Annotated in this window: 52 protein-coding genes and 2 tRNA genes (1 of these 54 only partly in view); 20 read left to right on the forward strand and 34 right to left on the reverse strand. The window is 65.4% G+C overall.

The window, feature by feature from the left end:
* Nucleotides 1-390: 390 nt before the first annotated feature.
* Nucleotides 391-1,458, reverse strand: a complete 1,068-nt coding sequence (locus ABMA46_RS00005; RefSeq protein ID WP_348997241.1) for a LysR substrate-binding domain-containing protein — start codon at nt 1,456-1,458, stop codon at nt 391-393.
* Here ABMA46_RS00005 and ABMA46_RS00010 point away from each other — a divergent pair.
* The 8 genes from ABMA46_RS00010 to ABMA46_RS00045 all read left to right on the forward strand — a co-directional run bounded on the left by ABMA46_RS00010 (nt 1,457) and on the right by ABMA46_RS00045 (nt 10,141).
* On the forward strand, nt 1,457-2,974 hold the full coding sequence (locus tag ABMA46_RS00010; RefSeq protein WP_348997242.1) for a leucyl aminopeptidase: 1,518 nt from the start codon (nt 1,457-1,459) through the stop codon (nt 2,972-2,974). The two genes, ABMA46_RS00005 and ABMA46_RS00010, sit on opposite strands and share 2 nt — an antisense overlap.
* 63 nt (nt 2,975-3,037) lie before the next feature.
* Nucleotides 3,038-3,940, forward strand: coding sequence for a proline iminopeptidase-family hydrolase (locus ABMA46_RS00015; protein ID WP_348997243.1), 903 nt, complete (start codon nt 3,038-3,040; stop codon nt 3,938-3,940).
* A 14-nt stretch (nt 3,941-3,954) separates the two neighbouring features.
* Complete coding sequence (locus ABMA46_RS00020) at nt 3,955-5,616, forward strand: ABC transporter substrate-binding protein (RefSeq protein ID WP_348997244.1); 1,662 nt, start codon at nt 3,955-3,957, stop codon at nt 5,614-5,616.
* A gap of 109 nt (nt 5,617-5,725) precedes the next feature.
* The gene (locus ABMA46_RS00025; RefSeq protein WP_348997245.1) at nt 5,726-6,655 is read left to right on the forward strand and encodes an ABC transporter permease; all 930 of its coding nucleotides are present in this window, start codon (nt 5,726-5,728) and stop codon (nt 6,653-6,655) included.
* A complete protein-coding gene (locus tag ABMA46_RS00030; RefSeq protein ID WP_348997246.1) occupies nt 6,655-7,626 on the forward strand; it encodes an ABC transporter permease in 972 nt (323 codons plus the stop codon). Before ABMA46_RS00025 ends, ABMA46_RS00030 begins: the two co-directional genes overlap by 1 nt.
* A complete protein-coding gene (locus tag ABMA46_RS00035) occupies nt 7,623-8,582 on the forward strand; it encodes an ABC transporter ATP-binding protein (RefSeq protein ID WP_348997247.1) in 960 nt (319 codons plus the stop codon). Before ABMA46_RS00030 ends, ABMA46_RS00035 begins: the two co-directional genes overlap by 4 nt.
* An 8-nt stretch (nt 8,583-8,590) precedes the next feature.
* Nucleotides 8,591-9,577, forward strand: coding sequence for an ABC transporter ATP-binding protein (locus tag ABMA46_RS00040; RefSeq protein ID WP_348997894.1), 987 nt, complete (start codon nt 8,591-8,593; stop codon nt 9,575-9,577).
* A 366-nt stretch (nt 9,578-9,943) separates the two neighbouring features.
* Entirely contained in the window at nt 9,944-10,141 is a 198-nt protein-coding gene (locus ABMA46_RS00045; protein WP_348997248.1) for a hypothetical protein, read from the forward strand.
* A gap of 313 nt (nt 10,142-10,454) precedes the next feature.
* Here the strand turns inward: ABMA46_RS00045 and ABMA46_RS00050 are convergent.
* Nucleotides 10,455-10,530: transfer RNA gene (locus ABMA46_RS00050), tRNA-Ala, on the reverse strand.
* A 367-nt stretch (nt 10,531-10,897) separates the two neighbouring features.
* Here ABMA46_RS00050 and ABMA46_RS00055 point away from each other — a divergent pair.
* On the forward strand, nt 10,898-11,188 hold the full coding sequence (locus ABMA46_RS00055; protein WP_348997249.1) for a YggT family protein: 291 nt from the start codon (nt 10,898-10,900) through the stop codon (nt 11,186-11,188).
* Nucleotides 11,185-11,517 carry a DUF167 family protein gene (locus ABMA46_RS00060; RefSeq protein ID WP_348997250.1) on the forward strand — a complete coding sequence of 111 codons (333 nt, stop codon included), beginning with the start codon at nt 11,185-11,187 and terminating at the stop codon, nt 11,515-11,517. The genes ABMA46_RS00055 and ABMA46_RS00060 overlap by 4 nt, the downstream gene beginning before the upstream one ends.
* A 326-nt stretch (nt 11,518-11,843) precedes the next feature.
* Here ABMA46_RS00060 and ppa read toward each other — a convergent pair whose 3' ends face one another.
* The 5 genes from ppa to ABMA46_RS00085 all read right to left on the reverse strand — a co-directional run bounded on the left by ppa (nt 11,844) and on the right by ABMA46_RS00085 (nt 15,475).
* Nucleotides 11,844-12,374, reverse strand: coding sequence for an inorganic diphosphatase (gene ppa, locus ABMA46_RS00065; protein ID WP_348997251.1), 531 nt, complete (start codon nt 12,372-12,374; stop codon nt 11,844-11,846).
* A 119-nt stretch (nt 12,375-12,493) separates the two neighbouring features.
* Entirely contained in the window at nt 12,494-13,000 is a 507-nt protein-coding gene (locus ABMA46_RS00070) for a GNAT family N-acetyltransferase (RefSeq protein WP_348997252.1), read from the reverse strand.
* Between the two features lie 100 nt (nt 13,001-13,100).
* Nucleotides 13,101-13,739, reverse strand: coding sequence for a TPM domain-containing protein (locus tag ABMA46_RS00075; protein ID WP_348997253.1), 639 nt, complete (start codon nt 13,737-13,739; stop codon nt 13,101-13,103).
* A gap of 3 nt (nt 13,740-13,742) precedes the next feature.
* Nucleotides 13,743-14,549, reverse strand: a complete 807-nt coding sequence (locus tag ABMA46_RS00080) for a TPM domain-containing protein (RefSeq protein ID WP_348997895.1) — start codon at nt 14,547-14,549, stop codon at nt 13,743-13,745.
* 221 nt (nt 14,550-14,770) lie between these two features.
* Nucleotides 14,771-15,475 carry a LemA family protein gene (locus ABMA46_RS00085; protein WP_348997254.1) on the reverse strand — a complete coding sequence of 235 codons (705 nt, stop codon included), beginning with the start codon at nt 15,473-15,475 and terminating at the stop codon, nt 14,771-14,773.
* 164 nt (nt 15,476-15,639) lie between these two features.
* On the opposite strand from ABMA46_RS00085, the gene ABMA46_RS00090 reads away from it, so the two are divergent.
* Entirely contained in the window at nt 15,640-15,897 is a 258-nt protein-coding gene (locus ABMA46_RS00090; RefSeq protein WP_348997255.1) for a hypothetical protein, read from the forward strand.
* A 3-nt stretch (nt 15,898-15,900) separates the two neighbouring features.
* Entirely contained in the window at nt 15,901-16,785 is an 885-nt protein-coding gene (gene pdxY, locus ABMA46_RS00095) for a pyridoxal kinase PdxY (protein WP_348997256.1), read from the forward strand.
* A 107-nt stretch (nt 16,786-16,892) separates the two neighbouring features.
* Here pdxY and ABMA46_RS00100 read toward each other — a convergent pair whose 3' ends face one another.
* The 3 genes from ABMA46_RS00100 to ABMA46_RS00110 all read right to left on the reverse strand — a co-directional run bounded on the left by ABMA46_RS00100 (nt 16,893) and on the right by ABMA46_RS00110 (nt 21,372).
* The gene (locus tag ABMA46_RS00100) at nt 16,893-17,699 is read right to left on the reverse strand and encodes an exodeoxyribonuclease III (RefSeq protein ID WP_348997257.1); all 807 of its coding nucleotides are present in this window, start codon (nt 17,697-17,699) and stop codon (nt 16,893-16,895) included.
* Between the two features lie 115 nt (nt 17,700-17,814).
* Complete coding sequence (locus ABMA46_RS00105) at nt 17,815-18,519, reverse strand: outer membrane lipoprotein carrier protein LolA (protein WP_425475665.1); 705 nt, start codon at nt 18,517-18,519, stop codon at nt 17,815-17,817.
* A gap of 195 nt (nt 18,520-18,714) precedes the next feature.
* A complete protein-coding gene (locus tag ABMA46_RS00110; RefSeq protein WP_348997259.1) occupies nt 18,715-21,372 on the reverse strand; it encodes a DNA translocase FtsK in 2,658 nt (885 codons plus the stop codon).
* Between the two features lie 204 nt (nt 21,373-21,576).
* On the opposite strand from ABMA46_RS00110, the gene ABMA46_RS00115 reads away from it, so the two are divergent.
* Nucleotides 21,577-21,651: transfer RNA gene (locus ABMA46_RS00115), tRNA-Cys, on the forward strand.
* Between the two features lie 67 nt (nt 21,652-21,718).
* On the opposite strand, the gene ABMA46_RS00120 is transcribed toward ABMA46_RS00115, so the two are convergent.
* From ABMA46_RS00120 to tesB, 5 genes are all read right to left on the reverse strand, one after another.
* Nucleotides 21,719-21,964, reverse strand: coding sequence for a hypothetical protein (locus ABMA46_RS00120; RefSeq protein ID WP_348997260.1), 246 nt, complete (start codon nt 21,962-21,964; stop codon nt 21,719-21,721).
* Between the two features lie 269 nt (nt 21,965-22,233).
* Nucleotides 22,234-22,989, reverse strand: coding sequence for a hypothetical protein (locus tag ABMA46_RS00125; RefSeq protein WP_348997261.1), 756 nt, complete (start codon nt 22,987-22,989; stop codon nt 22,234-22,236).
* 238 nt (nt 22,990-23,227) lie between these two features.
* Nucleotides 23,228-24,553: an ammonium transporter gene (locus tag ABMA46_RS00130; protein ID WP_425475666.1), complete on the reverse strand. Its 1,326-nt coding sequence runs from the start codon at nt 24,551-24,553 to the stop codon at nt 23,228-23,230.
* 29 nt (nt 24,554-24,582) lie between these two features.
* On the reverse strand, nt 24,583-24,921 hold the full coding sequence (locus ABMA46_RS00135) for a P-II family nitrogen regulator (protein WP_348997262.1): 339 nt from the start codon (nt 24,919-24,921) through the stop codon (nt 24,583-24,585).
* Nucleotides 24,922-25,132: 211 nt separating this feature from the next.
* Entirely contained in the window at nt 25,133-26,005 is an 873-nt protein-coding gene (gene tesB, locus ABMA46_RS00140; protein WP_348997263.1) for an acyl-CoA thioesterase II, read from the reverse strand.
* A gap of 217 nt (nt 26,006-26,222) precedes the next feature.
* Here tesB and ABMA46_RS00145 point away from each other — a divergent pair, with 217 nt between their 5' ends.
* Nucleotides 26,223-27,467 (forward strand): ubiquinone biosynthesis hydroxylase, encoded by a 1,245-nt coding sequence (locus tag ABMA46_RS00145; RefSeq protein ID WP_348997264.1) that lies wholly within the window; start codon nt 26,223-26,225, stop codon nt 27,465-27,467.
* 256 nt (nt 27,468-27,723) lie between these two features.
* Here the strand turns inward: ABMA46_RS00145 and ABMA46_RS00150 are convergent, their stop codons facing one another.
* From ABMA46_RS00150 to uxaC, 9 genes are all read right to left on the reverse strand, one after another.
* Entirely contained in the window at nt 27,724-29,016 is a 1,293-nt protein-coding gene (locus ABMA46_RS00150; RefSeq protein WP_348997265.1) for an NCS2 family permease, read from the reverse strand.
* A gap of 350 nt (nt 29,017-29,366) precedes the next feature.
* Nucleotides 29,367-29,705: a cupin domain-containing protein gene (locus ABMA46_RS00155; protein WP_348997266.1), complete on the reverse strand. Its 339-nt coding sequence runs from the start codon at nt 29,703-29,705 to the stop codon at nt 29,367-29,369.
* Nucleotides 29,706-29,718: 13 nt separating this feature from the next.
* Nucleotides 29,719-30,483, reverse strand: a complete 765-nt coding sequence (gene kduD / locus ABMA46_RS00160) for a 2-dehydro-3-deoxy-D-gluconate 5-dehydrogenase KduD (RefSeq protein ID WP_348997267.1) — start codon at nt 30,481-30,483, stop codon at nt 29,719-29,721.
* Nucleotides 30,480-31,322 carry a 5-dehydro-4-deoxy-D-glucuronate isomerase gene (gene kduI / locus ABMA46_RS00165; protein WP_348997268.1) on the reverse strand — a complete coding sequence of 281 codons (843 nt, stop codon included), beginning with the start codon at nt 31,320-31,322 and terminating at the stop codon, nt 30,480-30,482. The genes kduD and kduI overlap by 4 nt, the downstream gene beginning before the upstream one ends.
* Before the next feature lie 27 nt (nt 31,323-31,349).
* A complete protein-coding gene (locus tag ABMA46_RS00170; protein ID WP_348997269.1) occupies nt 31,350-32,111 on the reverse strand; it encodes a FadR/GntR family transcriptional regulator in 762 nt (253 codons plus the stop codon).
* Nucleotides 32,112-32,120: 9 nt separating this feature from the next.
* Nucleotides 32,121-33,401 carry a TRAP transporter large permease gene (locus ABMA46_RS00175; RefSeq protein WP_348997270.1) on the reverse strand — a complete coding sequence of 427 codons (1,281 nt, stop codon included), beginning with the start codon at nt 33,399-33,401 and terminating at the stop codon, nt 32,121-32,123.
* A 1-nt stretch (nt 33,402) separates the two neighbouring features.
* On the reverse strand, nt 33,403-33,981 hold the full coding sequence (locus ABMA46_RS00180; RefSeq protein WP_348997897.1) for a TRAP transporter small permease: 579 nt from the start codon (nt 33,979-33,981) through the stop codon (nt 33,403-33,405).
* 81 nt (nt 33,982-34,062) lie between these two features.
* Complete coding sequence (locus ABMA46_RS00185) at nt 34,063-35,046, reverse strand: TRAP transporter substrate-binding protein (RefSeq protein WP_348997271.1); 984 nt, start codon at nt 35,044-35,046, stop codon at nt 34,063-34,065.
* 42 nt (nt 35,047-35,088) lie between these two features.
* Nucleotides 35,089-36,498 (reverse strand): glucuronate isomerase, encoded by a 1,410-nt coding sequence (gene uxaC / locus ABMA46_RS00190; protein ID WP_348997272.1) that lies wholly within the window; start codon nt 36,496-36,498, stop codon nt 35,089-35,091.
* A gap of 151 nt (nt 36,499-36,649) precedes the next feature.
* Between uxaC and ABMA46_RS00195 the strand changes: the two genes are divergently transcribed.
* The 3 genes from ABMA46_RS00195 to ABMA46_RS00205 are packed head-to-tail and all read left to right on the forward strand — an operon-like array spanning nt 36,650 to nt 40,418.
* Entirely contained in the window at nt 36,650-38,164 is a 1,515-nt protein-coding gene (locus tag ABMA46_RS00195; protein WP_348997273.1) for a mannitol dehydrogenase family protein, read from the forward strand.
* Nucleotides 38,161-39,345 carry a mannonate dehydratase gene (gene uxuA, locus ABMA46_RS00200; protein ID WP_348997274.1) on the forward strand — a complete coding sequence of 395 codons (1,185 nt, stop codon included), beginning with the start codon at nt 38,161-38,163 and terminating at the stop codon, nt 39,343-39,345. Before ABMA46_RS00195 ends, uxuA begins: the two co-directional genes overlap by 4 nt.
* A complete protein-coding gene (locus tag ABMA46_RS00205; RefSeq protein WP_348997275.1) occupies nt 39,342-40,418 on the forward strand; it encodes a Gfo/Idh/MocA family protein in 1,077 nt (358 codons plus the stop codon). The genes uxuA and ABMA46_RS00205 overlap by 4 nt, the downstream gene beginning before the upstream one ends.
* Nucleotides 40,419-40,612: 194 nt before the next feature.
* Here the strand turns inward: ABMA46_RS00205 and ABMA46_RS00210 are convergent, their stop codons facing one another.
* From ABMA46_RS00210 to ABMA46_RS00235, 6 genes are all read right to left on the reverse strand, one after another.
* Nucleotides 40,613-41,020 carry a F0F1 ATP synthase subunit epsilon gene (locus ABMA46_RS00210; RefSeq protein WP_348997276.1) on the reverse strand — a complete coding sequence of 136 codons (408 nt, stop codon included), beginning with the start codon at nt 41,018-41,020 and terminating at the stop codon, nt 40,613-40,615.
* Nucleotides 41,021-41,134: 114 nt separating this feature from the next.
* Nucleotides 41,135-42,775: a F0F1 ATP synthase subunit beta gene (gene atpD / locus ABMA46_RS00215; RefSeq protein WP_348997277.1), complete on the reverse strand. Its 1,641-nt coding sequence runs from the start codon at nt 42,773-42,775 to the stop codon at nt 41,135-41,137.
* Between the two features lie 65 nt (nt 42,776-42,840).
* Nucleotides 42,841-43,722 carry a F0F1 ATP synthase subunit gamma gene (locus ABMA46_RS00220; RefSeq protein ID WP_348997278.1) on the reverse strand — a complete coding sequence of 294 codons (882 nt, stop codon included), beginning with the start codon at nt 43,720-43,722 and terminating at the stop codon, nt 42,841-42,843.
* Nucleotides 43,723-43,752: 30 nt separating this feature from the next.
* On the reverse strand, nt 43,753-45,282 hold the full coding sequence (atpA, locus tag ABMA46_RS00225) for a F0F1 ATP synthase subunit alpha (RefSeq protein WP_348997279.1): 1,530 nt from the start codon (nt 45,280-45,282) through the stop codon (nt 43,753-43,755).
* Complete coding sequence (locus tag ABMA46_RS00230) at nt 45,282-45,842, reverse strand: F0F1 ATP synthase subunit delta (protein WP_348997280.1); 561 nt, start codon at nt 45,840-45,842, stop codon at nt 45,282-45,284. Before ABMA46_RS00230 ends, atpA begins: the two co-directional genes overlap by 1 nt.
* 246 nt (nt 45,843-46,088) lie before the next feature.
* Entirely contained in the window at nt 46,089-46,484 is a 396-nt protein-coding gene (locus tag ABMA46_RS00235) for an AGROH133_08824 family phage infection protein (RefSeq protein ID WP_348997281.1), read from the reverse strand.
* Nucleotides 46,485-46,749: 265 nt separating this feature from the next.
* On the opposite strand from ABMA46_RS00235, the gene ABMA46_RS00240 reads away from it, so the two are divergent.
* Entirely contained in the window at nt 46,750-48,144 is a 1,395-nt protein-coding gene (locus ABMA46_RS00240) for a multicopper oxidase family protein (RefSeq protein WP_348997282.1), read from the forward strand.
* A 29-nt stretch (nt 48,145-48,173) separates the two neighbouring features.
* Here the strand turns inward: ABMA46_RS00240 and ABMA46_RS00245 are convergent, their stop codons facing one another.
* A complete protein-coding gene (locus tag ABMA46_RS00245; protein ID WP_348997283.1) occupies nt 48,174-50,360 on the reverse strand; it encodes a primosomal protein N' in 2,187 nt (728 codons plus the stop codon).
* 111 nt (nt 50,361-50,471) lie between these two features.
* Here ABMA46_RS00245 and fsa point away from each other — a divergent pair, with 111 nt between their 5' ends.
* Entirely contained in the window at nt 50,472-51,128 is a 657-nt protein-coding gene (gene fsa / locus ABMA46_RS00250) for a fructose-6-phosphate aldolase (RefSeq protein ID WP_348997284.1), read from the forward strand.
* A 40-nt stretch (nt 51,129-51,168) separates the two neighbouring features.
* On the opposite strand, the gene ABMA46_RS00255 is transcribed toward fsa, so the two are convergent.
* Together ABMA46_RS00255 and leuS are read right to left on the reverse strand one after the other, a co-directional pair.
* The gene (locus tag ABMA46_RS00255; protein ID WP_348997285.1) at nt 51,169-51,735 is read right to left on the reverse strand and encodes an LPS assembly lipoprotein LptE; all 567 of its coding nucleotides are present in this window, start codon (nt 51,733-51,735) and stop codon (nt 51,169-51,171) included.
* Nucleotides 51,722-54,355 carry a leucine--tRNA ligase gene (gene leuS, locus ABMA46_RS00260; RefSeq protein WP_348997286.1) on the reverse strand — a complete coding sequence of 878 codons (2,634 nt, stop codon included), beginning with the start codon at nt 54,353-54,355 and terminating at the stop codon, nt 51,722-51,724. Before leuS ends, ABMA46_RS00255 begins: the two co-directional genes overlap by 14 nt.
* Before the next feature lie 207 nt (nt 54,356-54,562).
* Here leuS and ABMA46_RS00265 point away from each other — a divergent pair, with 207 nt between their 5' ends.
* Nucleotides 54,563-55,204 (forward strand): YggS family pyridoxal phosphate-dependent enzyme, encoded by a 642-nt coding sequence (locus ABMA46_RS00265; protein WP_425475679.1) that lies wholly within the window; start codon nt 54,563-54,565, stop codon nt 55,202-55,204.
* 91 nt (nt 55,205-55,295) lie between these two features.
* Here the strand turns inward: ABMA46_RS00265 and ABMA46_RS00270 are convergent, their stop codons facing one another.
* Nucleotides 55,296-56,103, reverse strand: the 3' portion of a protein-coding gene (locus ABMA46_RS00270) for a branched-chain amino acid ABC transporter substrate-binding protein (RefSeq protein ID WP_348997288.1). The gene runs 299 nt beyond the window's last position; the window shows 808 of its 1,107 coding nt (coding positions 300-1,107); its start codon lies beyond the right edge, outside the window; it ends in the stop codon at nt 55,296-55,298.

Genomic DNA, 56,103 nt, shown 5'->3' on the forward strand with positions numbered 1-56,103 from the left:
AGCAAGGTTATCACCCCCAGAACGGCCCGGATCGCTGGGCTTGCCGGGCAGCAAATCCCCGATCCGCCGCCATTGCTCAGGTGTCAGTTCGTACCGCTTGGGCTTCGACATCATGGGCCTCCAGATCAATCAACCTGGAAACCCATGAATCACATTCCTCAACAGAACTGAATCCTGAATGTCGATTGAACCTAGTGGTCCCCAACGCCGTCCTTGGGTGCTGTGGACAGTTCCATATCTCGACGAGAAAAACTCCCAATGATCGAAAACTAACTCGCCAAGGCGGCATCGTGCAGCGACGATCATCTGGATCATATCGTCATGGTGTCGGTACGATTTGCCGTCAAACTGAGTGAAGGACAATCGTTCGGGCGCCATTCAAATGGTACGTTAACCGAAAGCTGGGGCGACGGATTTCTTGTGTTCCTCGATCTCAGCGAAAAGCCAGTCCAGGAACTGGGTTATCTCCGGTTTGCTGCCGACGCCCGCCCGCTGGTGCAGATAGTAGCCAGCCGGATAGTCGTGATACACATTGAACGGTGCCACCAATCTGCCCTCCTGCAGCAGGTCCTGCGCCATGATGGTGTCGGCGAGCGCGATGCCGGTGCCGTTCGCCACCTCCCGCATGATCAATGTACAGTCGTGCAACACGGTACCGGCCTTGCTCATCTCGCCGATGATCCCTGCCTGTCCCAGCCACCGCTCCCACCGCCTGCTTTCGCGCTCGTGGATCAGGCAATGGTGCAGCAGATCCTGCGGCGTGCACAGCGGCTCCGGCCCGTTCAGCAGGGCCGGCGAACAGACCGGCGTCAGCATGAGGGGAAGGATCAGCTTCAGCGCCGGGCTGGTCTTCTCGTTGAATTCGTCGACTACCGCCAGATCGAAGTCGGACCGTTTGCCGGATGTGGAAATCTCCAGGTCGATCGACGGGTGCAGGCGCCGAAAGGTCGGCAGGCGGTCGGCGAGCCACAGATTCAGGAATGTCGGCTCGCACATGAAGCGGATGCGCTTGAGCCTTTTGCTGACGCCGTTCACGAGGCTTACGTCTTCGGTGGCTCGCCTGATCGCCTCGAAGGCTTCCGACAGGCTGTGTGCGTAGTAGGAGCCGGTGGCCGTCAGAGTGATCTGCCGGAAGCTGCGTTCGAACAGGTCCTGCCCGAGGCTGCGTTCGAGGAACCTGATGTGCCGGCTGACCGCCGACGGCGTCAGCCGCAGCTCTTCAGCGGCATCCTTGACGCTGCCGAGGCGGGCGGCAGCTTCAAAGGCTCGCATTCCGTTGAGTGAAGGCAGAACCATGGGCGGATCATGATCTTTCGATTGATTTTTTGTCAACTGAAAGATGTGAAATTGACGTTTGAACACCCGTCTCGCTTTTCTGAATATCGAAAGCTGACCGGATGGCTTCGGCAAGCCATCCAGTTCGGATTCTCGAGCAGCGAACAGGGTGAAGCCTTTCATGCCCCAATCTCCGGCGATTGCCTTCCAGACCGTGACCGGGATTCCCGACGGCGCGCCCGTCGTCGTGATCCTGAAGGCGGGCCGCCGGGGGTTCGGCCGACAGGCGCAGGCGCTGGATTCCAGAGCGGGCGGAACGCTGGCGCGCGCCTGCGAGGCTCCGGGCTTCTTCGGCAAGAGCGGCGAATGCCTGGACGTCGTGGCTCCCGGCGGCCTTGCGGCGCGGCGGGTCGTCGTTCTCGGGCTCGGCGATGCCGAGGCCATGACGCCGCTGTCCGTGACCCGGGCCGGCGCCGAGCTGGCCGCCTTCCTGGAAAGGAAGGGCGAGGACGCAGTGGCGATCGTCCTCGACGCCATTGAGGGGGCGGCCGTTGCGGGGGCGGAGCTTGCCGGTCGCCTGGCGCTCGGCATGCGGCTGAGACGATACCGTTTCGACCTGCGCAACAAGCGACCCGGCGCGGCGGCCGAAACCGGCTGGACCATTCATCTCGTCGGCCCGCAGAACAAGGATGCCGACGCGCATCTGACGCGCATGAACGCCGTCGCCGACGGTGTCGAACTCGCCCGCACGCTGGTTAACCTGCCCTCCAACATCCTGCATCCCGACAGCTTCGTCGATCATCTGGAGCCGCTGCGGGAGGCGGGAATCGAGATCGAGGCGCTCGACGCGGCGGAGCTGAAACGCCTGGGCATGAACGCCCTTGTGGCGGTCGGGTCCGCTTCCCAGCATCCGCCGCGGGTGGTCGTGCTGCGCTACAACGGCAAGAAAGGCGCGGACGCGCCGCTGGCGTTCGTCGGCAAGGGCGTCTGTTTCGATTCCGGCGGCCTTTGCACCAAGACCGGGCCGCAGATGTTCGAGATGAAGGCCGACATGGCGGGTGCCGCCGCCGTCGCCGGGCTGCTGCTGGCGCTGGCGCGGCAGGGCAGCGCGGTCGATGTCGTGGGCGTGCTGGGCATCGCCGAGAACCTGCCTTCCGGCAAGGCCTACAAGCCGGGCGACGTCATCACCACGATGTCGGGGCAGTCGGTGGAGGTGTTCGACACCGATTGCGAGGGCCGCATGCTGCTCGCTGATACGCTTTACTACACCGCCACCCGCTTCAAGCCTTCCGCCATGGTCGACCTGGCGACGCTCACCTATTCGGTCATGCGAGGCCTCGGCAGCGTGTTCGCCGGCCTGTTTGCCACCGACGACGCCATGGCATCCGGCATGATCGCCGCGGGCGAGGCCGTCGGCGAGCGCTTCTGGCGCATGCCGCTCGACCATGCCTATGACGAGGGGTTGCAGTCGCCGCTGGCGGACCTGCGCCAGCACGCGCGCGACCTCGAGGACGGCGACGCGCCCTATGCGGCGGCATTCCTCCGGCATTTCACGGACAACCGGCCCTGGGTGCATCTCGACATAGCCGGCAAGGAACTGACCGGCACGGACGGCCCGTTGGCGCGGCAGGGCGGCGTCGGCTTCGGGGTGCAGATGCTGGAGCAATGGGCTCATGCAGGCGGTCTGGCAAACAGATGATTTCCGGCTGGCGATTGCCGCTTGGGGCAACGGTGTATAGCGTGCGGATTGGGAGCGGAAACGGTGACTTCAATCGCGAGTAGGGAGGGGTGCGCCCGGTTTGGCGCCTACGAGACGTGGTATCGGGTTTCCGGCGACCTCGGCACGGGCAAGACGCCGATCGTCATCCTGCACGGCGGTCCCGGCGTCGCCCACAACTATGTCGATTCCTACAAGCTGCTGGCAAAGCAGGGCCGCGCCGTCATCCACTATGATCAGCTGGGCTGCGGCAACTCCACGCTGCTGCCGGACAAGGGCGCCGATTTCTGGACGCCGCAGCTTTTCATCGACGAACTCGAAAACCTTGTCGACCATCTCGGCATCAGGCCGGCCTTCCACGTGCTCGGGCAGAGTTGGGGCGGCATGCTGGGCGCCGAATATGCGGTGATCCGCCCGAAGGGCCTGAGATCCCTGACCATCGCCAATTCGCCGGCCTCGATGAAGCTGTGGGTGGAGGAGGCCAACCGCCTGCGTGCCGGTCTGCCCGCCGCCGTCCAAGACGCGCTGAACCGGCACGAGGAGGCCGGCACCACGGACGATCCGGAATACCAGCAGGCGACGATCGCCTTCTATGAGCGGCACGTCTGCCGCGTCGTGCCTTTCCCGCCCGAGGTGGAGGAAAGCTTCGCCCAGGTGGCGCGCAATCCCACCGTCTACAACACCATGAACGGGCCAAACGAATTCTTCGTCATCGGCACGTTGAAGAGCTGGAGCATCATCGACCGCCTGCCGGCGATCGATGTGCCGACCCTCATCGTCTCCGGTCGTCACGACGAGGCGACGCCGGCGACGGTGCAGCCCTACAAGGACGGCATCAAGGGGTCGCAATGGGAAATCTTCGAGAATTCCAGCCACATGCCGCATGTGGAGGAAAAGGAAAAGTGCATGCAGGTCGTGGGTGCTTTCCTCGACCGGAACGATCGTTGAAAAAGGGGAACGACATGAAGAAACTGCTTCTGGCGGCGGCTGCCGCAACCTTGCTGGCCTGCACATGGCAGGCCCCCGCGAACGCGGAATATCTGAAGGAACACCGTGGCGGCACGATGCGCATGCTGGCGCGTTCGGCGGCCGGCACGCTCGACCCGCACATCAACTACACGCTGCAATACTGGCAGATTTTTCAGCCGCTCTATGACGGCCTCGTCGCCTTCCGCAAGGCGGACGGCAAGGACGGTTTCAAGATCGTCGCCGATCTCGCCGAGGACATGCCGGCGGTGAGCGACGACGGCAAGACCTTCACCTTCAAGCTGCGCAAAGGCATCAAGTTCTCCAACGGCCAGGACGTGACAGTCAAGGACGTGGTGGCGTCGTTCCAGCGCATCTTCAAGGTGTCAGGCCCGACATCCGGCACCTTCTACGCAGGCATCGTGGGGGCCGACAAGTGCCTTGCCGACACCAAGAGCTGCACGCTTGATGGCGGCGTGGTCGGCGACGAGGCGGCAGGCACGGTCACGATCAACATCGTCAAGCCGGACGCCGAATTCATCGACAAGCTGGCCATGCCGCATGCGGTGATACTGCCGGCCGATGCGCCGACGGAGGATGTCGGTTCCAACCCGATTCCAGGCACGGGAGCCTACATGATCTCGGCCTACGACCCGAACAAGGGCATGACGATGGTGCGCAATCCGCACTTCCACGAGTGGAGCGAGGAAGCCCAACCCGACGGCTATCCCGACGTGGTGCAGTATGATTTCGGCCTGACCGAGGAGGCCGCGGTGACGGCGATCCAGAAGGGCGAGGCCGACTGGATGTACGACCAGCCGCCGACCGACCGGCTGGTGGAACTGGGCACAAAATATATGGACCAGGTTCATATCTCGCCGCTGACGGCGTGGTGGTATGCGCCGCTGAACACGCGGCTGGCGCCGTTCGACAACGAAAAGGCGCGGCAGGCCGTCGCCTACGCGGTCGATCGTAACACGCTGGTCAACCTTTTCGGCGGCAAGGTGCTGGCCTCGCCGGTGTGCCAGGTGCTGCCGCCGGATTTCCCCGGCCACGTCGACTACTGCCCGTTCACCAAGAATCCCGGCGCCAAGTGGTCCGCACCCGACCTCGACAAGGCCAAGCAACTGGTCGAGGAGTCCGGCACCAAGGGGCAGAAGGTCACCGTCATTGTCGAGGACAACGCCGTGTCGCGCTCGATCGGCGTCTACCTGCAAAGCGTGCTCAGCAGCATCGGCTACCAGGCCGACGTGAAGCCGATCTCCCCCAATATCCAGTTCACCTACATCCAGAACACTAACAACAAGGTGCAGATGTCGGTCAGCCAGTGGTACCAGGATTATCCGGCCGCCTCGAACTTCCTCAATATCCTGTTCGGCTGCGACTCCTTCCGCGAAGGTTCGGATGCCTCGGTCAACATTTCCGGCTTCTGCGACAAGGATATCGATGCCAAGATGAAGCAGGCGATGGACCTTGGCGTGACGGACCAAGAGGCCGCCAACAAGCTGTGGGCGGAAGTCGACAAGGAAGTCACCGACAAGGCACCGGCAGTGGCGTTGTTCACGCCCAAGCATGTCGATTTCGTCAGCAAGCGCCTCGGCAACTTCAAGTTCAACGCCCAGTTCTACTGGATCTTCACCCAGTCATGGGTGCAGTGACGTTGCATTGGCGGGGGACTAAGTGTCGAGCGACGTCGTAGCCGTGCCGCGCAAGACGCGGGGGCCCTGGGCCCTCGCTTTTGCAAAGCTGACGGGAAACCGAGCTTCCATGGCGGCCTTGGCCGTCTTCGGAATGGTCGTCATCGCCTGCCTCAGCGCGCCGCTTTATGCGCGCTGGGCCGGTGTCGATCCATTCGTGTCGACGCTCGACAAGATCATCACCATCGACGGACAAGACGTGCCCGTCATGGAACAGTCCACCGAAGGGCTGGGGCTCGGCTACACGCCGCTCGGTCCGACCTGGCGGCTCGGCAACTACTTCCTCGGCGCCGACAACCAGGGCCGCGACGTCATGGCCCGCCTGCTTTACGGCGGGCTCAACTCGCTCCTCATCTCCGCCGTCGCGACCGTGCTGACGCTTGTCCTCGGCACGGCGACGGGCCTGATCGCAGGCTATTTCGGCGGCGTCACCGATACGGTGCTGTCGCGCCTCCTCGACATCCTATGGGCCTTCCCGATCTATCTTCTGGCGATCTCGCTTTCCATCGTCACCATCGCGCAGGGCATTTCCATCGGGCCGATAACGATCGAATCCGGTAGCCTGTGGCTGCCCATCATCATCATCGGCATCGTCTACGTGCCCTATGTGGCGAGGCCCATACGCGGGCAGGTGCTGTCGCTGCGCAACAGTGAGTTCGTGCTTGCCGCCATCAATCTGGGAGTACCCGGACCGCGCATCCTGTGGCGCGACATCCTGCCGAACATCACCACCACGCTCATCGTATTCGTGCCACTGATGATGGCGCTCAACATGCTGACGGAGTCGGCTCTTTCGTTCCTGTCGATCGGCGTCCAGCCGCCCGATGCGAGCTGGGGCACCATCATCCAGGATGGCCAGGCGCTGCTTTATACGCGCCCGCTTGTGGCGCTGGCACCGGGCATAGCCATCGCCGTTTCGGTCATGGCGCTCAACGTCTTCGGCGACGGCCTGCGCGATGCACTCGATCCACGCTCCAAGGTCGAACTGGGTCGCGACTGATGATCTATCCGATCCTGCGCCGCCTCGCTCAGATGCTGTTCGTGATGTTCGGCATTTCAGTGATCGTCTTCCTGATCTTCTTCGCCACGCCCGGCGCCGACCCCGCCGCGCGCATCGCCGGCCGCAACGCCTCGCCCGAGGTGCTGGAGGCGGTGCGCCATTCCTTCGGCTTCGACCGACCTCTCTATGTGCAGTATGGGCTGATGATGGAGAAGATCTTCGTCACCGGCGACCTGACTTCCTTCGTCAACCGCGGCTGGAAGGTGGTTCCGGCGGTGCTGGACTCCATCCCCGTCACGCTGTCCCTGGTGTTCGGCGCGGCGGTGCTGTGGGTGGTGTTTTCCATCCTCATCGGCGTCGTCGCAGCGGCCACGCGCAACAGTTGGCTGGACAAGCTCCTGATGGCGCTCGGCCTGCTCGGCATCTCCATGCCGGTCTATTGGGTGGGCGAAGTGATGAACCTGTTCAGCCAGAGCCGCTACCACGACACATGGCTGTTCTCCTGGGTGCCACCGCTCGGTTACGTGAATTTCTCCGACGATCCCAAGCGCTGGTTCCTCACCCTGGTCATTCCCTGGATCACGCTGTCCATCCTCTATATCGGCATTTACGGGCGCGTGCTCAGGGCGGCGATCATCGAATCCATGCAGGAGGATTATATCCGCACCGCCCGCGCCAAGGGCCTGTCGGAAACCCGCATCCTGCTGCGCCATGCGCTGCGCACCTCGCTGATCGCCTTCGTCACCCTGTTCGGACTGGATTTCGGCGCGCTGGTGGGTGGCTCTGCCCTGCTGACCGAAGTCGTCTTCGGCCTGCAGGGGATCGGCAAGCTGACCTATGACGCGCTGCAGAGCCTCGACCTGCCGATGATCATGGCGACCGTCATGTACGCATCGATGTTCGTGGTCATCGCCAACGCAGTGGTCGACTTCGTCTATATTCTCCTCGATCCGCGCGTGAAGACCTCATGATACTTTCCGTGCGTGACCTGAAAGTATCCTTCCGCACCGATGACGGCATCGTGCGCGCCATCGACGGCGTCTCCTTCGAGCTCGCCGAGGGCGAAATCCTCGGCGTGGTCGGCGAATCCGGCTCCGGCAAGACCGTGTCGCTGCTGGCGGTCATGGGCCTGATCACCGATCCCAACGTGGTGATCGAGGGCTCGATCCGCTACAAGGGCCGCGAACTGGTCGGCTTGCCGGCTAGCGAGCTCCGCCGGCTGCGCGGCAACGAGATCGCCATGATCTTCCAGGACCCGATGACGGCGCTGACGCCGGTCTATACGATCGGCTGGCAGATCGCCGAGCAAATCCGCGCGCATCAGCGCATCAGCAAGGCCGCGGCCATGAAGCGCGTCGAGGAGTTGCTGGCGGAGGTCAATTTCCCCAATCCGCACGAGGCGATGTCGCGCTATCCGCACCAGCTCTCGGGTGGCATGCGCCAGCGTGCGGTGATCGCCATGGCGCTTTCATGCAACCCGGCGCTGTTGGTCGCGGACGAACCCACCACCGCCCTCGACGTGACCGTGCAGGCCGGCATCCTGGACCTGGTGCGCAAGCTCAGGGCAACCCACAATTCGGCGGTCGTCTTCATCACCCACGACATGGGCGTAGTGTCCGAGCTCGCCGATAGGGTGATGGTCATGTACGCCGGACGTATCATCGAGCGCGGCAGCCGGCACGATCTTTTCGCCGATTCCCTGCATCCCTATACGTGTGCGCTGCTCGGCTCCATTCCGCCTCTGACGGGTGACAAGCCCCGCCGCCTGCCGGCCATTCCCGGCTCGCCGCCGTCGCTGCTGAGGCTGCCGAAGGGATGCGCCTTCGCGCCGCGCTGCCCGGCGCGCTACGAGCCCTGCGACCTCGGCAAGCCGGTCCTTGGCGACGGCAACCACGCTGCCGCCTGTTTCCGGGCGGCACAATCATGAGCGCGCGCATGCAAGGCACGGACCGACCCATCCTCGAGGCGCGCACGCTCGGCAAGCGCTTTTCCATCGGCACCCGCTTTTCCTCCGAAGGCCGTCGGGTCGTGCATGCCGTCGACAATGTGTCGCTTACCGTGCAGCGCGGCGAGACCCTCGGGCTGGTAGGAGAGTCGGGCTGCGGCAAGTCGACCCTCGCACGCTGCCTGGTGAGACTCTACGACATCACCGAAGGTCAGCTCCTGTTCGAGGGCGAGGACATCACCGGAAAATCGCTGGCCGGGCTGAGGCCGTTCCGCCGCCGCCTGCAGATGGTTTTCCAGGATCCGTCCGCATCGCTCAACCCGCGCCGTCGCGTCGGCGACCTGGTGGCCGAGCCGCTCAGGGTGCATGACAAGCTCGACACCAAAGCGATCCGCGAGCGCGTTGTCGAACTGTTCGATCTGGTCGGGCTGCTGCCGGACCATGTGATGCGCTATCCGCACGAGTTTTCCGGCGGCCAGCGTCAGCGCGTCGGCATCGCACGCGCCATCGCGCTCAATCCCGATCTCGTCGTGCTGGACGAGCCCGTCTCTGCGCTGGACGTGTCGGTGCAGGCGCAGATCGTCAACCTGCTTGCCGATCTTCAGGAAAAGCTGAAGCTGACCTACGTCTTCATCGCCCACGACCTGTCGGTGGTTCGCCAGGTCTCGAACCGCATCGCGGTGATGTATCTCGGCTCGATCGTCGAAGAAGGGCCATCCGAAGAGGTGTTTTCTGCGCCGGCGCATCCCTACAGCCAGGCGCTGATCTCGGCCGTCCCCGTGGTGGAGACGACGCCCGGCCGGCGCCGCAAGCGTATCATCCTGTCGGGCGACGTGCCGAGCCCGCTCAACCCGCCCGCCGGTTGCCGGTTCCATCCGCGCTGCCCGGTTGCGCAGGAACGCTGTACCAAGGAGCGCCCGATCCTTATGGAACACGGGGTTGGTCGGAAAGTCGCCTGCCACTTTCCAACGATATGACAGGTCCGTCGGCCGATCGGCCACGATCCACCGAAGAAGAACCCGGTCGAGCCAATACTTTCGATGGATGCCGCCGTCTCGCGACAGCTCCGACCGCTTGATACTGACGCCGCAACTCATTCTCGAAGAGCGTCAGAACAGGGCTTCGGCATCCGATGCCGGCCTTTACCCAGCCAGCACCTTGAATAGCAGGAATGGGCCAATCTGACCAACTGGCAGCCCCATTCGGTTCGTGGCTTCCTGTCTGCGGCGGTGCGGAAGAAGCTGATCAACTCACCCTATACCCAACCGGAACCCGACCCCTCGCTGGTCGACTTGATCGCCAGGGCTCACATTTATCTGAACAGGCTGACCGGACTATCGGCGATGAACACGAGCAGCATAGCAGAAGCCTTCAATGTCGATCGCGCCGATGTTGGGCGCATCCTGCCGCTCGCCTTCCTCAGTCCGAAGATGCTAAACGCCATCCTTACCGGCAGTCAGCCTGCCTCACTCACGCCTCGTCATCTTGCCCGGATCGAGCTGCCTATCGGCTGGGTCGATCAAGATTCCGTTCTCCAGTAAATAGTTCTCGGCACACGAGAAATCGCCGTTTCGCGGCAAGCGGCGAGTCGATGCTCGCCTGCTCACCGCTCTCCTGGTCGATCCGAGGCTCAGTTTACATCGAGACACCATCGCCGTGATGCAAGAGCATCATCTTTTCCAATATGAGGGCACGCGAAATTGGCAATAGAGACGGAGCGCTGAAAATCGGCAGAAAGCAGCCTGAAGGTGCGTCTCTATACCCGCAAACGATGGCCGCATACTCGATAACCCGCGGAAAATGCGCAGCTATTTCAATCGCAAACCGTGGCTGGGTGTTTGTCTATCCGCCGGATGGTGGAGCTGAGGGGGATCGAACCCCTGACCTCGTCATTGCGAACGACGCGCTCTCCCAGCTGAGCTACAGCCCCGTTCGGCGGATGGCGCATTTATGGGGTGGCGCCCCTCACTGTCAAGCGGGCTTGGGTCCTGTTTCAGGGGTGATCGCATGTGGCGTTGCCCGCTGCCCGCCAGGAGGACGGGGTTTTGCGGCAAAGCCACAATACGTTGGCGTTGGAGACTGGTGACATCGGCCTCTCCTCCCTTGTGGGGAGGGATCAACGGTGGGGATACTCGACGGTCAATTCCATATGCAATCGCCCCAGGCTCTGTTCTCCGATCCCGGCCGGGCGCAAAAACGCCCAGCAGAGGGTCAGCGGTCCGCACCCTGCTTCTGTGCCGGCGCACTTGCCGCAGCCAACGGCAATGGCTACATGTCGGCGACACTCGGAGACATGCATGATAGCGCTCATCAGCACCATCGACCTGGCCCTCAGCCTCTACTGGTGGGTGATCATAGGCTCGGCGGTGTTTTCGTGGCTCTACGCCTTTAATGTCGTCAACCCCCGCAACGAATTCGTCGGTACGATCGGCAATATGCTTTTCCGGCTGACCGAGCCGGCGCTGCGACCGATCCGCCGCTTCATGCCGGACCTCGGCGGCATCGACATCTCGCCGGTGATCCTGCTGCTGATCATCTACTTCGTGCGCCAGTTGCTGTGGACGACGGTCGCGCCGCTGCTGGCGTGAACGCCGAAGCGACTGGCCCGCTGCGCCCCTGCAAGGGCGGCATCGAGGTTTTCGTCAGGCTGACGCCCCGGTCTTCGGGCGATACGCTCGACGGCGTCGCAACGACCGGCGACGGCCGTTCCCACATCAGGGCACGGGTGCGTGCTGTGCCCGAAAAAGGCGCTGCCAACGCTGCGCTGGAGAAGCTCCTGGCCAGATCGCTCGGCGTGCCGGTTTCCAGCGTCACCGTCATTTCCGGCACGTCCTCGCGGCTCAAGACCGTCAGGATCACAGGCGATCCCACAGCCCTCGCGGAGGCGGTGCTGGCCGGCCGGGACGGATGCGCCTGAAACGACAGCGAAAGGCGGAGGCAGGCCGAAGGCTTGGCGGATGGGGTAACCTCGACCTCGCCGACCACCGAGGCGGCTTTGCAAAGCCACGCTCTTCGTCATCCTCGGGCAAGCCCGAGCGCAGCGAATGGCGCGACCCGGGGATCCATGCCTGACCAATAGGACGGCGAGCGCGGTGCAGAATGAAGCATTTTCCGCTTCGCCTCATGCAGCCAATAAGATACCGGCATGGATCCTCGGGTCAGGCCCGAGGATGACGAAAGTGCGGGGCCTCCGCTACAATTTTATCCTGTAAGATCGACAGGTCGAAACCTCTCGAACGTGGCTTACTTGCCCTTGGCGCGCTCGATCGCCTCGACGATCATCCTGCGGGCGTAGTCGGCGTCGTGCCATCCGCCGATCTTGACCCACTTGCCGGGCTCCAGATCCTTGTAGTGCTCGAAGAAGTGCGCCACCTGGTCGAGCGTGATCTGCGGCAGGTCGGTGTAGTTGACGACCTTTTCGTAGCGCTTGGTCAGCTTCGGGCTCGGCACCGCGATGATCTTCTCGTCGACGCCGGCATTGTCCTCCATGAGAAGCACGCCGATCGGCCGCACGTTGACCACGCAACCGGGCACCAGTTCACGTGTATTGCAGATCAGCACGTCGATCGGATCGCCGTCGCCCGACAGCGTATGCGGCACGAAACCGTAATTACCGGGATAGCGCATGGACGTGTGCAGGAAACGGTCGACGAACAGGGCGCCGGCTTCCTTGTCCATCTCATACTTGATCGGCTCGCCGCCGATCGGCACTTCGATGATGACGTTGACGTCTTCCGGCGGGTTGTTTCCGATCGCGATCGCGTCGATGCGCATGATGATAGCCTCTCCAGTCCTGAGGAAGCCGAAAAGGCTCCCGTTTCGAGGCACTCGATAAAGGCTGCCGCAGCCGGAGGCAATATGGAGGACAGGGTGCTAAGGACGCAGGTCCGGGATCACTCCCAGACGAAAGCCACCTTCTTCAGCGCCTTTTGATCGAAGATCTCGATGCCCTCGGCGATGTCGCGGCCGCCCGCCCCGGCATAGAAGGCGACGGCGTTGGCGTTGTCTTCCAGCGCCCACACAACGACCCCCTTCAGGCCATGATCGGCAAGCTTCTGCTTGGCCGCCGAAAGCAGGCGGCTGCCCAGACCGATGCCCTGATATTCGGGCCTGAGATAAAGCTCGTAGATTTCGCCCTGCTGGCGCAGTTCCTTGGCCCGGTTCCTGCCGATGGTGGCATAGCCGGCGATCATGCCGCCGATCTCGACCACCAGCACCGTGGCGGCACGGCGGATCGCGTTCGCCCACCACTCGGCGCCGCGCCGATTGATCATCGAGGTGAGCGCCTTGTGGGGAATGATGCCGCTATAGGCGCCCCTCCAGGCTTCGAGATGCACGTCGGCGATCTGGTCCGCATCGCACGGCTCGGCTCTCCGAATATCGATCGTCAGCGTATTCATGATTTGTTAACCATAAACACGCGCGAAGCGATTTCAAGAATGAAGAGCGGGCCGAGGCCGATTTCTCACAATGCCGAGGACACGGACGCGAAAAGCCGGCTCAGATTTCGACCAGATGATCGTCCAGTTCGTTCGGGTTGCCGGGCGATTTCGGAAAATGCTCGGCCAGGACGGCGCCCACCGCCGACACGGCCTGCACGAAGCCGTCCGCCAGCCGGTTCTGCGAGGCATGCGCGGTGAGGTCGCGCACGACGCCGTCCCACACATGCTGGCCGACCTTCTCGTCGATACCGGTATCGGCCACCACCTCGGCATAACGCTCTGCCAGCGACACGAAGATCAGGACGCCGGTCCGCGCCGCCGTGAGATGGACGTTGCGGGCGAGGAACTGTTTCATGGCGTTGGCGTGCGCCGCCTGGTAGCGCAGGCGGCGCGGCACCAGATGGATGCGCAGCGCCGGCACGAACCACAACAGCGCGTAGATGCACGCCGCTGCCAGCACCTGCGCCGCGACGAAATGAGGCAGCCGCACGGCCAGCCAGAACTGTTCCAGCCCGAAGGCCGCGACGAGGCTGGCGATGAACATGGCGATCGTGGCCGTGAAGGCGGCAGGATAGAAATACCCCTCGCTGCTATGTGCGACGACGCAGTAGATTTCGCCGTCCGTGGCCGTCTCGGCTTCCTGGATGGCGGCCGTGACGCGGGCATGCTCCTGCGGCGTGATGGAATGGGTCCGCATGGCCTACCACCCTCCCGAAGAGCCGCCGCCACCGGACGATCCGCCGCCGCCGGAGAAGCCGCCGCCACCGGATGACCAGCCACCGCCGCCCGACGACCAGCCGCCACCGCCCGAAGTCCAGCCGCCGCGCGAGGACGACGAGCGTCGGCGCTGGTCGAACGTCATGCCGAGCCAGCGATAGCGGCCGGGGCCAATCTTGGTACCGAACATCGGCGGCAGGATCGCCATGGCGAAGCCGCCGAAGAAGATGGTGGCCCAGATGGCGATGAAGATGAAAAAGACGATCTGGTCCGGATCGATGGGGCTTTCGCGGTGATTGCGTGCGCCGCGCGCCTCCAGCTCTTCAGGATTGCCTTCCAGCACTATGATCATGTCGTCGACGGCCTTGGAAATGCCGCCCGAGAAATCGCCGGCGCGGAAAGCCGGCACCATGTCGTTCTCGATGATGAGCTTCGTGTGCAGGTCGGTCAGCGTGCCTTCCAGCCCGTAGCCGACCTCGATGCGCATCTTGCGGTCGTTCTTGGCGACGAGCAGCAGGACGCCGTTGTTCTCGCCGGCCTGCCCCAGCCCCCAGGCCCGGAACAGCCGGTTCGCGTAGGGTTCGATCGCCTCGCCGTCGAGGCTGGGGATGGTGGCGACGACGATCTGGTCAGACCCTTTCTTCTCGAAATCGGCCAGCTTCTCAGTCAGCGCCGCCTTGGTGGCGGGGTCGATCATGCCGGCGTCGTCGACGACACGGCCGGTGAGTTGCGGCAGATCGGCGGCGAAAGCGGGGACGATCAGGAAGAGGGCAAGAAGAAGCGCAATTATCCCTCCCCCCCGAGGGGAGGGTGGCCGCGCAGCGGTCGGGAGGGGTCGCTGCGGCAGCGCACGACGTTCCTTCTTGCGTCGGCTCAACGGAGGTGACCCCTCCCGCCTCGCGCAGCCTGTCCTCGGAATTGCCGAAGGCAATATCCGGGGGCTCGGCACCCTCTCCTCAAGGGGGAGGGATTGTGGCGCACCGATCCTTGCAAACATCGCCAAGCGCGACTTTAGCCGCCCTGCCCGCTGCCAGTGGTCCCGCTGCCCGTGGTGCCGCCACCGGTGTTCGCGCCGCCAGTCGTGCCGCCGCCGGCGCCGAAGTCCACCTTCGGCACTTCCATCTTATCCTCGGCCACCGAGAAATTCTGGAACGGCTGGTTGTTGCGGAACCAGAAGGTCGCCCACAGCACGGACGGGAAGGTCCTGAGCGTCAGGTTGTAGTCCCTGACCGCCTGGATGTAATCCCGCCGCGCCACCGCGATGCGGTTCTCCGTGCCTTCGAGCTGCGCCTGCAGCGCCAGGAAATTCTGGTTCGCCTTCAGGTCCGGATAGTTCTCGGTGATCGCCAGCAGCCTCGAGAGCGCCCCCGTGAGGCCGGACTGGGCTTCCTGGAACTTCTTGAAGGCCTCGGGGTCCGACAGCGTCTCCGGCGTCACGGTCACCTGGGTCGCCTTCGAGCGCGCCTCGACCACCGCCTGCAGCGTGTCCTTTTCGTGCGCGGCGTAGCCTTTCACCGTCTCGACGAGATTCGGGATCAGGTCGGCACGGCGCTGGTACTGGTTCAGCACCTCGCTCCAGGCCGCCTTGGCGTTCTCTTCCGCCGTCGGGATGGTGTTGTAGCCGCAACCGGCGAGCAACGGCAGGAAAAAGGCCATAACCAGGAAAGCGGCGACGCCGCGGATGGAAGGCAACGACGAAAGACGCTGGGCAATCATGGAATGTCCCTCTTGCAATTGTCCGTGCGAGCAATAGCACAAACAGCGCCCAAGAAAATGGCGGGCATTGTGACATCGGTGCGGGAGCGGTTAAATCAGCAGGCCGGTGGATTCAAGGCGCCTGCCGGATCGGGCGCGCCGGCCGAAGGCGAACGGAGAGGCTCATGACGTCAAGGCGGGACGAGGAGCGCGAGCGCGAATCGCGGCGCATCCTCGACAGGATGAGGCAGGAAGGCGAATCCGGCGGCGTCTCGTTCCTGGCGCGCACGGCGCAGAGCGTGCACGATCACGTCACGGCCGCCGACGCCGACCGATCCGACCGGATCGAATATTGGGGAACCCGTATCGGCCGCACCATCGGCCTGCTCGCGGTCGTCATCGTCCTGGCCTGGTTCCTCTCCTATCTTCAAACCCGCGGCTGACCGATGTCCGAGACAGCTTCCCACGGACGGCGCGCCGTCATCGTCGTCTCCAGCCATGTCGCCCGCGGCGCCGTCGGCAATCGCGCCGCCGTCTTTGCACTGGAGACGCTGGGATTTCCGGTCTGGGCCGTTCCGACGGTGATCCTGCCCTGGCATCCCGGCCACAGCCGCGCCACCCGCATCGTCCCGCCGGCGGACCAGTTCGCGGCCCTGCTCGCCGACCTCGAGCGCGCGCCCTGGCTGGACGAGGTGGACGCCGTCCTCTCGGGCTACCTCGGCGACGCCGCGCAGGCCGAAGCGGTGGCGTCGCTGGTGACGGCCGTCAAGGCGCGCAAGCCCGATGCGCTGTTCGTCTGCGATCCGGTCATGGGCGATTCGGGCGGCCTCTACGTGCCGGAAGCGACCGCGATCGCGCTGCGCGACGTGCTCATACCGCTTGCCGACATCGCCACCCCCAATCGCTACGAGCTCGAATGGATGACCGGCGTGGCGCTGCCGGATCTGGACTCGACCATCGCGGCGGCGCTCGATCTAGGTCCGCCCGCCATGCTGGTAACGTCCGCGCCGGCCACCATGGCGGAAGGCACCGGCAACCTGCTGCTCGATGCGCACCACGCCCTGCTGGCCGAACACCACCGGATCGACCGGCCGCCAAACGGGCTCGGCGACCTGACCGCGGCGATCTATCTGGCCCGCGTCCTGTCCGGCCACCCCCCGGCCAAGGCGCTGCAATCGACGACGGCGGCGGTCTATGAGATCCTCGCCCGCACCGCCAGGCGCGGCGGCGATGAGTTGCAACTGGAAACTGATTCGCAGAGCCTGTCGCACCCGATGGCGATGGTGCATCTGCGCCATCTCCTGCATCCGGGCCAGAACAGGCGCGCCTGACGGGCGACAAAGCCATCGTACAGGGCTTGCCCCCAGCCCTTCCCCAAGGGGAGGGCCAACGGTGGGGTTGGGTAGCTTCGAACGAAGTTTCCGAGGGTGGCCAGCCCTCACTCCAGGTCGAAACGCGCGATTACCGGCACGTGGTCCGACGGCCTGTCCCAGCCGCGCGCGTCGCGCAGGATGTCGTAGCCTGCGAACCGCGGCACCAGATTGGACGACGACCAGACGTGGTCGAGCCGCCGCCCCCGGTCAGCGGCTTCCCAGTCCCGCGCGCGGTAACTCCACCATGTGTAGAGCTTCTGCTCATGGGGGATGTTGAGACGCATCAGGTCGACCCATCCGGCCGCCTCGCGCATCGCCTCGAAGCTCGACGTCTCGACCGGCGTGTGGCTGACGACCTTCAGCAACTGCTTGTGCGACCACACGTCATGCTCGAGCGGCGCGATGTTGAGGTCGCCCACGAGAACCGAAGCGGACGCGTGATCGGTGTCGGCGCGGACGGCGTTCATCTCGGCGACGAAATCAAGCTTGTGCCGGAATTTGCGGTTGATGACCGGATCGGGCTCGTCGCCGCCGGCCGGGACATAGAAATTGTGCAGCAGGACGGACGTGTCGCCGGCCGTAAAGCGCACCGAAAGATGCCGGCTGTCCTCGATCTCGCAGAAGCGCCGGCGCTCGATCGCCTCGATCGGCCGGCGCGCGATCGTGGCGACGCCGTGATAGCCCTTCTGCCCGTGCACGGCGATGTGCCCGTAGCCGAGCCGGCGGAAGGCATCGAACGGAAACAGGTCGTCCGGACACTTGGTTTCCTGCAGGCACAGCACGTCCGGCGCCTGTTCGACGAGCAGGCGCTCGACGATCGGCATTCGCAGGCGAACGGAGTTGATGTTCCAGGTGGCGATGGTCAGGGGCATGGGACGGCAGGCAAAGCTTGAAGACGCCGGAACCTGCCAGCCGCGCTCCTCAAAGACAAGCGCTCATTGCCGATCGATCGCCTGGAGCATAATGGCCGGAGCCGATAGATCGGCTCTATCGGCTCGACTTCTTCTCGTTCCACTCGCGGTTGCGCGTGTAGTCGATCTTGAACAGGTCGTCGGACAGAGCGACGCCCTGCTTGGTGTTGAAGATCATCACCGTGGTGTCCTTGCCCTGCGCGTCGGTGATGGTCCACTGCCGCAGTTCATAGGACTTGGGATCGAACATCATCGTGATGCGGGCGTTGCCGAACACCGACTTGTCGGAAAGCTGGATGGTCGTGAGGTCGTCTTCCTGCTTGATGTTCGTCACCTTGCCGCCCGACAGGTCGATCCGGTCGGAGAGCAGCAGCTTGAGCGGCGTCTTCGACAGCGGATAAAGATCGGACGTTCGCATCTTCTGGTTCAGGATGACGACCGAATTGCCGTCGGAGACGACGCGGAAATTGGACGAGCCATCATAGTTGAAGCGAATCTTGCCGGGGCGCTCCAGGAAGAATTTGCCGCCGGTCTGCTCGCCGCGCGGGCCGAACTGCACGAACTCTCCGGTCATTGTCTTGACGCTCGAGAAATGGTCGGCGATGCGCTGCGCTGCGTCGGGGGCGGATGCCTGCGCGGAGGCGAGAAGGCTGAAGCCCGGCACGACGTTGAGCGCCGCTGCTCCGGCGACCGCAAGGCCGAATCCGAGCACCTGACGGCGGGTCGCCGAAAAGACGCCGATGCGGGCTGGGACAGTATTCTTCATGCCGGTCTCTCTCATTTGCGATCGCAACAGGGTGTGGTCCGCCAATTGGACCTAAGTTTGACGGAACGTCCTTTCAACACCGCCGCCGCCCGCAGGTTCCGAAACCCTGAAGCGCTTTGCGATCTTTCAGATTCGCTTCCTACGCTTCAGGCCCTTTTTTTTCAGCATGTCTTTATTCCGAAACCGGTGCCCGCTTTCGGGAGACATGCTTTAGAACTTGTCGTCCTCCGTCGGGACGAGAATCTCGCGCTTGCCGGCGTGGTTGGCGGGGCCGACGACGCCTTCCTGCTCCATCCGCTCGATGATCGAGGCGGCCTTGTTGTAGCCGATGCCGAGCCGCCGCTGGATGTAGCTGGTCGATGCCTTGCCGTCGCGCAGCACCACCGCCACCGCCTGGTCGTAGGGATCTTCCGAATCCTCGAAATTACCGCCGCCGGACCCGCCCTTGGCCGGGGAATCGTCGTCCTCGTCCTCGTCGTCCTCGGTGATGGCGTCGAGATATTCGGGCACGCCCTGGGTTTTGAGGTGGCTGACGACCTTCTCGACCTCGTCGTCGGAGACGAACGGGCCGTGTACGCGCTGGATACGGCCGCCGCCGGCCATGTAGAGCATGTCGCCCATGCCGAGAAGCTGCTCGGCGCCCTGCTCGCCCAGGATGGTGCGCGAATCGATCTTCGACGTCACCTGGAAGGAGATGCGGGTCGGGAAGTTCGCCTTGATCGTGCCGGTGATGACGTCGACGGATGGGCGCTGCGTGGCCATGATGACATGGATGCCGGCCGCACGCGCCATCTGGGCGAGGCGCTGCACCGCGCCCTCGATGTCCTTGCCGGCCACCATCATCAGGTCGGCCATCTCATCGATGATGACGACGATGTAGGGCATCGGCTCGAGATCCATCTCCTCGGTCTCGTAGATCGCCTCGCCGGTCTGGCGGTCGAAGCCGGTCTGCACCGTGCGCTGGATCGGCTCGCCCTTCTTGGCCGCCTGCGCGACGCGCTGGTTGAAGCCATCAATGTTGCGCACGCCGACCTTGGACATCTTGCGGTAGCGGTCCTCCATCTCCCGCACGGTCCATTTCAGCGCGACGACCGCCTTCTTCGGATCGGTCACGACCGGCGTGAGCAGATGCGGGATGCCGTCATAGACCGACAGTTCCAGCATCTTCGGGTCGATCATGATGAGGCGGCACTCCTCCGGCTTCAGCCGGTAGAGCAGCGACAGGATCATCGTGTTGATGGCGACAGACTTGCCCGAGCCGGTGGTGCCGGCCACCAGCACGTGCGGCATCTTGGCGATGTCGACGATGACGGCCTCGCCGTTGATCGTCTTGCCGAGCGCCAGCGCGAGCTTTGCCTTGGTCTCCTCGAAGTCACGACTGGCGAGGATCTCGCGCAGGTAGACGGTCTCGCGACGTGCGTTCGGCAGTTCGATGCCGATGGCGTTGCGACCGGGCACGACAGCGACGCGGCATGCGATGGCGCTCATCGAGCGGGCGATGTCGTCGGCCAGGCCGATGACGCGGCTCGACTTGATGCCGGGGGCCGGCTCCAACTCGTAGAGCGTAACCACGGGACCGGGCCGCACATGGATGATCTCGCCCTTGACGCCGAAATCCTCCAGCACGCCTTCCAACAGGCGGGCATTCTGCTCGAGCGCTTCCTGCGACAGGCTGGGATCGCGCGCGACGTTCTTCGGTTCCGATAGGAAATGCAGCGTCGGCATCTCGAAATGGCCGGAGCCGATCAGCGATGTCTGCGCCTCGCGCTGGACGCGCGCGCCCTGCTGCGGGCGCGGTGCCGGCGCATCGACGCGCGTGGCGGCGTCGGAGCGGAACTGGCGCACCTCCGTGCCGGGACCAGATTGGCGACGCTCGACCGGCTCGGGCCTGTAACCGGCGTCGTCATCCTCCTCGAAGATATCCTGGTCGTCGGGATCGAGCGAGGGCGCGTGCTCATGCGTCAGCGAGGCGAAGAATTCGGGCTCGACCCGCGCACGCCCGCCGTCGCTGAGATAGGCCTCGGCGCGCTCGGCCGATTCCACGCGCTCGGCGGCCATGCGCCAGGCGCTGGTCTGCGGCTCCGCCGGCAGGTCGAACGCGTCGCGGTCGCGCCGTTTCGCTTCGGCGCGCCTGTGCATCCAGGCACGGAAGGACAGCCACCAATGGGTGATCGCGCCGAGCGCCAGGATGCCCTCATTGTCGTCGTCATCTTCGTCCGGCTCGAACAGGATGGCATCCTCATCGACCGGTTCGGGCCGGGCAGGCGCTTCTTCGGCGACCGCGAAGCCGTTGCGGCGCGAGATCAGCGCGCAACCGTAGACGAAGAGCCAGAGCGCCGGCACGGCGAGCAACACCGCGATGGCCGTGGCGAGCAGGCCCTTCGGATACCCGCCGACGAACAGGCCGGGAACCTGCAGCACCATGTCGCCGAACACGCCGCCGAGACCCGAGGGCAGCGGCCATGTCGGCGGCGGCGTGACGCAGCCTGCGATCGCGGCGGCAAGCAGGGCGAAGCCGAACCAGGCAAGACCGCGCTTCGGCAGCTTGTCGACGCCGCGCGCGGAAAACAGCAGCCAGCCCCAGGCGACCGCAGGCACCAGCGCCGCGACCGCCGAGAGGCCGAAGAACTGCATGGCGAGATCGGAGAAGACCGCGCCTGCATAGCCCATGGCGTTGGTGACGATATTGTCGGTCGCGTGGGAGAAACTCGGATCCGCGACGTTCCAGGTCGCAAGGCTCGCGACCCCGAAGGCGACAGCCGCAAAAAGCGCCAGCCCCGACAGGCGTCCCGCCTGCCGCCGCGCGAACATCCTGATGCCCTGACCCGTATCGCCCAGCGCGAGCGGCGCCGATGCCCCTGAACGCATTCTCTACCCCGTCTGCCTTAGCCTGAACCGGATGCGCGCATCGCGGTCGGATTCGGCCGCCAGACTATTGCCGGGAAGGTTAAGGGGGCATTAACCATGGAGATTTCGCGGGCCTTATCGTCCAGAGCCGCGGACCTGAAAGCCGCTTCCCAGGCTTCCGATCTTGACCAATCGTTAACGCGTTCGTTCTAGCCTTTCACCGATGGCCTCGTGGCGGACGGTTACGCGGCGGATTGCAACTCTGCTCATCCTTGGTTCAAATCCAAGGCGAGGCCTCCATCCAACCGTCTTGCGGTATCGTTCCAGCCGCAATTTATCATCGATTATCTCGCACTCGGCCATGGCATCAGCGTGGCAAATCAACATCAGATGATGCTGATGGCAGTTCCGTTTCTCCATCGTATTCCGGACCGTATTCGACGATCCACAGCCACCACATCGTCACCATGATAACAACGACTGAAATAGTAACGCCGGAGAGATCGGAAATAACTTGTTCAGATCGGCCAGTTCGATCGCCGATTTTCAGATAAAAACAGGCTGCTCCGATCGCGGCAATAAAGCCGATCGGTACGGCGGTGTGCACAAGCATAAATGATTTCCCCCCAAACCCGGATACATCTAAGCATCTCCGGGAACAGCTGTCGATCTCGACCTGAAGGGAAAACACGGCATGCCTCATCGCGACCTGGCGAACAGCACGTTGCTCACCAGGGATATGCAAAGAACAGATCCAAGCAACAATGTGCCACAACAAAGTCGGCGCTTTGACTTTGAGCGAATAATACGGAGATTTCGAAACCCGCCAGCCGCGATGGCGGCAACCACCGGTGTTTCAGCGGCCGGAAGGACTCTGCCGCCTCACCAGTTGGCAGCGCCCTGGCTCCAGACGCCGAAATAGGGACATGCCAGCGTGCCCGGTTTGCTGCGCACGCGATCGACCAGTTCCGGGCGCGCAATACTCGCGGCGGGGCAGAGGGACCAGTTCAGGAGAATCTTGAAATCCTTCGCATTGGCGCGCAGCACCACTGCGGTCCCGGGCGGCAGCGTCGTCGGCATCTGCTTGGCCAGCGATGCATCGAGGGCCTTGAGCCCGATGAACGTCTTGCCGGCTTTTGCCTCGAGCGCCACAGGGTTCTTCTTCTGCATGTCGACGATGGCGTTGGTGATCGTCCCTAGAAACTCCTCGGCGGCCGGAAGCTGTCCCAGGGCCTTGGCGTATCTCGCCTCGAGCTTCGAGCGAACGTCTGCAGACTGTCCTGCCGGTTGGTTGAGCAGAATGAAGCCCAGCACCGCCAGCGCCGCCCCGAGAACGGCTCCGCCGACGAACGCCGGCAGAGAGCGTGTCAGAACCGGGCGCGCCGCCGGGCGGCGGTTACTCCCCGGCAAGCCGGCTTCGGCGGCCGCAGCAGCCTCCGGCGTGGATTTCGGCGCGAAGGACGATTCGATCTGCTCGATCGCGGCCTCCAGCGTTTCCGACAGCAGCGGGGACCCGACCGGCCGGCGCGCCAGCGCGGCACGGGCGGCGTCGTATATTCTCAGACGCTGCTCGGGCGATTGCGCGTTGCGATCGGCAATGGCCTTGCGGATTGCCTGTTCAAATCGTTCCTTGTCCATACCCACCCAAAGATCGAACCCGTCCTTGTCGTACCGCCAGATGCGGCAGCATTGTTTCCTACATCGCTACGGCCGGGACCGCCATCTCGATTTCCTGCCACCATTAAGGCGTGGGAACATGCCGACAAAAAAGAGGCCCGGAACGAGCCGGACCTCAAGGCGTGCGCTCCTTACGGGAGACGCGACTGGATCTGGCAGCGCCGGCGCAGGAGGGCGCGCCGGCGCGGGCGGGCGGCGCTTACTGCACCACCTCGCCATGCTGGGTGACATCGAGACCCTCGACCTCTTCCTGCGTGGTCGGACGAAGGCCGACGATGGCCTTGACCACATACAGGATCACGGCGGTCGCGATCGCCGTCCAGATGATGGTGAACACGATACCGTAGAGCTGCGTCGCGACCGACGCGTCCTTGCCGAGGCTGTTGATGGCCGGGTCGGCGAGCGCGCCGGTCAGGATCGCGCCGACGATTCCGCCCACGCCGTGGACGCCGAAGGCGTCGAGCGAGTCGTCATAGCCGAGCATGTGCTTCACCTTGACGGCGGCGAAGTAGCAGACGATGCCCGCCACGATGCCGATGATGAAGGCACCGGTCGGGTTGACGAAGCCGGCGGCCGGCGTGATGGCCACAAGGCCGGCGACCGCGCCGGAGATGATGCCCAGCACCGACGGCTTCTTGGCGATCATCCACTCGACGAACATCCAGGACAGGCCGGCAGCGGCGGTCGCGACCTGGGTGTTGACCATGGCCGCACCCGCCAGGCCGTCTGCGGCGAGTTCCGAGCCGGCGTTGAAGCCGAACCAGCCGACCCACAGAAGCGAGGCGCCGATCACCGCGTAGACCAGGTTGTAGGGCGCCATGTTGACCGTGCCGTAGCCTTCGCGCTTGCCGAGAACCAATGCCGTCACCAGGCCGGCGACGCCGGCATTGATGTGCACCACGGTGCCGCCGGCGAAGTCGAGCACGCCCGCCGAGCCGAGGAAACCGCCGCCCCACACCCAGTGCGCGATCGGCGCATAGACGATCAGCACCCACAGCGCCATGAAGAGGAGCAGCGCCGAGAACTTCATGCGCTCGGCGAAGGCGCCGGCGATCAGCGCAGGCGTGATGATGGCGAAGGTCATCTGGAAGACGGCGAAGACGTATTCGGGAATGTTCGCCACGCCGGGCGCCCACAGCGTGTCCACCGTGATGCCGGCGAAGAAGGCCTTCGACAGGCCGCCGACATAGGCGTTGCCTTCCGAGAAGGCGAGCGAATAGCCGACGACGAACCACAGCACCGTCATCAGGCAGCAGATGGCGAAGCTCTGCATGACGGTGGCGAGCACGTTCTTTTTGCGCACCATGCCGCCATAGAACAGCGCGAGGCCGGGAATGGTCATCATCAGCACCAGCGCCGTGGACGTCAGCATCCAGGCGGTATTGCCGGTGTCGAGCGCGGCGGCCGGCTCGGCCGCAGCAGCCGGGGCGGCTTCCTGCGCGAAGGCCACGACGGTGCTGAGCGACGCTGCCAGCGAACCCAGCAGGGCGAGGCGCCCGGCCTTATAGGGGGAAAACAGTCTCATCGATCTCTCCATTGGGATGCGTTGGCGGCTCAAAGCGCGTCGGTGTCGGTTTCGCCGGTGCGGATGCGCACGGCCTGGTCGATGCCGTAGACGAAGATCTTGCCGTCGCCGATCTGGCCGGTCTTGGCGGCTCCGGTGATCGCCTCGACGGCCTTGTCCACCATGTCGGCGGCCACGGCGACCTCGATCTTGATCTTCGGCAGGAAGGAGACGGCGTATTCGGCGCCGCGGTAGATTTCGGTATGCCCCTTCTGACGCCCGTAGCCTTTGACTTCGGTGACGGTCAGGCCCTGTATGCCGACGGCGGTGAGCGCCTCGCGCACCTCGTCCAGCTTGAACGGCTTTATGATTGCCATCACTATTTTCATTAGGTTCGCCCTTTGCTGTTGCGGGTCCCCGCTTGATTTCCCCGGTCCGCAACGCGAGCCGGAATGCACGGCAGGATTCAAGCTCCGTGCCAACTGCCCGGGCAACTCATCAAGGCGTTGATAGTAAAAGCGATTTTGGCGAGCGCGCGAAAGAACCTTCGCACATGCAGCAATGCGAATGGCTAAAAAATATGCAATATTTCGATTCTGCCTATCTGGCAGGCTGCTGTTTCAGACGGATAAGCCCTTCCTGCGCCACCGAGGCGATCAGCGTTCCGTCCCGGGAAAACAGCGACCCGCGCGTGAAGCCGCGCGCGCCCTGGCTGGAGGGGCTGTCCTGTGCATAGAGGAGCCAGTCGTCCAGCGCGCAGGGCCGGTGGAACCACATGGCGTGGTCGAGGCTGGCGGCCTGGATATCGCGGTCAAAGATCGCCCTTCCGTGGGCAAAAGTGGAGGTGTCGAGCAGCGTCATGTCGGAGAGATAGGCCAGCACCGCCGCCTGTATGCGACGGTCGGCCGGCACCGGCCCGGTGGTGCGGATCCACATGTTCTGCTGCGGATCGAGCTTCTCGCGGCTCGTGTAGTGCTTCAGCATCACCGGCCGCATCTCGATCGGGCGGTCACGCTCCCAGTAGCGCCTGATCCCGTCCGGTACCGCCTCGCCGAACTTTTCCAGCAGCGCGCGCTGCGACATCAGCGTGTCGGGTTCCGGCACGTCGCGCGGCATCGGCATCTGGTGGTCGAGCCCGCGCTCCTCGACCTGGAAGGACGCCTCCAGCGAAAAGATCGCCTGCCCGTGCTGGATCGCCACCACCCGCCGCGTCGTGAACGATCCGCCGTCGCGGATGCGGTCGACCTCGTAGACGATCGGCACCTTGGTATCGCCGGGACGCATGAAATAGCCGTGCAGTGAATGAACATGGCGATCGGGCTCGACGGTGCGCTGCGCCGCGACCAGCGCCTGTGCGATGGTCTGTCCGCCGAAGACGCGCTGCCATTCGACATTGGGGCTGCGACCACGGAACAGGTTGTGTTCCAGCTTCTCAAGGTCGAGAATGGTCAGCAATTCACCGATCGCCGTCATGTCGTTGTCCTTCGCAGATATGCGGTCGGTTTCGGACAGGACACGAAGGCCGTCAAGGGTTGGAGACGGGTAATCTTTGGAGATGCGATGCGCTGGATACCCTCACTCCTGACCCCTCCCCTCAAGGGGGAAGGGAAGCTGTCGCACGCCAAGTCCCCCTCCCCCTTGAGGGGAGGGGTCAGGGGTGGGGGTAAATCCTTTCCAAAAGGAGCCGGCCATGCCCGCTGAACCATCGAAACTCGATGTCCTGATCGCCGGCGCCGGCTATGTCGGCCTGGCGGCGGCGATTTCGCTGAAACAGGCGCGGCCGAGCCTCGCCGTGGCCGTCGTCGACGCAGCGCCCGAAGGCGTCTGGCAGAAGGACGGCCGCGCCTCGGCGATCGCGGCGGCGGCCTGCCGCATGTTGGACCGCCTCGGCGTGTGGGACCGGATCGCCCCGCAGGCGCAGGCGATCACCGACATGGTCATCACCGATTCGCGCACCGGCGATCCGGTGCGTCCCGTCTTCCTGACCTTCGACGGCGAGGTGGCGCCGGGCGAGCCGTTCGCGCACATGGTCGCCAACCGCGACCTGAACGGCGCGCTGCGTACCGAGGCGGCGCGGCTCGGCATCGACATCATCGAAGGCGTCGCCGTGCAGGGTTTCGACTCGGAGCCATCCGGCATGACCGTGCACCTGGCCGACGGCGCGACGCTGCGGGCGCGCCTGCTCGTCGCCGCCGACGGGGTGAAATCGCGGCTGCGCGACATGGCCGGGATCCAGACGGTGAAATGGGACTACGGCCAGTCCGGCATCGTCTGCACCGTCGAGCACGAACGGCCGCACAACGGCCGCGCCGAGGAGCATTTCCTCCCCGCCGGCCCTTTCGCGACCCTGCCGCTGAAACCGACACGGGAAGGAAAAAACCGCTCATCCATCGTCTGGGTCGAGCGCACTCAGGACGCAGACCGTCTTGTCAACGGCGACGACCTTCTATTCGAGGCTGAACTGGAGCAGCGCTTCGGGCTGAAGCTCGGCCAGATCGCCGTCGCCGACAAGCCGCGCGCTTGGCCGCTGGGTCTGACCCTCGTGCGTGCCTTCGTCGCGCCGCGGCTGGCGCTGGCCGGCGATGCCGCGCACGGCATCCATCCGATCGCCGGACAAGGCCTCAACCTCGGCTTCAAGGATGTGGCCGCACTTGCCGAAGTCGTCGTCGAGGCCGACCGGCTCGGCCAGGACATCGGCGCGCTCGACGTGCTGGAGCGCTACCAGCAGTGGCGCCGCTTCGACACGATGCAGATGGGCGTCACCACCGACGTGCTCAACCGTCTGTTCTCCAACGACATCGGACCGCTCAGGGCGGTGCGGGATGTTGGACTCGGGCTTGTCGAGCGGATGCCGCGCCTGAAGGATTTCTTCATCAGGCAGGCATCGGGGCTTGGCGGGTCGACGCCAAGGTTGCTGCGCGGCGAGGCGATCTGATCCGTTCGGGTTCGGAAGCGCGGCTCACTGCCTGCCTGTGGTTTCCTACCGCCGCGGCAGGGCTGTTAACTTATGGCGTCCCCCTCTCCGTCTCGGCTTCGCCGAGCCACCTCTCCCCATAGGGGCGAGGAACCAAGCTGGAGAGGCTCGGCATGGCAGCGGCAGTTCCTCCCCCCGCCGGGGGGGGAGGTGTCACGCGAAGCGTGACGGAGAGGGGCCAGCGCTATCGGCAATCATTGGAGAGTCAGCCCCCGACCTACTCCGCAAAGAACGCGAAGCGGATGACGAACAGCACCGCCACGATCAGCGTCGCGGGATGGATGTCGCGCCATTTGCCGGTGAAGGCCTTCAGCACCACGTAGGAGATGAAGCCGAAGGCGAGGCCGTTGGCGATCGAGTAGGTGAACGGCATGATGATCGCCGTGATCGCCGCAGGCGCCGCTTCGGTAAGCTGGTCCCAGTCGACCTCGGTCAGTTCGCGCATCATCAGTCCGGCGACATAGAGCAGCGCGGGCGCGGTGGCGTAGGTCGGCACCGAGCCGGCCAGCGGCGAGATGAACAGCGACGCCAGGAACAGGATGGCGATCACCAGCGCGGTAAGGCCCGTGCGCCCGCCCGCCTGCACGCCCGACGCGCTTTCGACATAGGCGGTGGTGCTCGACGTGCCGAGCAGCGAGCCGGCGACGATCGCCGCCGAATCGGCGAGCAGGGCGCGCCCGAGCCGATTTGGCTTGCCCTCCTCGATCAGCTTCGCCCGCTTGGCGACGCCGATCAGCGTGCCGGTGGCGTCGAACACCTCGACCAGCACGAAGACCAGGATGACGTGGACGAGCCCGCTGTGCAGCGCGCCGACGATGTCGAGTTGCAGGAAGGTCGGCGCCACGGAAGGCGGCATCGCGACAAGGCCGTTGAAGGTGCTGACGCCGGTGATCCAGGACAGCACAGTCACGGCGAGGATGCCGATGAGGATCGACCCGCGCACGCGCAGGGCGTCGAGCACCGCAATGACGAAGAAGCCGAAAACGGCGAGCAGCGGTCCGGTCTGCTTGAGATCGCCGAGGCCGACCAGCGTGGCCGGATTGTCGACGACGATGCCGGCGTTCTTCAGCGCGATAATGCCGAGGAACAGGCCGATACCAGCGGCGATGGCGCTGCGCAGCGAATGCGGGATGCCGGCGATCAGCCAGCTTCTGACGCCGGTGACGGTGAGGATCACGAAGATGACGCCCGAGATGAAGACCGCGCCCAGCGCCTGCTGCCAGGAAAAGCCGAGCGCCGCCACCACGGTGAAGGCGAAGAAGGCGTTGAGCCCCATGCCCGGCGCCATGCCGATCGGCCAGTTGGCGACCAGCGCCATCACCGCCGAGCCGAGCGCGGCCGCGATGCAGGTGGCCACGAAGACCGCGTCGCGGTCCATGCCGGTGGTGGACAGGATCTCGGGGTTGACGAAGATGATGTAGGACATCGTCAAAAATGTCGTCAGGCCCGCGATCAGTTCGGTGCGCACGCTGGTACCGTTCTCGGCGAGCCTGAAGAAGCGTTCAAACATGATTTTCCTCCCGTTCGCGAACGCTCCGGGGTCTTGCTCCGCCCACCGGGCGGGAGCCTGCCACGCCCCCCTCCTCCGGTCGGACGCGCAGTATCTCGTTCGCAGCCTTTGCGTGTAGGCGGCTTCGCGATCGCGCGCCACGCCTGCGGCGGTGAAACTGCTTCAAATGTTTTGCGACAATGGCCGGAGCTCCGGACACCGACCTTCGGCGTTGCCGCGCTCGTCTCTCGGTCGCGATGCGGTTATCGTTTGTGCTGCAGCAGTACCCCCACCCCTAACCCCTCCCCGCAAGGGGGAGGGGTTAGGGGTGGGGGTAGAGCACGAAGCGTACTCGCCCTGAGCTTGTAACCTCAGCCGAGGAAATCGGCGCGGTGCGGCGTGAAGGAGTCCACCAGGCGCCCGGCCTCCAGCGCCTTGACGCCGTGGACGAGGTTGGACGGCACAATGAAGGAGTCGCCCTCCTCCAGGGTTTCAGTCCTGCCGTCGATCGTGACCTCGAAGCGGCCCTCGGCGACATAGCTCGCCTGCACGTGCTGGTGGGAATGCAGCACGCCCACGGCACCCTTCTCGAACGCGAACTCGACGACCATCAACTCGTCGGTATGCACAAGCACCCTGCGCTTGTTGCCGTCGGCCGTGGTCATCCAGGCGACCGTCGCAGCATGCGTGAAAACATCTGCTGGGTTCATGAATCGTCACTCCTCATCGCGCCAGCCAGCCGCCGTCGACCGGAATGCAGGCGCCGTGCATGTAATCGGAGGCCCTGGCGAGCAGGAACACCGCCGCGTCGCCGATATCACCCGGCTCGCCCCACCGGCCGGCCGGAATGCGCGACAGGATCGCCGCGCTGCGCTCGGCGTCGGCGCGCAGCGCCTCAGTGTTGCTGGTCTCGATATAGCCGGGCGCGATGGCGTTGACGTTGATCCCCTTCGCCGCCCATTCGCAGGCGAGCAGTCGGGTGAGGCCGAGCACGCCATGCTTGGAGGCCGTGTAGGACGCGACCCTTATGCCGCCCTGGAACGACAGCATCGAGGCGATGTTGATGATCTTTCCCCTGCGCCCTTCTTCCAGCGCCTTGCGGCCGAAGGCCTGACTGAGAAAGAACAGCGACTTCAGGTTGACCTCCATCACCTCGTCCCAGTCGGCTTCGGTGAAATCGACGGCGTCGGCGCGGCGGATGACGCCGGCATTGTTGACCAGACCGTCCAGCGGCCCGGCAGCCCAGACCTGGTCGAGCATCGCCTGCGCGGTCGCCTTGTCCGACAGGTCGCAGGAGGCCGCTTCGAAGCGGCCGCCGCCCGCAGCCTCTATCTGCGCCGCCGTCTCGTCCATCGCCGAGCGTCCGGCGCCGACCACGTCTGCGCCCGCGCGGGAGACCGACACGGCGATGCCCCGGCCGATGCCGGTGTTGGCGCCGGTGACGAGGACGCGCCGGCCTGCCAGGCTGAACGCCGAGAGATCGCTCACCGCAACTCCTCGACCGGCACGGGATCGACGTCGGTGTAGTCGACATTGTCGCCGGCCATCGCCCAGATGAAGGCGTAGTTGGACATGCCGGCGCCCGAATGGATCGACCAGGGCGGCGAGATCACCGCCTCCTCGTTCTGCATGACGATATGGCGGGTCTCGTCCGGCTCGCCCATGAAGTGGAAGACACGCGCCGTCTCGGCGAGGTCGAAATAGAGATAGGCCTCCATGCGCCGGTCGTGCACATGCGCCGGCATGGTGTTCCACACCGAGCCCGGCGCGAGCTGCGTCATGCCGACGACGAGCTGGCAGGTTTCGACGGCCGCGCTGAACTGGAAGATCGAGCGCTCGTTGGAAGTCGCCTGGCTGCCGAGGTCGATGCGCTTGGCGTCGCCGATGCGGATCAGCCGGTTCGGATGCTCCCGATGCGCCGGCGCGCTCAACAGATAGAATTTCGCCGGCTCGCCCGCATTGGACGACGCGAAGGAAACCGGATCGGTTCCCATGCCGAGATAAAGCATGTCGCGCGTGGCCATTTCGTATGTCTCGCTGCCGGCTTCCACGCTGCCCGCGCCGCCGATGTTGACGGCGATCATCTCGCGCCGGTCGAGGAACCGCTTCGTCCCCGTCGGCTTGATCGCCTCAAGCATAAGCGCCTCGTTGCCGGGCATCGCGCCGCCGACGATCATGCGATCGTAATGGGTGTAGGTCAGACTGATCCTGCCCGGTTCGAACAGGCCCGCGACATGGAAGTGATGCCGAAGCTCGTCGGTGCCCATGGCCGCGGCAGCGGCGGGATCGACGGCAAAACGCGTGGAATACTCGGTCTCGAAAGCCATGTCGGCATAGTCTCCTGTCGTGATGGATCAGCGCCGGATGCCGGCGAGATAGTCGGCCTGCTGGCCGACGAGCCGGTCGCTGTAGCGTGCCTGCGCGGCGACCAGATGCGTCCGCATCGCTTCGCGCGCGGCCGGCGCGTCGCCGTCCGAAATCGCCTTCAGCACCAGAAGGTGCTCGCGCTGCAGCTTGGTGAGATAGTCCGCCGAAAGCACCTCGATCGAATACCAGGGGGAAGTGCGATCGCAGGGAATCGTGCGATCGCCGAGCGCATCGAGCATCTCGACATAGAGCGAATTGTTCGTGGCTGCGGCGATCTCCCGGTGGAAGGCGAAGTCCGCCTTGCCGGTCGGCTCGCCGAGCTTCAGCAGGCGCTCGAACTCGAAGAAGGCCTCCTGGATGCGCGCCGCCTGGGCGGCGTTGCGCCGCACCGCGGCAAGCCCGGACGCCTCCACCTCGATCCCCATGCGAACTTCCAGCACGTTGATCGCCTGGCTGACCTTGCTGATCTCCTGGCTGAGCGCCCCCAGCGTCAGCGCCGGATGGTCGCGCACGAACACGCCGGCCCCCTGGCGCGACTCGACCAGCCCGTCGGCGGCGAGGTTCGCCAGCGCCTCGCGGATCACCGTGCGCGAAACGCCGAAGGTCTCGGTCAGCTTCTCTTCAGTCGGCAGCTTGTGGCCGGGCTGGATCTCGCCGGCAACGAGCTGCTTGCGGATGGCGGCCACAACCGTTTCCGAAAGCTTCGGCTTGCGCTCGACCTTCGACCCGATTGCTGTGTCCGACGCCATCATCACCCCCTATTTGAACACGCTCGGCAGCCAGAGCGAGATCGCCGGAATATAGGTGACCAGGCCCAATACGACGATGCCGGCGGCATAGAAGGGCCAGATCGAGCGCATCGATTCCCACACCGTGATCTTGCCGACCGCGCAGGCGACGAACTGCACCGTGCCGACCGGCGGCGTGTTGAGGCCGATGCCGAGGTTGAGGATGACGATGACGCCGAAATGCACCGGATCGACGCCGTAATGCGTGACCAGCGGCAGGAAGATCGGCGTACAGATGATGATCATCGGCCCCATGTCCATGAAGGTGCCGAGGAACAGCATGAGGACGTTGAGCAAGAGCAGCACGACCAGCGGATCGGTCGAGATCATGTTCATGCCCTCGATCAGCGTCGCCGGCACCTTGAGGTAGGCCATCAGCCAGCTGAAGGACGCCGCCGTGCCGATGATCAGCAGCACCATCGCCGTGGTCCGCACCGCACCCAAAGTGGCGTGGACGAAGTCGCGCCAGTCCATCGAACGGTAGATGGTGAGCGTGACGAGGATGGCGTAGAGCACCGCGATGCAGGAGCTTTCGGTCGCGGTGAAGACGCCGGAGCGGACGCCGCCGAAGATGATGGCGATCAGCAGCAGGCCCGGTATGGAGATCAGGCCGAGCCTGCCGACGGTGGCGAAACCGGGAAACGGCTCGGTCGGATAGCCCCGCTTGCGCGCCACGATATAGGCCGTGACCATCAGCGACACGGCAAGCAGCAGTCCGGGCAGGATGCCGGCCGTGAACAAGTCGGCGATGGAGATCCGGCCGCCGCCGGCGATCGAATAGATGATCATGTTCGACGAGGGCGGCAGGAGCAGCGCGATCAGAGCCGCCATCGAGGTGACGTTGACGGCGTAGTCGGCGCCGTAGCCGCGCGCCTTCATCTGCGGGATCATCAGCCCGCCGACCGCCGCCGTCTCCGCGACCGCCGAGCCGGAAATGCCGCCGAACAGCGTCGCTGCGGCGATGTTGACCTGTCCCAGGCCACCGCGAAGATGGCCGATCATCGAGCCCGCGAAGGCGACGATGCGACTGGCGATACCACCACGCACCATCAGGTCGCCGGCATAGATGAAGAAAGGGATGGCCAGCAGCGTGAACACGCTCATGCCGGAATTCATCTGCTGGAAGATGACCAGCGGCGGCAGGCCCATATAGAGGATAGTGGCGAAGCTTGCGATGCCGAGGCAGAAGGCGATCGGCATGCCGATGCACATCAGCACCGCAAAGACGCCGAACAGGATCCAGAGCGCCATCTCAAGCTTCCTTCAGCCGGTCGAGTTCGGCCTCGCCGATCTCTGAAACTTCGTCCTCGTCGTGCAGGTCGCGATCGACGTCGACGCCGGCGAAACGCAGCACCACGCGCTCGACGCAAAACAGCACGATCAGCGCGCCGCCGCCGATCAGCGGCAGATATTTCAACCCTTCGGGGATGCCCAACGCGGGCAGCCGCGCCCGCCAGCCGAGCGCGACGAGCTGGCAGCCGTAATAGATCATGCCGACTGCGAAAGCGGCCACCAGCGCATCGGAGACGGTGCGCAGCCACTTCTTGCTGCCCTTCGGCAGCACGTAGAGCAGCACGTCGAAACCGAGATGGTAGTTCTCGCGCACGCCGACCGCAGCGCCAAGGATGATGAACCAGCTCATCAGCAGCACAGCGGTGATTTCGGTCCAAGAATTCGACCAGTTGAGCACGTAGCGGCAGAACACCTGCCAGGCGACAATTGCCGTCATCGCCACCAGCCCGGCGCCGGCAATGTAGAGCGACGCGGTGCTCAATGCCGAAAACAGCCGGCTCGCCTTGAGGAGAGCCGGCCGGTCGGCCAGCGGCTCCATGGTAATGCCTCTCGCATCCATTGCGATCCTCCCGATCCTAAGCTGGAATCGGGAGCGGCCGAAGCCGCTCCCGACCGCTCGTCACTTCGTCGCCTGGATGCGGGCGACCATGTCCTTGAGCTTGGGGTCCTGGACCCACTTGTCGTAGACCGGCTTCATGGCGTCGATGAAGGCCTGCTTGTCCGGCTCGCTGATCTTGACGCCCTCGCCTTCGACCACTTTACGCGACTTAGCCACCTGCGCGTCCCACAGCTCGTACTGCTTGGCGACGCTGTCCTTGGCCGCCTGCTTGACGATCGCCTGGTCTTCGGGAGAGAGCTTGTCCCAGGTGGTCTTGGCCATGACCAGCACTTCCGGCACGATCAGGTGCTCGTCGAGCGAGAAGTATTTCGCGACTTCCGCATGCTTGGCGGTGTCGAAGGAGGGGAAGTTGTTCTCGGCCCCATCGATGACGCCCGTTTCGAGGCCGGAATAGACTTCGCCATAGGGCATCGGCGTCGCCGTGGCGCCGAGCGCGGCCACCATGTCGACGAAGATGTCGGACTGCATAACGCGGAACTTCATGCCCTTGAGGTCGGCCATCGACTGGATCGGCTTCTTGGTGTTGTAGAAGGAACGGGCGCCGCCGTCATAGAAGGCGAGACCGACCACGCCGTAGGGTTCGAAGGCCGCCAGGATCTCGTCGCCGATCGGTCCGTTCATCACCTTGCGGGCGTGCTCGACCGAGCGGAAGATGTAGGGCAGCGAGGGGATCGTGGTTTCCGGAATCAGGTTGTTCCACGGACCGAGCGAGGTGCGGTTGATGTCGATGACGCCGGCGCGCACCTGCTCGACCGTGTCGGCCTCCTCGCCGAGCTGCGAGGAATGGAACACCTCGACCGAGTAGCGGCCGTCGGTCCGTTCCTTCAGGAGTTCACCGAAATACTTGACCGCCTCGACGGTCGGGTAGCCGTCCGGATGGGTATCGGCGGCGCGCAGCACGGTGGTATCGGCGGCTTGCGCCGCACCGATCATCAGCGACGCGGCGGCAAAAGCGGCCGTCGCCAGTTTGGAAAAATGCATCATCTGGTTCTCCTCCCTTGGATGCTTCGGCGGCGAACCGCCCTGTCAGAGCCGATACGCCTTTTTGGCAAGCGCATAGGCCAGTTCGCGCGCCACCTCGTGCGCCTCGTCCTCGCCGAGGCGATGCTCGGCGACGAGGCGGGCGAGGAAGGCGCAATCGACCCGGCGCGCCACGTCGTGACGAGCCGGAATGGACGGAAAGGCGCGGGTGTCGTCGTTGAAGCCGACGGTGTTGTAGAAGCCGGCCGTCTCCGTCGTCATCTCGCGGAAACGGCGCATGCCCTCCGGGCTGTCGTGGAACCACCAGGCGGGACCCAGCCTGAGCGCCGGATAGACGCCAGCCAGCGGCGCCAATTCGCGCGCATAGCTGGTCTCGTCCAGCGTGAACAGGACGACGGAGAGGCCGGGTTCCGTGCCCACGCAATCGAGCAGCGGCTTGAGCGCGCTCACATAGTCGGTGCGGGTGGGGATGTCGAAGCCCTTGTCGCGGCCGAATTTCCGCATCACGGCCGGCGCATGGTTGCGCCAGGAGCCGGGATGGATCTGCAGGACAAGCCCGTCGTCGAGGCTCATCTTGGCCATTTCCGTCAGCATCTGCGCCCGGAACAGCCGCCGCTCGCGCTCGTCCTCCGAGCCGCTGCGGATGCGATTGAACAATTCCCCGGCGGCCGCGTCCGACAGGTTGGCCGTTTCCGCCGTGGCGTGACCGTGGTCGGACGAGGTCGCGCCATGTTCCTTGAAGAAAGCGCGGCGCCTGCGGTGCGCGTCGAGATAGCCGGACCATGTGCCGGTGTCGCAGCCGGTGATCTCGCCAAATCGGTCGAGATTGCCGGAAAACCCCTGGAAATCGGGATCGACCACGGCGTCCGGCCGGTAGGCGGTGACGACCCGGCCGCTCCAGCCGCTGTCGCGGATCATACGGTGCCAGCGCAGATCGTCGAGCGCCCCTTCGGTAGTCGCGATGACCTCGATGTTGAAACGCTCGAACAGCGCGCGCGGGCGGTAATCGTCCCCCTGCAGCTTTTCGGCGATCGTATCGTAGAAGCGGTCGGCGTTTTCCGGCGTCAGCAAATCGTCCAGCCCGAACAGATCGGAAAAGACGTGATCGAGCCACAGCCGCGTCGGCGTGCCGCGAAACAGATAGTAGTTTTCGGCGAACAGGTGCCAGATTTTTCGGCCGTCCGTCTCGACCGGCGAACCGTCCAGCGTCGGCACGCCGAGATCCTCGAGCCGCACGCCCTGCGAGAACAGCATCCGGAAGATGTAATGGTCCGGCACGATCAAGAGTTGCGAAGGATCGGAGAAGGGTTCGTCAAGCGCGTACCAGCGCGGGTCGGTATGGCCGTGCGGACTGACGATCGGCAGCCCCTTCACGCCCTCATAGAGGGCGCGGGCGACCGAACGCATTCGGTCCTCGGCGGGGAACAGGCGATCCGGATGCGTCAATGCGCTCATAAAGCTTCGAACTCCTCCCGGGCGCTATCGGTAGGGACGAGATGAAATAATGTCAACATACAAAAATTAGACTGTTGTATGATGACTTGTCTTGTCCGTCGATGCGCCCCGGTGTAGGAAACCGGTCAGTGGAGGAATCTCGGAAGCAACAATGCCATCATCTTCAGACCGTCGCGCGACGCCGCCCGGCGGCCGCCTGTCCGATGCGGCCCTTGCCGCGCTGCCGGCCGAAATCGCCGTGCCGGGATATGAGCGCCGCACTGTTACGCCCGGCATCGTCCATCTCGGCGTCGGCGCCTTTCAGCGCGCCCACCAGGCCGTCTATGTCGATGACTGCCTGGCGGCGGGAGAAACTGGCTGGGGCATCGTCGGCGCATCGCTGCGCAGCTCCGGCACGCGCGACGCCCTGGCGCCTCAGGACGGGCTCTACACGCTTGCCGTAAGAAGCGGCGGCGGCGAGCGGTTGCGGATCGTCGGCTCGATCCTGTCGCTGCTGGTTGCGCCGGAGAACCCGTCGGCGCTGCTCGACGCGCTCTCCGATCCGCGCACCCGCATCGTCACCCTGACCGTCACCGAAAAAGCCTATCTGCGCGCCGCCGACGGATCGCTCGATGCCGCGCATTCCGACATCGCCCACGACCTCGCGAATCCCGATGCACCGCGCACCGTGCATGGCTTCCTGGTCGAGGCACTGGCGCGCCGCCGCGCTTCGGGCACGCAGCCCTTCACTGTGCTCACCTGCGACAACCTGCCAGCCAACGGCGCGACCGTGCGCCGGCTCATGATCGAATTCGCCGGCTTGCGCGATGCCGACCTGGCCCGGCACGTCAAGCAGGACGTCGCCTTCCCGTCGACCATGGTCGACCGCATCGTGCCGGCCACCACCGATGCCGACCGCGCCCGCGTGGCGCAAAGCCTCGGCGTCGAGGACGCCTGGCCGGTGATGACGGAGCCCTTCTGCCAGTGGGTGGTGGAGGACAATTTTCCGATGGGCCGGCCGGCCTGGGAAAAAGTCGGCGCCACCATGGTGGACGATGTCGGCCCCTACGAGGACATGAAGCTGCGCCTGCTCAACGGCGCCCATTCGGCCATCGCCTATCTCGGCCTGCTGGCCGGCCACGAGACGGTCGACCGCGCCTTCGGCGATCCGGCGATCCGCCGTTTCGTGGACGGACTCTGGTCCGAGGCGATCCCGAGCCTGCCGGGGGACGCGGGTCTCGACACCCGGCGCTATACGACCGAGCTTGCCGAGCGCTTTTCCAATCCGGCGCTCGCCCACCGTACCGCGCAGATCGCCAATGACGGCAGCCAGAAGCTGCCGCAGCGCATCGTCAATTCCGCGCTGGCCGCCCTCGAGGCGGGCAGGCCGGCAGATCACCTGGCGCTCGCGTTCGCCGCCTGGATCGCCGCCTGCGAGGCGCGCGGCCGGTCCCTGCCCGACCGCCATTTCACCGATCCGCTCGACGAGGCCCTTGGCGCGGCCGCGACAAGGACGCTTGCGCCCGACGCGGCGGTCCGCGCCGTCTTCGACCTGACGGGATTTGCCGCCGCCAGTCCGCACCGCGACGCCTTGATGCGATCGGTGGCCAGCCACCTCTCCTCCTTGCGCGCCGGCGGCCCGGCTGCCGCCTTCTGCACACTCCAGCAAGCCGGGACGACAGAATGAAGCAGACCTGGCGTTGGTTCGGCCCGGACGATCCCGTCACCCTCGCCCATGCCAGGCAGGCAGGCGCCGACGGCATCGTCACCGCCCTGCACCACCTGAACGACGGCCGCGCCTGGCCGGCCGACGAGATTGCCGCCCGCAAAGCGGAGATCGAGGCGGCGGGCATGAACTGGGACGTGGTCGAAAGCGTCATCGTGCATGAGGACATCAAGACCCGCACCGGCGATTTCCGCGCGCTGATCGACAACTACAAGGCCTCGCTGCGGGCGCTCGGCGCGGCCGGTGTCTCGACGGTGTGCTACAATTTCATGGCCATCACCGACTGGACGCGCACCGATCTCGACTGGCCTCTGCCGCGCGGCGGCACGGCCCTGCGCTTCGATATCGTCGAGTTCTGCGCCTACGACGTCCTGGTGCTCGAACGGCCCGGCGCCGAGGCGGACCATCCGGCCGAGCGCATCGAGGCCGCCCGCCGGCGTCTCACCGTCATGAGCGAAGGCGACCAGGCGCGGCTGGAGAAGAACCTGATCGGCTGGGTGCCGGCACGCGAATTCGTCTTCGACCGGGCGAGCTTCCGCCGCGCGCTGGACCGCTATCGCGACCTGACGGCTGACGGCCTGCGCCAGAACCTTCTTTCCTTCCTGGCCGAGATCGTGCCGGCCGCCGAGGAGGCGGGCGTGCGTCTGGCGATCCATCCCGACGACCCGCCATTCCCGCTGTTCGGCCTGCCGCGCGTGGTCTCCAGTGCCGGAGATGCCCGCGCCATCCTCGCCGCGCAGGAGTCGCCGGCGAACGGCCTGACGCTATGTACGGGTTCCTACGGCGCAGGCGCCCATAACGACCTGCCGGCGATGGCGAAGGAATTCGCCGGCCGCATCCATTTCGCCCATCTGCGCAACACAAGTCGCGAGCCGGACGGCTCGTTCTACGAAGCCGAGCATCTCGACGGCGATACCGACATGGTCGCCGTGGTGTCGGCGCTGCTCGACGAGGAACACCGCCGCAAGGCAGCTGGCCGCGCCGATCGGGAAATCCCCATGCGCTCCGATCACGGCCATGCGCTGATCGACGATGTCGGCCACGGCAAGAGCCCCGGCTACACATGGATCGGCCGGCTGAAGGGGCTGGCCGAACTGCGCGGCGTCATGCGCGCGCTCGAACGACCGGGAATGGAGCCATGACGAAGACCCGCATTGCCGTCATCGGTCTCGGCATGGCCGTCGCCCCCCATGCGAAAAGCCTGACAGACCTCTCCGACCGGGTCGAGGTCGCCGCCTGCTACAGCCCGACCGAGGCCAGGCGCAGGGCCTTCGCCGACACCTACGGCCTGCCCGTCGACGACGATCTCGACGCCATCTTCGCCGACAGGACCATCGATGCCGTGATGATCCTGACGCCGCCCAATACCCATCTCGACCTGGTGCGCCGTGCGGCCGAAGCCGGCAAGCATGTGCTTCTGGAAAAGCCGCTGGAAATCAGTTTCCAGCGCTCCGCCGAACTGGTGGAAACGGCCGAGCGCGCCGGAATAAAACTCGGTGTCGTGCTGCAGCACCGGTTCCGGCCGGTCGGCGTCGCCCTGCGGCGACTGATCGAAGAGGGTCGGCTGGGCACGATCGTCTCGGCCTCGGCGCGACTGATGAACTGGCGGCCCCAGAGCTACTACGACCAGCCCGGGCGCGGCACCCTGGCGCGCGACGGCGGCGGCGTGCTCTTGACGCAAGGCATCCACACGCTCGACCTGCTGATCTCGCTGGCCGGCGCACCGGCGCAAGTCTTCTCCTATGCCGTCACCAGCCCGGTGCACCGTATGGAAACGGAGGATATCGCAGCCGCGGCCGGCCGTTGGGAAAACGGCGCCATCGGCACGATCATGGCCACCACCGCAGCCTATCCCGGCCTGCCGGATCAGATCGACATCATCGGCACCAAGGGTACCGCCACGCTTGTCGGCACTGCGCTCGCCGCCCACTTCCACGACGGCACGGCGGTCGACCTGACCGACGACGCCGAAGGCGGCGGGACCGGCGCCGACCCGATGGCCTTCCCGCACCATCATCACCGCGCCGTGCTCGCCGATTTCCTCGACGCGATCGAACGCGACCGCGAGCCGGCCGTCTCCGGCCGCGAGGCGCTCAAGGTGCACGGCCTGATCGCGGCGACGTTGCGGTCGAGCGAAAGCGGCAGGGCGGAGAGCACTGCCATCCCCCTCCCCCTCGCGGGGAGGGGGGCCCGCGGAGCGGGTCGGGAGGGGTAGCCGGCCATGGAGCGCGACGTCATTTCTTTACGTTGAAGCGGTTGAGGTTACCCCTCCCGTCAGGCCTGCGGCCTGCAACCCTCCCCGCAAGGGGGAGGGGAACCGCAGCGCCCTCCTTGACCGCGCAGATAGCGTCCCGACAAACAAAAAGCCGGGCGGTGCCCGGCTTCCGTGTTTCTGTTTCGATCCGCCGCTTATGCGGGCAGGATCGCACCTTCCAGCGTGGTGAGCTGATGCAGGAAGGACTCGGCTTTGGTGCGCGTCTCGTCGTCCTTGGCGTCGGCGACGTCTTCCTTCGCCTCCTGGATGCGGCGCTGGATCTCGTCGCGGTCGATGTCGTTGACATGCGTCGCCGATTCGGCAAGCAGCGTGCAGCCCGACGGCAGGATATCGGCGAACCCGCCGAACACCACGTAGCGCTCCTCGCTGCCCGACGCGGGCTTGACCGTCACGACTCCCGGCTTGACCGTCGTCATGACCGGCGCGTGCTCGGCCATGACCGTCATTTCGCCCTCGGCACCGGGAATGACGACGGATTCGACGTCTTCCGAAACCAGAAGCCGCTCCGGCGAGACGAGTTCGAACTTGAAGGATTGAGCCATCTAAAACTAGGCAGTCGGTAGTCGGCAATCGGCAGTCGAAAAACCTGCCCGCCGTTCGTACCTGACTCCGCTGCCCACTCCCTTTTCCGACTGCCGATTTGGCGACTACCGCTCTTACGCTGCTTCCGCCGCCAGCTTCTGCGCCTTCTCGACCGCCTCGTCGATGTTGCCGACCATGTAGAAGGCGGCTTCCGGCAGGTGGTCGTACTCGCCGTTGCACAGGCCCTTGAAGCCCTTGATCGTGTCGGCGAGGTCGACCAGCTTGCCTGGCGCGCCGGTGAACACTTCGGCGACGAAGAACGGCTGCGACAGGAAGCGCTCGATCTTGCGGGCGCGGGCGACGGTCTGCTTGTCCTCTTCGGAAAGCTCGTCCATGCCGAGGATCGCGATGATGTCCTGCAGCGACTTGTAGCGCTGCAGGATCGACTGCACCTGGCGCGCCACCTGGTAGTGCTCGTCGCCGACGATCAGCGGGTCGAGCATGCGCGAGGTCGAGTCCAGCGGATCTACCGCCGGATAGATGCCCTTCTCGGAGATCGCGCGGTTGAGCACCGTGGTGGCGTCCAGGTGGGCGAACGAGGTCGCCGGCGCCGGGTCGGTCAGGTCGTCGGCGGGCACGTAGATCGCCTGCACCGAGGTGATCGAACCCTTGGTGGTGGTGGTGATGCGCTCCTGCAGCGCGCCCATGTCGGTGGCCAGCGTCGGCTGGTAGCCCACCGCGGACGGGATGCGGCCGAGCAGCGCCGACACTTCCGAACCAGCCTGGGTGAAGCGGAAGATGTTGTCGACGAAGAACAGCACGTCCTGGCCCTGGTCGCGGAAATATTCGGCGACGGTCAGGCCGGTCAGCGCGACGCGGGCGCGGGCGCCCGGCGGCTCGTTCATCTGGCCGTACACGAGCGCGGCCTTCGAGCCCTCGCCGCCGCCTTTCTTGTTGACGCCGGATTCGATGAACTCGTGATAGAGGTCGTTGCCCTCGCGGGTGCGCTCGCCGACGCCGGCGAACACCGAGAAGCCGCCATGCGCCTTGGCGACGTTGTTGATCAGTTCCTGGATCAGCACCGTCTTGCCGACGCCTGCGCCGCCGAACAGGCCGATCTTGCCGCCGCGGGCGTAAGGAGCCAGCAGGTCGAGGACCTTGATGCCGGTGACGAGGATCTGCGCCTCGGTCGATTGATCGACATATTCCGGAGCCGGCTGGTGGATGGCGCGCCTTTCGACGGCGGTGACCGGGCCGGCCTCGTCGACCGGCTCGCCGATCACGTTGATGATGCGGCCGAGCATGCCGGGGCCGACCGGCACCGAGATCGGCGCGCCGGTGTCGGCGACGTCCTGGCCGCGCACCAGGCCTTCGGTGGAGTCCATGGCGATGCAGCGCACGGTGTTCTCGCCGAGATGCTGGGCGACCTCGAGCACCAGGCGGTTGCCGACATTGACGGTCTCCAGCGCGTTCAGGATCGCCGGCAGGTGATCGTCGAACTGCACGTCGACGACGGCGCCGATGACCTGGCGCACCTTGCCCTTCGGCCCCTTGGCGAGATTGTAGCTCGCCGTCGCGCCGCGCGTCTCGACCTTGCCGGGCTTGCCTTCCGCAACCAGCTTGGCCGCTTCCTTCGCCGCGGCGCTCTTGGCCTTGGCGGCTGCGGGAGCCTTTGCCATGGCCTTGGGCGACGCCTTCGCTGCGGCTGGCTTTGCGGTGGTCTTCGAGGCCGCCGCCTTCGCGGCTGTGGTCTTCGGGGTCGCTGCTTTCGCCATCGTCTCTACCCTTTTTCGTCCTTTTGCTTGCATGGTGCGCGCGGCGAACCGCCCGCGCCGCCTGCCTAGAGCGCCTCGGCGCCCGAAATGATTTCGATGAGTTCCTTGGTGATCTGCGCCTGGCGCTGCCGGTTGTAGGTGATCGACAGCCGGTTGATCATGTCGCCGGCGTTGCGCGTGGCGTTGTCCATGGCGCTCATCTTGGCGCCCATTTCGCCGGCGGCGTTTTCGAGCAGCGCCTTGAAGATCTGCACCGAAATGTTGCGCGGGATGAGGTCGGACAGGATCTCGCCCGGCTCCGGCTCGTATTCGTAGACGGCACTGCCGGCAGCCGATTCCTCGCCGGCGGCGGGCGCGGCGGCCGGAATGATCTGCTGCGCGGTCGGGATCTGGGAGATCACCGACTTGAACTGCGAATAGAACAGCGTGCAGACGTCGAAACCGCCCTCGTTGAACAGGCCGATCACCTTCTTGGCGATGGCGTCCGCATTGACGAAGCCGAGCGTACGCACTTCCCGCAGATCGACGCGGTCGATGATGAGCTGGCTATAGTCGCGGCGCAGGATGTCGTAACCCTTCTTGCCGACGCAGATGATCTTCACCGACTTGCCCTCGGCGAGCAGCCGGCGCGTGTGCTCGCGCGCCAGGCGGGCGATGGCCGAATTGAAGCCGCCGCACAGGCCGCGCTCGGCGGTGCAGACGACCAGCAGATGCGTGTCCTCCTTGCCGGTGCCGGTCATCAGCGCCGGAGCCTCGCCACCCGAGCCGACGGCCTGGGTGATGTTGGCCAGCACCGCCGCCATGCGGTCCGAATAGGGACGCGCGGCCTCGGCGGCTTCCTGCGCGCGGCGCAGCTTCGCCGCGGCGACCATCTGCATCGCCTTGGTGATCTTCTGCGTCGCCTTGACCGAGGCGATGCGGTTACGAAGGTCTTTGAGTGAAGCCATGCTTCGAGGCCCGTCCCGTCTTCAGTCGCCTTACGCGAAGGTCTTGGCGAAGGTGTCGATCTCCGCCTTCAGCTTGGCCCGCAGATCGTCAGACAGCGCCTTTTCCTTGCGGATGGCGTCGAGCACCGCCTTGCCGGTCGAGCGCATATGGGCCAGCAGCCCTTCTTCGAACGGCTGGACCTGGTTGAGCGCGAGCTTGTCGAGATAGCCCTGCGTTCCGGCGAAGATCACCGCGACCTGCTCTTCCGTCTTGAGCGGCGAGAACTGCGGCTGCTTCAGAAGCTCCGTCAGGCGCGCGCCGCGATTGAGCAGACGCTGGGTGGCTGCATCCAGGTCGGAACCGAACTGCGCGAAGGCCGCCATCTCGCGGTACTGCGCGAGTTCGCCCTTGATCGAGCCGGCGACCTGCTTCATCGCCTTGACCTGCGCCGACGAGCCGACGCGCGACACCGACAGGCCGACGTTCACCGCCGGGCGGATGCCCTGGAAGAACAGATTGGTCTCGAGGAAGATCTGGCCGTCGGTGATCGAGATCACGTTGGTCGGGATGTAGGCCGACACGTCGTTGGCCTGCGTCTCGATGATCGGCAGCGCCGTCAGCGAGCCGTTGCCGTTGTCGTCGTTGAGCTTGGCGGCGCGCTCCAGCAGGCGCGAATGCAGGTAGAAGACGTCGCCCGGATAGGCTTCGCGTCCCGGCGGGCGGCGCAGCAGCAGCGACATCTGGCGATAGGCGACGGCCTGCTTGGACAGATCGTCGTAGGAGATCAGCGCGTGCTGGCCGTTGTCGCGGAAATACTCGCCCATCGTGCAGGCGGTGAACGGCGCCAGGAACTGCATCGGCGCCGGATCGGACGCGGTAGCCGCGACGATGATGGAATAGTCGAGCGCGCCGCGCTCCTCCAGCACCTTGACGAACTGCGCCACGGTGGAGCGCTTCTGGCCGACGGCGACGTAGACGCAGTAGAGCTTCTCGCTCTCGGGGCCGGTCTCGTGCACCGACTTCTGGTTCAGCATCGTGTCGAGGACGATGGCGGTCTTGCCGGTCTGGCGGTCGCCGATGACCAGTTCGCGCTGGCCGCGGCCGACCGGGATCAGCGCGTCGATGGCCTTGAGGCCGGTCGACATCGGCTCGTGCACCGACTTGCGCGGGATGATGCCGGGCGCCTTGACGTCGACGCGGCGGCGCTCGGTGGCCTTGATCGGGCCCTTGCCGTCGATCGGGTTGCCGAGCGCGTCGACGACGCGACCGAGCAGGCCGGGGCCGACCGGCGTGTCGACGATCGCGCCGGTGCGCTTGACGGTGTCGCCTTCCTTGATGTCGCGGTCGGCGCCGAAGATGACGACGCCGACGTTGTCGGCCTCGAGGTTGAGCGCCATGCCGCGGATGCCGCCGGGGAACTCGACCATCTCGCCGGCCTGGACGTTGTCGAGGCCGTAGACGCGGGCGATGCCGTCACCGACGGACAGCACCTGGCCGACCTCGGAGACCTCGGCCTCCCTGCCGAAATTCTTGATCTGATCCTTCAGGATCGCGGAGATTTCTGCGGCGCGAATGTCCATCAGCCGACCTCTTTCAGTGCAAGCTTGAGCGAATTGAGTTTTGTCTTGAGCGACGTGTCGATCTGGCGCGAGCCCATCTTGACCACCAGGCCGCCGAGCAGCGAGGGATCGACGGTGACCGCGAGCGAGACGTCCTTGCCGGCCACGCTCTTGAGCGCCGCCTTGAGTTCCGTCTGCTGCGCCGCCGACAGCGTATGGGCCGAAGTAACCTCCGCGGAAGCCTCGCCGCGCGCTGCGGCGGCGATGCGGCGGAACGCCTCGATCATGCCCGGCACCGCGAACAGACGGCGGTTGGCGGCGGCGACGCGCAGGAAGTTGCCGGCCAGTCCCTTGATGCCCGCCTTGGCGACGATCGCTCCGATCGCCTTTTCCTGCTCCTCGGCGGAGAAGACCGGGCTCTTGATGAGACGCTGCAGGTCCGGGCTCGACTCGAGCATGGACTGGAACGAGTTCAGGTCGGATTCGACCTTGGCGATGGATTTTTCCTCGCGCGCCAGTTCGAACAGCGAACTGGCATAGCGTTCTGCGACACCGGATATTGGTGAGGAGGACTGGGCCACGGTCCGTCTTTTCTCTCAATTGACAGGCCGCAGATTGTTGGCGCGAGTGAAAACTCTGGCTAAATCTTTGACCTTGCTAAATTTTATTCAAGCTCAAGGGTGCGGCTTCCGCATCCCCCGGCCGAAAGTCGCCTGCCGTCTAGCACAGGGCTTTGCCGACCGCAATGCACGCCGGAAGCGGTTTTCGGGAAGGATTGTCGCATCCGTGGAAAAAGACGGCGCTGTGCCGGCGCGCCGTCCTGTCTTTCAGGGCAGGAAGCCGAAGGCGAAGGCCAGCGGCAGCGCCGCCAGCACCAGTTCGACCACGACCGACGCCCAGTTGAAAGGCGTGTTGGCGCCGTCCGACATCATCGACAGGATCCGCCCGAACGCGGTGAGCAGCCAGGAGAAGCCGAGGGCCATGTAGAGCAGCGGCTGCGCCAGCAGGATGCAGCACAGGCCGACGCCGAGATAGAAGCCCGACATGCGCGCCCTCCCCTCGGCGATCGCCCACGGCTTTTCGGGCCTGGGCTGCAGGCGCAGGATGCGGAAGCACAGGCCCGGCGCGAAGAACAACATCAGCCCGAACAGCACGGTGATCGCCGCGCTGCCGAAAGCCGCCCACTCGCCCTGGCTCACCGGCCACGGAAAGGAAAGGTCCATTGCGCGTATCCCCTCGAACAGCGTCACGTGCATTGAGAATGACGCCCTGCGGAAGTCAAGGGCGACCCATGCGATGCCTCCATATGGCGACCCATGTGGCGGCCCATACGCCGAGGGCGCGGCAAGCCAGAAACCGGCACCGGCCAAACCATCGGGTCTACATGATGTGACGGCGCGACCCGGCCGAAACCATTGATGAATTTTTTCATCAACTTTAAAAGCTCGGAATCGATTTGAGCTCATCGATTGCAGTCTGGAGCGCCGCATGGCCCCGATAACGCGCCGGTCACTTCTCAAGGCATCCGCGGCGACCGCCGGCGCCTTCGGGCTGGGGATCGGCGGCAACCTCGTCGCGACGGCCCTATCGGCGCCCGAGCCGCGCATCCTCAAGACAGCGAAGATCCAGGCGGCGCTGACCGACCCCGTGCCAACCCGAGACGTGCTCACCTGGGGCGATTCCGGCATGCCGCCGGTGCTGCGCATGAAGAAGGGCGAGCCTTTCGCGGCACGGCTGGTCAATGGCATCGACGAGCCGACGACCATCCACTGGCACGGCATGCGCATTCCCAACAAGATGGACGGCGTGCCGTTCCTGGTGCAGCCCTATGTCTACACCGGCGACCATTTCGACTACGCCTTCACGCCGCCCGACGCCGGCACGTTCTGGTATCACCCGCACTGCAACACGCTGATCCAGATGGGGCATGGGCTGACCGGCGTCATCGTCGTGGAGAATCCCGACGACCCGCAGTTCGACGCCGAGATCGTGCTCAACCTCAGGGACTGGCGGTTCGGCGACGACGCCCAGTTCATCGCCCAGTTCCGGCCGCGCGACGCGGCGAAGTCCGGCACCTACGGCACGGTGCGCACCGCCAACTGGAAAGTGCAGCCACAATACGACGCGCCGGCCGGCGGCCTGCTCAGGTTGCGCACGGCCATCACCGACGTCACCCGCATCCACTCCTTCCGCCTAGAGGGCGCGCAGGCGCTGGTCATTGCCATCGACGGCAATCCGGTGGCGCCGACGCATTTCCCGCTCGACCTGCTCCAGCTTGGGCCGGGCCAGAGGATGGAACTGGCAATCTGCATGCCCGACGACGAGGGAGCGGTGGTTTCCCTGCGCGACGTGCGACCAAGCAAGCCGGCGACGTTGGCGACGTTCCGCGCGGTCGGCACATCGCTGAAACGCGATCTGCGCGACGTGCCGGCGCTGGAGCCAAACCCCGTCCTGCCCCCGGACGTGGCGTCGGCCGAGCATATCCCGCTGGTGCTCAGCGCGACGGCGGAACATGCCGCGAGCAATCCGATCTGCGGCTCGCTCGGCTACAGCTTCTGGGCCATCAACAAGGTGCCGTGGACGGGCGACACGCCCGATCCCACCGCGCCGCTGGCGGAACTCAAGCTCGGCAGGAGCTACGTCATCGACATGCAGAACGTGACGCCGCACGCCCATCCGATGCACCTGCACGGCCTGAGCTTCACCGTGCTGTCGTCCTCGACCGGCCCGGTGCGCCCGCTGGTCTCCGACACCTATCTCATCCAGCCCGACGAGCGCGTGCAGCTCGGCCTCGTGGCCGACAATCCCGGCGACTGGCTGTTCCATTGCCACATCATCGAGCACCAGAAGGCCGGCATGACCAGCTATTTGCGGGTAAGCTGACGGCGCTTGACCGACTTAGGCAAGGCGACTCAAAGGAAACTCTGCGGATCGATGTCCACCTGCACGCGCACCGAGCCGCGCGGGCGCGGGCCATCGGTCAGCATGGCGCGGATGAAGGCCTGCATGTCGGTGCGCCGTTCACCGTGGATCAGCAGGCGGAAGCGGTGGCGGCCGGCGACCAGGGCCAGCGGCGCCTCGGCCGGCCCCAGCACCATGATCGCCGCGTCCTCTGGCGCCGCTCGCCGCAGCGCGCGCGCATGGCCTTCCGCCTCGGCGCGGGTCGCGGCGGAAACGATGACACCGGCCAGCCGGCCGAACGGCGGCAGCCCGGCGCGCTCGCGCTCGGCGATCTCGCGCTGGTAGAAGCGTTCCGCATCGCCCGACACGATCGCCTGCATGACGGGATGGTCCGGCTGATAGGTCTGCAACAGGCCGTGGCTCTTCCTGCCGGTGCGGCCGGCGCGGCCGGTGACCTGGGACAGTAGCTGGAAGGTGCGCTCGGCGGCGCGCGGATCGCCGTTGGCGAGGCCGAGATCGGCGTCCACCACGCCCACCAGCGTCATGTTCGGGAAATTGTGCCCCTTGGCGACGAGCTGCGTGCCGATGACGATGTCGGCGTCGCCATTGGCGATCGCCTCCAATTCGAGCCTGAGCCGCCGTACACCGCCGACGATGTCGGAGGAAAGCACGATGGTGCGCGCCTCCGGGAACGCCGCGACCACCTCTTCGGCGATCCGCTCGACGCCCGGTCCGCACGCCACCAGATGGTCGAACGTGCCGCATTCGGGGCAGGCTTCGGGGCGCTTCTCGGTATGACCGCAGTGGTGACACACGAGCTGGCCGCGAAAGCGGTGTTCGACCAGCCATGCGGAGCAGACGGGGCAGCCGAAGCGGTGACCGCACACCCGGCAGAGCGTCAGCGGCGCATAGCCGCGCCGGTTGAGGAAGAGCAGCGACTGCTCGCCCCTCGAAAGCGTCCGGCTGATCTCGTCCAGCAGCACCGGCGACAGGAAGCCGCCTCGCGCCGGCGGTGCCCGGCGCAGGTCGATCGCCTTGAGGTCGGGCAGAGCGGCCTCGGCGAAGCGGGCCGGCAGCATGGCGTGCCGGTAGCGTCCCTGCTCGGCGTTGACCCGGCTTTCCACCGAGGGCGTGGCGGAGGACAGCACCACCGGGAAACCGCCGATATGGCCGCGCACCACCGCCATGTCGCGGGCGTTGTAGAAGACCCGGTCCTCCTGCTTGTAGGCGGGGTCGTGCTCCTCGTCGACGACGATCAGGCCGAGCTGTTGGAACGGCAGGAACAGCGCCGAGCGCGCGCCGGCCACCACCCGCACCGTGCCTTCGGCGACTTGCCGCCAAACGCGCTCACGCATTCTCGGCGGCAGGTCGGAATGCCATTCGGCGGGCCTTGCGCCGAAACGATCCTGGAACCGTTCGAGGAAGGCATGGGTGAGCGCGATCTCGGGCAGCAGGATCAGGACTTGATGGCCCTTCTCCAGCGCCGCCGCCACGGCTTCGAAATAGACTTCCGTCTTGCCCGACCCGGTGACGCCGTCGAGCAGCGTGACCGCGAAGCCGCCGGCCTCGACCGGCTCCCGCAGCATCCCGGCCGCCCGGCTCTGATCGTCGCTCAGGTCCGGCAGGCGGAAGCTCGGATCGGCAGCGGCGACCACGGGCCTGGGCGGGATCATCACCGTCTCGAACACGCCCTGCGCCTTCAGCCCGTCGATGACGGTGGAAGAGACGCCGGCAGCGTGGGCAAGACCCGAGCGGGTCCAGGCAAGCCCGCCGTCGGCCGTCTCCAGGACTCGCTGGCGCGCCGCCGTCATGCGATCGGGCAGGAGCGCTGTGCGTTGCAGGCCTTCGGTCCACGGCTCGGGATCGAAGGCTTCCGGCGCGCGCAGCAGCATGCGCGCCACCATGCCCGGCGCCGACAGCGTGTAGTCCGCGATCCAGTCGACGAAGCGGCGCGTGGCGCGATCGATCGGCGGGCAATCGAAGACCGCTTCGATCGGCCGCAGCTTGCGCGGATCGACATCGCCCGCCGGCCCGTCCCAGACGATGCCCGCCACCTGCCTGGGTCCGAGCGGCACGCGCACGATCGAACCCGGCACCACACGCATTCCTGAAGGAACCGCATAGGTGTAGGGGCGTTCCGCTGGCATGGGCACCAGAACCGGCGCGGCCGCGACATAGGGCGAATCGTCTCGCGTCATCGCGCGTGACCTTGCCCCGACTTTGGTCTAGATCAAAGTCCGACGCCGACAACGGCGCTGGTGCAATCTGCAAATTCCGGGAGACCCTCGGGAAACCCAAAGGAGACCATCATGAAGTTTTTCGTCGATACCGCCGACATCAAGGAAATCAGGGAGCTCAACGAGCTCGGCCTGCTCGACGGCGTCACCACAAACCCGTCGCTGATCCTCAAGTCCGGCGGCAAGATCGCCGAGGTGACGAAACAGATCTGCGACATCGTCGACGGGCCGGTCTCGGCCGAAGTCGTGGCGACCGAATATTCGGCCATGATGAAGGAAGCCGAGACGCTGTCGAAGATCGCCGAGAACGTCTGCATCAAGGTGCCGCTGACGCTGGACGGCCTGAAGGCCTGCCGCTCGATCCGCAACGACATGAACCGCATGGTCAACGTCACGCTGTGCTTCTCGGCCAACCAGGCGCTGCTGGCGGCCAAGGCCGGCGCTTCCTTCATCTCGCCCTTCGTCGGCCGGGTCGACGACACGGGCGTAGACGGCATGGAGTTGATCTCCGAGATCCGCACCATCTACGACAATTACGACTTCGCCACCGAGATCCTCGTCGCGTCGGTGCGCACGGTGAACCATGTGAAGCAGTCCGCGCTGATTGGCGCCGACGTGGCGACGGTGCCGCCGGCGACCCTGAAGGCGCTGGTCAAACATCCGCTCACCGACAACGGCCTCAAGGCGTTCCTCGCCGACTGGGAAAAGACCGGCCAGAAGATCGGCTGATAAGAAGACCGGTTGATAAGACAGGGAAAAGGCGAAGCGCTCAGCGCTTCGCCAGATCCTGCGCGATCGCCAGGTTGAGGATTTCGGCAAGCTCGCGCGCGGCGCGGTTCTCCGCGTCCAATTGGGCGCGGTAGGAAGCGAATTCCTGATTCGGCTTGTCGTAGGATGCCGACATGGAGCGCGTGCCGGTGCTGACCACCTTGCCGGTCTTGGCGTCGGTCAGCCGGTAGCGCGAGGTCAGCGTCACCGTGCCGGCTGTCGGCTGGTCCTGGTCCTTGCTGATCTGCACCGTGGCGGCCGTCTGGACCAGTTCGGTCACGTTGAGGTCGAGTGAATAGAGCGGGTTGTCGGTCCGCTCCTTGCCGCCTGTGAAGGCGAAGATCAGATTGTTGCGCACCTGCTGGGCGTAGCGCGTCGTCACCGGCTTGACGGCGATCGAGGCGAGTTCCGACTGCGCCGTGGCGGTCGAGCCGGGCGAAAGCGGCGCGTTCGAATAAAGCGGCCTCACCGTGCATGCCGACGCCAGCGCCGCCGTCAGGACGACGCCGGCAAGAAGGCCGCGGCGCACGGCCGGACGAGAGGTGCTGCGGGTTTCAGGCAACGACATTGACGATCCTCTGCGGCACCACGATCACCTTGCGCGGCGGCTTGCCGTCCAGCGCCTTCTGCACGACATCCAGTTCGAGCACGGCCTTTTCGACCGTAGCTTGATCCGCGTCGCGCGCAATTGTCAAATCCCCGCGCTTCTTGCCGTTGATCTGCACCGGATAGGTGAACTCGTTGTCCACCGTCAGCGCGGGATCGAACGCCGGCCAGGGCCGCTCCGCGACAAGGCCTTCGCCGCCCAGCGCGACCCAGCACTCCTCGGCCAGATGCGGCATCATCGGCGCGATCATGGCAACGAGGAACTCCAGCCCCTGCCGCACCGCCGCATCCAGACCGCCGTCGCGACGACCCGCCACGATCTCGGCGACTTGCGGCGACAAAAGGTTGGTCAACTCGTAGATGCGCGCCACCGCCTTGTTGAAATGCAGCCGGCCGATGTCCTCGCCGACCGCCTTCAGCACCTTGTGCGCACCGCGCGACAGTTCGGCCGCCGCGCCTGCCTCGCCCACAGCCGGGGTCACGCCGGCAACGGCCGGCTCAGCTTCCGACACGAGCCGCCAGACGCGCTGCACGAAGCGGTGCGCGCCTTCCACGCCGGCCTCGGTCCAGATGACGTCGCGCTCGGGCGGCGAATCCGACAGCATGAACCAGCGCGCCGTGTCGGCGCCGTAGCTGCCGATGATGTCGTCGGGATCGACCACGTTCTTCTTCGACTTCGACATCTTCTCGATCGGGCCAATCTCGACCGGCGCGCCGCCGGCAAGCAGGAAGGCCTTTCGCGACCCGTCGAAATCCTCGACCTTGACCTCGGCCGGGGTCACCCAGCCGTTCGGTCCCTTGTAGGTCTCGTGCACCACCATGCCCTGCGTGAACAGGCCCTCGAAGGGTTCTTTCACTTCGTTCAGGTGACCGGTCTCCTTCATCGCCCGGGCGAAGAAGCGCGAGTAGAGCAGATGCAGGATCGCATGCTCGATGCCGCCGATATACTGGTTGACGGGCAGCCAGCCCTTGCGCCCGTCGACATACTCCAGCGTCGTCGGCGCCTGCGTGTTCCACGGATCGGTAAAGCGCGCGAAGTACCAGGACGAATCCACGAACGTGTCCATCGTGTCGGTGTCGCGCCGCGCCGGCTTGCCGCATTTCGGGCAGTCGGCGTGCTTCCATGTCGGATGATGGTCGAGCGGATTGCCGGGCTTGTCGAAGCTGACGTCGGTCGGCAGCTCGACCGGCAGCGCCGAATCCGGCACCGGCACGGCGCCGCAATCGTCGCAGTGGATCACCGGGATCGGGCAGCCCCAGTAGCGCTGGCGCGAGATCAGCCAGTCGCGCAGCCGGAACTGCACCTTGCGCTCGGCCTGGGGCCGGTTGCCGACGCTGACGGCTTCCAGCCGGTCGGCGACCGCGTCGAAGGCCTCGCGGAACCGCATCCCGTCGAGGAAGCGCGAGTTGATCATCGCGCCGTCGTCGGTGAAGGCGAGGTCCGTCACCTGGAAGCCCTCCCTGTCGCCGCCGTCCGGCAGCACGACCGGGCGCACCGGCAGACCGTATTTGTTGGCGAAGTCGAGGTCGCGCTGGTCATGCGCCGGGCAGCCGAAGATGGCGCCGGTGCCGTAGTCCATCAAGACGAAGTTGGCGACATAGACCGGCAGCGTCCACTCCGGGTCGAAAGGATGCACGACGCGGATACCGGTGTCGAAGCCGCGCTTTTCCGCCGTCTCCAGCTCCGCTGCCGAGGTGCCGCGATGGCGGATGTCCTCGGCGAAGGCCGCCAGTTCGGGATTACCCTCGGCCACCTTGCGAGCCAGCGGGTGGTCGGCGGCGATCGCCATGAAGGAGGCGCCGAAGATCGTGTCGGGACGGGTCGTGTAGACCTCCAGTTCGCTCTCGCCGGCGGGCGCGGTGCCTTCATCCAGCTTCCAGCGGATCAACAGGCCCTCGGAGCGGCCGATCCAGTTGGCCTGCATCAGCTTGACCTTATCGGGCCAGCGCTCCAGCGAATTCAGGCTGTCCAGCAGGTCCTGGCTCATCGAGGTGATCTTGAAGAACCATTGCGTCAGGTCGCGCTGTTCCACCGGCGCGCCGGAGCGCCAGCCGCGCCCGTCGATGACCTGCTCGTTGGCGAGCACGGTCATGTCGACCGGATCCCAATTGACCTTGGCGGATTTGCGCTCGACCAGCCCGGACTTCCAGAAGTCCAAGAACATCTTCTGCTGGTGCTTGTAGTAGGAAGCGTCGCAGGTCGCGATCTCGCGCGCCCAGTCGAGCGACAGGCCCATCGTCTTCAACTGGCCCTTCATCGTCTCGATGTTCTTGTAGGTCCAGTCGCGCGGGTTGACCTTGTTGTCGCGCGCCGCGTTCTCGGCCGGCAGGCCGAAGGCGTCCCACCCCATCGGGTGCAACACGTTGTGGCCCATGGCGCGCCGCCAGCGCGCCACCACGTCGCCCATCGTGTAGTTGCGCACATGGCCCATATGGATGCGCCCCGACGGATAGGGGAACATCTCCAGCACGTAGTATTTCGGCCGCGGATCGTCGTTCCTCGTCTCGAACAGCTTCGCCGCTTCCCAGGCCTTCTGCCATCTGGGTTCGGACGCGCGGGGGTTGTATCGTTCGGTTGCCATTGTCGGAAATTTCGCTTGGATGCTTGCCGCGACCGCGCTTATGCGCTTAGCAGTTCAGAAAACACTGGTGCGCGTGTTCACCACGCTTTGCGCCCATTTTCAAGTTCAACGTGACGTCCCGGCTTCAACGGGTCGTTCCACCAAGGCATCCCCCAAGGTACCAACGTGAACGAAACAGCTTCGAACCCGACAGAGACGGCAAGGCGGCTGGCCGAAGTCTCGGCGAAGATCAGGCAGGCCGAGGCGGAAGCGGAACGCCCCGCCGGCTCGGTCACGCTGGTCGCCGTGTCGAAGACCTTCGACGCCGAGGCGATCCGCCCGGTGATCGAGGCCGGCCAGCGCGTCTTCGGCGAGAACCGCGTGCAGGAAGCGACGGCCAAGTGGCCGGAATTGAGGGCCGGCCGCCCGGACATCGAACTGCATCTCATCGGCCCGCTGCAATCTAACAAGGCGAAGGAGGCGGTGGCGCTGTTCGACGTCATCGAGACGGTGGACCGCGACAAGATCGCCGCCGAACTGGCGAAGGAGATCGCCAGGCAGGGCAAGGCCCTCCGGCTCTACGTGCAGGTCAATATCGGCTCCGAACCGCAGAAGGCCGGCATTGCCCCCAAGGAAGCCGTCGCCTTCGTCGCCCGCTGCCGCGACGAACACGGCCTCGATATCGAAGGATTGATGTGCATTCCGCCGCTGGACGAGAACCCCGGCCCCTATTTCGCGCTGCTGGAGAAGCTGGCGCGCGAGGCCGGCGTCGAAAAGCTCTCGATGGGCATGTCCGCCGACTACGAGACGGCGGTCGCCTTCGGCGCCACCTCCGTCCGCGTCGGCTCTGCCATCTTCGGCCATCGTTGAACCGAACGAAGCTGATCGCTTCCGAAATGAAAAGGCCGGAGCGATCGCTCCGGCCTTTCCGTGTTCATGGACGGTCCGGCCGTCCAACCGGCTACTCCGCCGAGACGATCTGGCCGTTGTCCCACTTGAACATGGAGAAGCTCGGCGAGGACAGGTCGCCGTTCTCGCTGTAGGTGAGCTTGCCGATGGCGGTTGCGATTGGCTGGCCGTCCTTCAGGGCGGCAGCCACGGCGGCCGAATCGTCGGCCTTGCCGACCTTCTCGATACCGGCTTTCAGCACCTGCACGGCGGCATAGGCGTTCAGCGTGAAGGCCTCGGGCGGAATGCCCTTCTCCTTCAGCGCCGCCACCGCCTCGGCCGAATCCGGGCTCTTCAGCGCGTCCGACGCGTTGGTGAACAGCGTGCCTTGCGCCGCCTGGTTGCCGATCGCCCAGTATTCGGTGTTGGACAGGCCCTCGCCGCCGATGATCTGCGCCTTCACGCCGGCATCCGCGAGCTGGCGGGCGAGCAGGCCGCCCTCCGGATGATAGCCGCCGAAATAGATGACCTCGGCACCATCCTTCTTCAGCCTGCCGACCAGAGCGGAATAGTCCTTCTCGCCGGGGGTGAGGCCCTCATACAGCACCTCGTTCACGCCGCCCTTGTTGATCACGGCCTTGAACGCATCGGCGAGGCCCATGCCATAGGTACCCTTGTCGTGGACGATCGCGATCTTCTTATCCTTCAGGTGCTCGAGCACATAGTTGGCGGACACCTCGGCCTGCTGGTCGTCGCGGCCGCAGGTGCGCAGGATGTTGGTGAGTCCGCGGGTGGTGAGATCGGGCGCCGTCGCCGTCGGCGTGACCATCAGGACGCCGTTCTCCGCCAGCACGTCCGAAGCCGCCATGGCGACGCCCGAC

The sequence above is a fragment of the Mesorhizobium hunchu genome (assembly GCF_040081975.1).
GTDB classification, from domain to species: domain Bacteria; phylum Pseudomonadota; class Alphaproteobacteria; order Rhizobiales; family Rhizobiaceae; genus Mesorhizobium; species Mesorhizobium hunchu.

What these genes read in the sequence shown, in the direction of transcription:
- ABMA46_RS00075 (WP_348997253.1), bottom strand. Translation starts at nt 13,739, where the DNA reads ATGCGGACCCATTCCATCACGCCGCAGGAGCATGCCCGCGTCACGGCC.
- ABMA46_RS00055 (WP_348997249.1), top strand. Translation starts at nt 10,898, where the DNA reads ATGATAGCGCTCATCAGCACCATCGACCTGGCCCTCAGCCTCTACTGG.
- ABMA46_RS00005 (WP_348997241.1), bottom strand. Translation starts at nt 1,458, where the DNA reads ATGAAAGGCTTCACCCTGTTCGCTGCTCGAGAATCCGAACTGGATGGC.
- ABMA46_RS00255 (WP_348997285.1), bottom strand. Translation starts at nt 51,735, where the DNA reads ATGTCGTTGCCTGAAACCCGCAGCACCTCTCGTCCGGCCGTGCGCCGC.
- ABMA46_RS00150 (WP_348997265.1), bottom strand. Translation starts at nt 29,016, where the DNA reads ATGTTTGAACGCTTCTTCAGGCTCGCCGAGAACGGTACCAGCGTGCGC.
- ABMA46_RS00195 (WP_348997273.1), top strand. Translation starts at nt 36,650, where the DNA reads ATGCCATCATCTTCAGACCGTCGCGCGACGCCGCCCGGCGGCCGCCTG.
- ABMA46_RS00010 (WP_348997242.1), top strand. Translation starts at nt 1,457, where the DNA reads ATGCCCCAATCTCCGGCGATTGCCTTCCAGACCGTGACCGGGATTCCC.
- ABMA46_RS00235 (WP_348997281.1), bottom strand. Translation starts at nt 46,484, where the DNA reads ATGGACCTTTCCTTTCCGTGGCCGGTGAGCCAGGGCGAGTGGGCGGCT.
- ABMA46_RS00210 (WP_348997276.1), bottom strand. Translation starts at nt 41,020, where the DNA reads ATGGCTCAATCCTTCAAGTTCGAACTCGTCTCGCCGGAGCGGCTTCTG.
- ABMA46_RS00180 (WP_348997897.1), bottom strand. Translation starts at nt 33,981, where the DNA reads ATGGAGCCGCTGGCCGACCGGCCGGCTCTCCTCAAGGCGAGCCGGCTG.
- ABMA46_RS00240 (WP_348997282.1), top strand. Translation starts at nt 46,750, where the DNA reads ATGGCCCCGATAACGCGCCGGTCACTTCTCAAGGCATCCGCGGCGACC.
- ABMA46_RS00120 (WP_348997260.1), bottom strand. Translation starts at nt 21,964, where the DNA reads ATGCTTGTGCACACCGCCGTACCGATCGGCTTTATTGCCGCGATCGGA.
- ABMA46_RS00170 (WP_348997269.1), bottom strand. Translation starts at nt 32,111, where the DNA reads ATGGCGTCGGACACAGCAATCGGGTCGAAGGTCGAGCGCAAGCCGAAG.
- pdxY (WP_348997256.1), top strand. Translation starts at nt 15,901, where the DNA reads ATGTCCGAGACAGCTTCCCACGGACGGCGCGCCGTCATCGTCGTCTCC.
- ABMA46_RS00085 (WP_348997254.1), bottom strand. Translation starts at nt 15,475, where the DNA reads ATGATTGCCCAGCGTCTTTCGTCGTTGCCTTCCATCCGCGGCGTCGCC.
- ABMA46_RS00185 (WP_348997271.1), bottom strand. Translation starts at nt 35,046, where the DNA reads ATGATGCATTTTTCCAAACTGGCGACGGCCGCTTTTGCCGCCGCGTCG.
- ABMA46_RS00175 (WP_348997270.1), bottom strand. Translation starts at nt 33,401, where the DNA reads ATGGCGCTCTGGATCCTGTTCGGCGTCTTTGCGGTGCTGATGTGCATC.
- uxuA (WP_348997274.1), top strand. Translation starts at nt 38,161, where the DNA reads ATGAAGCAGACCTGGCGTTGGTTCGGCCCGGACGATCCCGTCACCCTC.
- ABMA46_RS00155 (WP_348997266.1), bottom strand. Translation starts at nt 29,705, where the DNA reads ATGAACCCAGCAGATGTTTTCACGCATGCTGCGACGGTCGCCTGGATG.
- ABMA46_RS00125 (WP_348997261.1), bottom strand. Translation starts at nt 22,989, where the DNA reads ATGGACAAGGAACGATTTGAACAGGCAATCCGCAAGGCCATTGCCGAT.
- atpA (WP_348997279.1), bottom strand. Translation starts at nt 45,282, where the DNA reads ATGGACATTCGCGCCGCAGAAATCTCCGCGATCCTGAAGGATCAGATC.
- ABMA46_RS00105 (WP_425475665.1), bottom strand. Translation starts at nt 18,519, where the DNA reads ATGAGAGAGACCGGCATGAAGAATACTGTCCCAGCCCGCATCGGCGTC.
- ABMA46_RS00045 (WP_348997248.1), top strand. Translation starts at nt 9,944, where the DNA reads ATGAACACGAGCAGCATAGCAGAAGCCTTCAATGTCGATCGCGCCGAT.
- atpD (WP_348997277.1), bottom strand. Translation starts at nt 42,775, where the DNA reads ATGGCGAAAGCAGCGACCCCGAAGACCACAGCCGCGAAGGCGGCGGCC.
- ABMA46_RS00070 (WP_348997252.1), bottom strand. Translation starts at nt 13,000, where the DNA reads ATGAATACGCTGACGATCGATATTCGGAGAGCCGAGCCGTGCGATGCG.
- ABMA46_RS00145 (WP_348997264.1), top strand. Translation starts at nt 26,223, where the DNA reads ATGCCCGCTGAACCATCGAAACTCGATGTCCTGATCGCCGGCGCCGGC.
- uxaC (WP_348997272.1), bottom strand. Translation starts at nt 36,498, where the DNA reads ATGAGCGCATTGACGCATCCGGATCGCCTGTTCCCCGCCGAGGACCGA.
- ABMA46_RS00035 (WP_348997247.1), top strand. Translation starts at nt 7,623, where the DNA reads ATGATACTTTCCGTGCGTGACCTGAAAGTATCCTTCCGCACCGATGAC.
- ABMA46_RS00025 (WP_348997245.1), top strand. Translation starts at nt 5,726, where the DNA reads ATGGCGGCCTTGGCCGTCTTCGGAATGGTCGTCATCGCCTGCCTCAGC.
- ABMA46_RS00030 (WP_348997246.1), top strand. Translation starts at nt 6,655, where the DNA reads ATGATCTATCCGATCCTGCGCCGCCTCGCTCAGATGCTGTTCGTGATG.
- leuS (WP_348997286.1), bottom strand. Translation starts at nt 54,355, where the DNA reads ATGGCAACCGAACGATACAACCCCCGCGCGTCCGAACCCAGATGGCAG.
- ABMA46_RS00205 (WP_348997275.1), top strand. Translation starts at nt 39,342, where the DNA reads ATGACGAAGACCCGCATTGCCGTCATCGGTCTCGGCATGGCCGTCGCC.
- ABMA46_RS00040 (WP_348997894.1), top strand. Translation starts at nt 8,591, where the DNA reads ATGCAAGGCACGGACCGACCCATCCTCGAGGCGCGCACGCTCGGCAAG.
- ABMA46_RS00245 (WP_348997283.1), bottom strand. Translation starts at nt 50,360, where the DNA reads ATGACGCGAGACGATTCGCCCTATGTCGCGGCCGCGCCGGTTCTGGTG.
- ABMA46_RS00220 (WP_348997278.1), bottom strand. Translation starts at nt 43,722, where the DNA reads ATGGCTTCACTCAAAGACCTTCGTAACCGCATCGCCTCGGTCAAGGCG.
- fsa (WP_348997284.1), top strand. Translation starts at nt 50,472, where the DNA reads ATGAAGTTTTTCGTCGATACCGCCGACATCAAGGAAATCAGGGAGCTC.
- ABMA46_RS00135 (WP_348997262.1), bottom strand. Translation starts at nt 24,921, where the DNA reads ATGAAAATAGTGATGGCAATCATAAAGCCGTTCAAGCTGGACGAGGTG.
- ABMA46_RS00110 (WP_348997259.1), bottom strand. Translation starts at nt 21,372, where the DNA reads ATGCGTTCAGGGGCATCGGCGCCGCTCGCGCTGGGCGATACGGGTCAG.
- ABMA46_RS00130 (WP_425475666.1), bottom strand. Translation starts at nt 24,553, where the DNA reads ATGAGACTGTTTTCCCCCTATAAGGCCGGGCGCCTCGCCCTGCTGGGT.
- ppa (WP_348997251.1), bottom strand. Translation starts at nt 12,374, where the DNA reads ATGCGCATCGACGCGATCGCGATCGGAAACAACCCGCCGGAAGACGTC.
- kduI (WP_348997268.1), bottom strand. Translation starts at nt 31,322, where the DNA reads ATGGCTTTCGAGACCGAGTATTCCACGCGTTTTGCCGTCGATCCCGCC.
- ABMA46_RS00090 (WP_348997255.1), top strand. Translation starts at nt 15,640, where the DNA reads ATGACGTCAAGGCGGGACGAGGAGCGCGAGCGCGAATCGCGGCGCATC.
- tesB (WP_348997263.1), bottom strand. Translation starts at nt 26,005, where the DNA reads ATGACGGCGATCGGTGAATTGCTGACCATTCTCGACCTTGAGAAGCTG.
- ABMA46_RS00100 (WP_348997257.1), bottom strand. Translation starts at nt 17,699, where the DNA reads ATGCCCCTGACCATCGCCACCTGGAACATCAACTCCGTTCGCCTGCGA.
- ABMA46_RS00020 (WP_348997244.1), top strand. Translation starts at nt 3,955, where the DNA reads ATGAAGAAACTGCTTCTGGCGGCGGCTGCCGCAACCTTGCTGGCCTGC.